Origin of the sequence: Dyella japonica, assembly GCF_040545895.1 — a bacterium.
Lineage (GTDB): Bacteria > Pseudomonadota > Gammaproteobacteria > Xanthomonadales > Rhodanobacteraceae > Dyella > Dyella japonica_D.
Genome location: NZ_JBEPMU010000006.1, coordinates 1 through 57,369, shown reverse-complemented (window position 1 = coordinate 57,369; position 57,369 = coordinate 1). Strand labels below are relative to the sequence as shown.

Annotated in this window: 51 protein-coding genes and 1 tRNA gene (1 of these 52 only partly in view); 7 read left to right on the top strand and 45 right to left on the bottom strand. The window is 63.0% G+C overall.

All coding sequences use genetic code 11. The features are described from left to right. Positions 1-1,979, top strand: partial view of a methionine synthase gene (metH, locus tag ABIC75_RS18400; protein ID WP_354015355.1) — the 3' portion only. The gene continues 706 nt to the left of window position 1, outside the view; the window shows 1,979 of its 2,685 coding nt (coding positions 707-2,685); the start codon falls outside the window, past its left edge; it ends in the stop codon at positions 1,977-1,979. Between the two features lie 45 nt (positions 1,980-2,024). Here the strand turns inward: metH and ABIC75_RS18395 are convergent, their stop codons facing one another. After that, positions 2,025-2,366 (bottom strand): lipid-A-disaccharide synthase N-terminal domain-containing protein, encoded by a 342-nt coding sequence (locus ABIC75_RS18395; protein ID WP_354015354.1) that lies wholly within the window; start codon positions 2,364-2,366, stop codon positions 2,025-2,027. 132 nt (positions 2,367-2,498) lie between these two features. Between ABIC75_RS18395 and ABIC75_RS18390 the strand changes: the two genes are divergently transcribed. Then, positions 2,499-2,573, top strand: a tRNA-Val gene (locus ABIC75_RS18390). Positions 2,574-2,809: 236 nt separating this feature from the next. On the opposite strand, the gene ABIC75_RS18385 is transcribed toward ABIC75_RS18390, so the two are convergent. The 3 genes from ABIC75_RS18385 to ABIC75_RS18375 form a co-directional block, all read right to left on the bottom strand. Beyond that, the gene (locus ABIC75_RS18385; RefSeq protein ID WP_354015353.1) at positions 2,810-3,652 is read right to left on the bottom strand and encodes a DUF3037 domain-containing protein; all 843 of its coding nucleotides are present in this window, start codon (positions 3,650-3,652) and stop codon (positions 2,810-2,812) included. Beyond that, a complete protein-coding gene (locus ABIC75_RS18380; protein ID WP_354015352.1) occupies positions 3,640-4,440 on the bottom strand; it encodes a HipA family kinase in 801 nt (266 codons plus the stop codon). The genes ABIC75_RS18385 and ABIC75_RS18380 overlap by 13 nt, the downstream gene beginning before the upstream one ends. A 312-nt stretch (positions 4,441-4,752) precedes the next feature. Then, on the bottom strand, positions 4,753-5,256 hold the full coding sequence (locus ABIC75_RS18375) for a hypothetical protein (protein WP_354015351.1): 504 nt from the start codon (positions 5,254-5,256) through the stop codon (positions 4,753-4,755). A gap of 1,021 nt (positions 5,257-6,277) precedes the next feature. On the opposite strand from ABIC75_RS18375, the gene ABIC75_RS18370 reads away from it, so the two are divergent. Continuing rightward, the gene (locus tag ABIC75_RS18370; RefSeq protein ID WP_354015350.1) at positions 6,278-7,096 is read left to right on the top strand and encodes a hypothetical protein; all 819 of its coding nucleotides are present in this window, start codon (positions 6,278-6,280) and stop codon (positions 7,094-7,096) included. Between the two features lie 440 nt (positions 7,097-7,536). Here ABIC75_RS18370 and ABIC75_RS18365 read toward each other — a convergent pair whose 3' ends face one another. After that, positions 7,537-7,851, bottom strand: coding sequence for a HigA family addiction module antitoxin (locus ABIC75_RS18365; protein WP_354015349.1), 315 nt, complete (start codon positions 7,849-7,851; stop codon positions 7,537-7,539). 796 nt (positions 7,852-8,647) lie between these two features. After that, entirely contained in the window at positions 8,648-9,472 is an 825-nt protein-coding gene (locus ABIC75_RS18360) for a fumarylacetoacetate hydrolase family protein (RefSeq protein WP_354015348.1), read from the bottom strand. Positions 9,473-9,651: 179 nt separating this feature from the next. Here ABIC75_RS18360 and cynR point away from each other — a divergent pair, with 179 nt between their 5' ends. After that, complete coding sequence (gene cynR / locus ABIC75_RS18355) at positions 9,652-10,533, top strand: transcriptional regulator CynR (RefSeq protein WP_354015347.1); 882 nt, start codon at positions 9,652-9,654, stop codon at positions 10,531-10,533. A 64-nt stretch (positions 10,534-10,597) separates the two neighbouring features. On the opposite strand, the gene ABIC75_RS18350 is transcribed toward cynR, so the two are convergent. Next, positions 10,598-11,506 (bottom strand): LysR family transcriptional regulator, encoded by a 909-nt coding sequence (locus tag ABIC75_RS18350; RefSeq protein WP_354015346.1) that lies wholly within the window; start codon positions 11,504-11,506, stop codon positions 10,598-10,600. Between the two features lie 113 nt (positions 11,507-11,619). Between ABIC75_RS18350 and ABIC75_RS18345 the strand changes: the two genes are divergently transcribed. Next, positions 11,620-12,807 carry an MFS transporter gene (locus ABIC75_RS18345; protein WP_354015345.1) on the top strand — a complete coding sequence of 396 codons (1,188 nt, stop codon included), beginning with the start codon at positions 11,620-11,622 and terminating at the stop codon, positions 12,805-12,807. Between the two features lie 121 nt (positions 12,808-12,928). Further along, a complete protein-coding gene (locus ABIC75_RS18340) occupies positions 12,929-13,414 on the top strand; it encodes a hypothetical protein (RefSeq protein ID WP_354015344.1) in 486 nt (161 codons plus the stop codon). Positions 13,415-13,528: 114 nt separating this feature from the next. Here ABIC75_RS18340 and ABIC75_RS18335 read toward each other — a convergent pair whose 3' ends face one another. From ABIC75_RS18335 to ABIC75_RS18195, 29 genes are all read right to left on the bottom strand, one after another. Further along, the gene (locus ABIC75_RS18335) at positions 13,529-15,052 is read right to left on the bottom strand and encodes an esterase/lipase family protein (RefSeq protein WP_354015343.1); all 1,524 of its coding nucleotides are present in this window, start codon (positions 15,050-15,052) and stop codon (positions 13,529-13,531) included. A 21-nt stretch (positions 15,053-15,073) separates the two neighbouring features. Next, positions 15,074-17,242, bottom strand: a complete 2,169-nt coding sequence (locus tag ABIC75_RS18330; protein WP_354015342.1) for a TCAD7 domain-containing protein — start codon at positions 17,240-17,242, stop codon at positions 15,074-15,076. Positions 17,243-17,254: 12 nt separating this feature from the next. After that, a complete protein-coding gene (locus ABIC75_RS18325) occupies positions 17,255-17,584 on the bottom strand; it encodes a GYD domain-containing protein (protein ID WP_354015341.1) in 330 nt (109 codons plus the stop codon). Positions 17,585-17,595: 11 nt separating this feature from the next. Continuing rightward, positions 17,596-19,218 (bottom strand): hypothetical protein, encoded by a 1,623-nt coding sequence (locus ABIC75_RS18320; RefSeq protein WP_354015340.1) that lies wholly within the window; start codon positions 19,216-19,218, stop codon positions 17,596-17,598. Positions 19,219-19,257: 39 nt separating this feature from the next. Next, a complete protein-coding gene (locus tag ABIC75_RS18315) occupies positions 19,258-20,517 on the bottom strand; it encodes a CHAT domain-containing protein (protein WP_354015339.1) in 1,260 nt (419 codons plus the stop codon). A gap of 174 nt (positions 20,518-20,691) precedes the next feature. Beyond that, positions 20,692-22,335, bottom strand: coding sequence for a DUF6519 domain-containing protein (locus tag ABIC75_RS18310; RefSeq protein WP_354015338.1), 1,644 nt, complete (start codon positions 22,333-22,335; stop codon positions 20,692-20,694). Positions 22,336-22,345: 10 nt separating this feature from the next. Continuing rightward, positions 22,346-24,589, bottom strand: a complete 2,244-nt coding sequence (locus tag ABIC75_RS18305) for a hypothetical protein (RefSeq protein WP_354015337.1) — start codon at positions 24,587-24,589, stop codon at positions 22,346-22,348. Beyond that, the gene (locus tag ABIC75_RS18300; protein ID WP_354015336.1) at positions 24,586-27,729 is read right to left on the bottom strand and encodes a putative baseplate assembly protein; all 3,144 of its coding nucleotides are present in this window, start codon (positions 27,727-27,729) and stop codon (positions 24,586-24,588) included. Before ABIC75_RS18300 ends, ABIC75_RS18305 begins: the two co-directional genes overlap by 4 nt. Next, positions 27,726-30,530 carry a putative baseplate assembly protein gene (locus ABIC75_RS18295; RefSeq protein ID WP_354015335.1) on the bottom strand — a complete coding sequence of 935 codons (2,805 nt, stop codon included), beginning with the start codon at positions 30,528-30,530 and terminating at the stop codon, positions 27,726-27,728. Before ABIC75_RS18295 ends, ABIC75_RS18300 begins: the two co-directional genes overlap by 4 nt. Further along, on the bottom strand, positions 30,527-30,898 hold the full coding sequence (locus ABIC75_RS18290; RefSeq protein WP_354015334.1) for a GPW/gp25 family protein: 372 nt from the start codon (positions 30,896-30,898) through the stop codon (positions 30,527-30,529). Before ABIC75_RS18290 ends, ABIC75_RS18295 begins: the two co-directional genes overlap by 4 nt. 7 nt (positions 30,899-30,905) lie before the next feature. Then, positions 30,906-31,229: a hypothetical protein gene (locus ABIC75_RS18285; RefSeq protein ID WP_354015333.1), complete on the bottom strand. Its 324-nt coding sequence runs from the start codon at positions 31,227-31,229 to the stop codon at positions 30,906-30,908. Next, on the bottom strand, positions 31,229-31,735 hold the full coding sequence (locus tag ABIC75_RS18280) for a phage baseplate assembly protein V (protein ID WP_354015332.1): 507 nt from the start codon (positions 31,733-31,735) through the stop codon (positions 31,229-31,231). The genes ABIC75_RS18285 and ABIC75_RS18280 overlap by 1 nt, the downstream gene beginning before the upstream one ends. Further along, positions 31,732-32,868: a hypothetical protein gene (locus ABIC75_RS18275; RefSeq protein WP_354015331.1), complete on the bottom strand. Its 1,137-nt coding sequence runs from the start codon at positions 32,866-32,868 to the stop codon at positions 31,732-31,734. Before ABIC75_RS18275 ends, ABIC75_RS18280 begins: the two co-directional genes overlap by 4 nt. Continuing rightward, positions 32,861-33,181, bottom strand: a complete 321-nt coding sequence (locus ABIC75_RS18270) for a LysM peptidoglycan-binding domain-containing protein (RefSeq protein WP_354015330.1) — start codon at positions 33,179-33,181, stop codon at positions 32,861-32,863. The genes ABIC75_RS18275 and ABIC75_RS18270 overlap by 8 nt, the downstream gene beginning before the upstream one ends. Then, positions 33,181-33,840: a hypothetical protein gene (locus tag ABIC75_RS18265; protein WP_354015329.1), complete on the bottom strand. Its 660-nt coding sequence runs from the start codon at positions 33,838-33,840 to the stop codon at positions 33,181-33,183. The genes ABIC75_RS18270 and ABIC75_RS18265 overlap by 1 nt, the downstream gene beginning before the upstream one ends. Further along, complete coding sequence (locus ABIC75_RS18260) at positions 33,837-35,066, bottom strand: DUF4157 domain-containing protein (RefSeq protein WP_354015328.1); 1,230 nt, start codon at positions 35,064-35,066, stop codon at positions 33,837-33,839. Before ABIC75_RS18260 ends, ABIC75_RS18265 begins: the two co-directional genes overlap by 4 nt. Before the next feature lie 2 nt (positions 35,067-35,068). Continuing rightward, positions 35,069-35,278, bottom strand: a complete 210-nt coding sequence (locus ABIC75_RS18255) for a hypothetical protein (protein ID WP_354015327.1) — start codon at positions 35,276-35,278, stop codon at positions 35,069-35,071. Continuing rightward, a complete protein-coding gene (locus ABIC75_RS18250) occupies positions 35,271-36,140 on the bottom strand; it encodes a hypothetical protein (RefSeq protein ID WP_354015326.1) in 870 nt (289 codons plus the stop codon). Before ABIC75_RS18250 ends, ABIC75_RS18255 begins: the two co-directional genes overlap by 8 nt. Positions 36,141-36,186: 46 nt before the next feature. Then, entirely contained in the window at positions 36,187-37,920 is a 1,734-nt protein-coding gene (locus tag ABIC75_RS18245) for an eCIS core domain-containing protein (RefSeq protein ID WP_354015325.1), read from the bottom strand. Then, the gene (locus tag ABIC75_RS18240; protein WP_354015324.1) at positions 37,913-38,191 is read right to left on the bottom strand and encodes a hypothetical protein; all 279 of its coding nucleotides are present in this window, start codon (positions 38,189-38,191) and stop codon (positions 37,913-37,915) included. The genes ABIC75_RS18245 and ABIC75_RS18240 overlap by 8 nt, the downstream gene beginning before the upstream one ends. After that, a complete protein-coding gene (locus ABIC75_RS18235; RefSeq protein WP_354015323.1) occupies positions 38,188-40,380 on the bottom strand; it encodes an ATP-binding protein in 2,193 nt (730 codons plus the stop codon). The genes ABIC75_RS18240 and ABIC75_RS18235 overlap by 4 nt, the downstream gene beginning before the upstream one ends. Next, a complete protein-coding gene (locus ABIC75_RS18230) occupies positions 40,377-41,621 on the bottom strand; it encodes a DUF4255 domain-containing protein (protein WP_354015322.1) in 1,245 nt (414 codons plus the stop codon). Before ABIC75_RS18230 ends, ABIC75_RS18235 begins: the two co-directional genes overlap by 4 nt. After that, positions 41,618-42,346 carry a hypothetical protein gene (locus ABIC75_RS18225; RefSeq protein ID WP_354015321.1) on the bottom strand — a complete coding sequence of 243 codons (729 nt, stop codon included), beginning with the start codon at positions 42,344-42,346 and terminating at the stop codon, positions 41,618-41,620. The genes ABIC75_RS18230 and ABIC75_RS18225 overlap by 4 nt, the downstream gene beginning before the upstream one ends. Beyond that, positions 42,343-43,098 (bottom strand): hypothetical protein, encoded by a 756-nt coding sequence (locus ABIC75_RS18220; RefSeq protein WP_354015320.1) that lies wholly within the window; start codon positions 43,096-43,098, stop codon positions 42,343-42,345. Before ABIC75_RS18220 ends, ABIC75_RS18225 begins: the two co-directional genes overlap by 4 nt. 3 nt (positions 43,099-43,101) lie before the next feature. Beyond that, the gene (locus ABIC75_RS18215) at positions 43,102-43,629 is read right to left on the bottom strand and encodes a phage tail protein (RefSeq protein ID WP_354015319.1); all 528 of its coding nucleotides are present in this window, start codon (positions 43,627-43,629) and stop codon (positions 43,102-43,104) included. 10 nt (positions 43,630-43,639) lie between these two features. Beyond that, on the bottom strand, positions 43,640-45,247 hold the full coding sequence (locus ABIC75_RS18210; RefSeq protein ID WP_354015318.1) for a phage tail sheath family protein: 1,608 nt from the start codon (positions 45,245-45,247) through the stop codon (positions 43,640-43,642). A gap of 35 nt (positions 45,248-45,282) precedes the next feature. Next, on the bottom strand, positions 45,283-45,543 hold the full coding sequence (locus tag ABIC75_RS18205; protein WP_354015317.1) for a hypothetical protein: 261 nt from the start codon (positions 45,541-45,543) through the stop codon (positions 45,283-45,285). A 234-nt stretch (positions 45,544-45,777) separates the two neighbouring features. Beyond that, the gene (locus ABIC75_RS18200) at positions 45,778-46,767 is read right to left on the bottom strand and encodes a sigma-54 dependent transcriptional regulator (protein WP_354015316.1); all 990 of its coding nucleotides are present in this window, start codon (positions 46,765-46,767) and stop codon (positions 45,778-45,780) included. A gap of 341 nt (positions 46,768-47,108) precedes the next feature. Beyond that, on the bottom strand, positions 47,109-47,885 hold the full coding sequence (locus ABIC75_RS18195) for an SDR family NAD(P)-dependent oxidoreductase (protein WP_354015315.1): 777 nt from the start codon (positions 47,883-47,885) through the stop codon (positions 47,109-47,111). Positions 47,886-48,042: 157 nt separating this feature from the next. Between ABIC75_RS18195 and ABIC75_RS18190 the strand changes: the two genes are divergently transcribed. Then, positions 48,043-48,933 (top strand): AraC family transcriptional regulator, encoded by an 891-nt coding sequence (locus tag ABIC75_RS18190; protein ID WP_354015314.1) that lies wholly within the window; start codon positions 48,043-48,045, stop codon positions 48,931-48,933. Positions 48,934-49,201: 268 nt separating this feature from the next. On the opposite strand, the gene ABIC75_RS18185 is transcribed toward ABIC75_RS18190, so the two are convergent. The 9 genes from ABIC75_RS18185 to ABIC75_RS18145 form a co-directional block, all read right to left on the bottom strand. Then, entirely contained in the window at positions 49,202-50,359 is a 1,158-nt protein-coding gene (locus ABIC75_RS18185) for a hypothetical protein (protein ID WP_354015313.1), read from the bottom strand. Between the two features lie 564 nt (positions 50,360-50,923). Continuing rightward, positions 50,924-51,484, bottom strand: a complete 561-nt coding sequence (locus tag ABIC75_RS18180) for a hypothetical protein (RefSeq protein WP_354015312.1) — start codon at positions 51,482-51,484, stop codon at positions 50,924-50,926. Positions 51,485-52,351: 867 nt separating this feature from the next. After that, positions 52,352-52,798 (bottom strand): hypothetical protein, encoded by a 447-nt coding sequence (locus ABIC75_RS18175; RefSeq protein WP_354015311.1) that lies wholly within the window; start codon positions 52,796-52,798, stop codon positions 52,352-52,354. Positions 52,799-52,863: 65 nt separating this feature from the next. After that, positions 52,864-53,199, bottom strand: coding sequence for a hypothetical protein (locus ABIC75_RS18170; protein WP_354015310.1), 336 nt, complete (start codon positions 53,197-53,199; stop codon positions 52,864-52,866). Between the two features lie 854 nt (positions 53,200-54,053). Next, on the bottom strand, positions 54,054-54,275 hold the full coding sequence (locus tag ABIC75_RS18165; RefSeq protein ID WP_354015309.1) for a hypothetical protein: 222 nt from the start codon (positions 54,273-54,275) through the stop codon (positions 54,054-54,056). Continuing rightward, complete coding sequence (locus ABIC75_RS18160) at positions 54,253-54,645, bottom strand: ankyrin repeat domain-containing protein (protein ID WP_354015308.1); 393 nt, start codon at positions 54,643-54,645, stop codon at positions 54,253-54,255. The genes ABIC75_RS18165 and ABIC75_RS18160 overlap by 23 nt, the downstream gene beginning before the upstream one ends. 160 nt (positions 54,646-54,805) lie before the next feature. Beyond that, on the bottom strand, positions 54,806-55,282 hold the full coding sequence (locus ABIC75_RS18155; protein WP_354015307.1) for a hypothetical protein: 477 nt from the start codon (positions 55,280-55,282) through the stop codon (positions 54,806-54,808). Positions 55,283-55,391: 109 nt separating this feature from the next. After that, a complete protein-coding gene (locus ABIC75_RS18150) occupies positions 55,392-55,763 on the bottom strand; it encodes a hypothetical protein (RefSeq protein WP_354015306.1) in 372 nt (123 codons plus the stop codon). A 1,041-nt stretch (positions 55,764-56,804) separates the two neighbouring features. Beyond that, positions 56,805-57,251 (bottom strand): hypothetical protein, encoded by a 447-nt coding sequence (locus tag ABIC75_RS18145; protein WP_354015305.1) that lies wholly within the window; start codon positions 57,249-57,251, stop codon positions 56,805-56,807. Positions 57,252-57,369: the final 118 nt, after the last annotated feature.

Genomic DNA, 57,369 nt, shown 5'->3' with positions numbered 1-57,369 from the left:
GCGGCAACAACATGGTGCGCGAGGCGATCCATTCGGTGTTCCTCTACCACGCCATCAAGGCGGGCATGGACATGGGCATCGTCAACGCCGGCGCGTTGATGATCTACGACGACCTGCCGGAAGAACTGCGCGAGCGCGTCGAAGACGTGGTGCTCAACCGCCGCAGCGACGCCACCGAACGCCTGCTGGAAATCGCCGATCAGTTCAAGGCGAAGAAAGGCGAAGTCATCGTCGAAAACCTCGCATGGCGCGACAAGCCCGTGCGCGAACGCCTGAGCCACGCCCTTGTGCACGGCATCGACCAGTTCGTGGTCGAAGACACCGAAGCGGCGCGCCTGGAAACCTCGCGCCCGCTCGACGTCATCGAAGGTCCGCTGATGGACGGCATGAACGTGGTCGGCGACCTATTCGGCGCCGGCAAGATGTTCCTGCCGCAGGTGGTGAAATCCGCCCGCGTCATGAAGAAAGCCGTGGCCCACCTCATTCCGTATATCGAAGAGGAAAAGGCGCGCACGGGCGATGCCGGCAAGTCCAACGGCAAGATCGTCATGGCCACGGTGAAGGGCGACGTGCACGACATCGGCAAGAACATCGTCGGCGTAGTGCTCCGCTGCAACAACTTCGACGTGATCGACCTGGGCGTGATGGTGCCCACGCAGAAGATCCTGGAAACCGCCATCGCCGAGAACGCCGACATCATCGGCCTTTCCGGCCTCATCACGCCGTCGCTGGAAGAAATGAGCCAGGTGGCGCGCGAGATGCAGCGCCAGAATTTCCAGATCCCGCTGATGATCGGCGGCGCCACCACGTCGCGTGCGCACACGGCGCTGAAGATCGAGCCGCACTACAAATCGCCCACCGTGTGGGTGAAAGATGCCTCGCGTGCAGTCGGTGTGGCGCAGTCGCTGCTCAGCAAGGAACTGGTCGACAACTTCATCGCCAAGGTGAAGGCCGAGTACGCCGAAGTGCGCGAGCGCCACAAGAATCGCGGCAGTGGAAAAACGCTGGTGTCGCTGGAGAAGGCGCGCGGACAGCGCTACACCACCGACTGGGCCAGTTACGAACCACCGCAGCCCAGGCAGCCCGGCATCACCGTGTTCGACGACTACGACCTCGCCGAGCTACGCAAATACATCGACTGGTCGCCCTTCTTCAACGCCTGGGAACTGGCGGGACGTTACCCCGCCATTCTCACCGATGAGATCGTGGGCAAGCAGGCCACGGAATTGTTCAACGACGCGCAAGCGATGCTGGACAAGCTCATCGCCGAGAAGTGGCTGAGCGCACGCGGCGTGATCGGCTTCTGGCCGGCGTGTTCCAACGGCGACGACATTGTGCTTCGCCACGAGGATGGCGAAACCCGCGTGCTGCACCATCTGCGCCAGCAAGCCGACAAGCCGGCCGAACGCCCCGACTTCTGCCTCTCCGATTTCATCGCGCCCAAATCCGCGAAGAAGCAGGATTGGCTCGGCGGTTTCGCCGTCACCGCCGGCATCGGCATCGACGCGCACGTGGCACGCTTCGAAGCGGCACACGACGACTATTCCGCCATCCTGCTCAAGGCCCTGGCCGACCGCCTGGCCGAAGCCTTCGCCGAACGCCTGCACGAACGCGTGCGCCGAGAATTCTGGGGTTACATGCCCCAGGAATCGCTCGACAACGAATCCTTGATCGACGAGAAATACAGCGGCATCCGCCCTGCTCCCGGCTACCCGGCCTGCCCGGACCACACTGAGAAGGGCATGCTGTTCAAGCTGCTCGACGCCACGCACAACGCCGGTATCGAACTCACGGACAGCTTCGCCATGTTCCCCACGGCGGCCGTGTCCGGCTGGTACTTCTCGCACCCGGACAGCCAATACTTCGTGGTGGGCCGCCTCACCCGCGAACAGGTGGACGATTACGCCAAGCGCAAAGGCTGGACGCGCGAGGAAGCCGAACGCTGGCTGGCACCGAACCTCGATTACGACCCGGATTGATGAAAGACGTGCGACCGGCATACCGGTCGCACGAGATCCAGTCGATCAGACCTCGCTTTCCACCAGGTCCCTGCGCCTCACCTCGCGCATGTGCACCACAAGGTTGTAGATCGACACGAAGGCCGGGAAGAAATTGGACAGAATGCCCACCGAGTCGTTCTTGCCGAAGATGAAGTACGACAGCAGCAGCGCGCTGCCGATCACCGACAACCACCAGAAAGAAAGCGGCATCACCACACGCTTGAGCTTGCGGGTGTAGTAAACCTGCACGAACCAGCGGCTGGTGAACATCACCGAGCCCAGCAGGCCTACCACCTTCCAGGGCGTGAGTTCGAAGCGGCGCAGGGCTTCGAGGACGTGGCTGAGTTCGTGGGTCAGGAAGTCCATGGACGGCGGCCCGATAGCTGAAAAGCCGACTATTGTACTCGCCCACCTTTCAATCGCCTGCCGTCCTAGACACTTTTTTAAGGTCCGAGGCTTGACCTCCCCGGCCGGTCCTCGTATATTTGCGCGCTCGGCGGGCGATTAGCTCAGCGGTAGAGCACTGCCTTCACACGGCAGGTGTCGCAAGTTCGATCCTTGCATCGCCCACCACCGAATAAACCGTTGCCACAACGGGACTTGAAAGGCTCCAGAGATGGGGCCTTTTTTGTTGTTTGCGATTCGGGATATGAGCCTTTTTCGGGCGCCACCCTAGCTTCGCCGAAGAGCATGCGCGTTCAAATTGTCCCTGACACCATTTCCCGCATGCTGGGATTACCAAGGCGCCCTCGCCCCAAGAGGCGGCTAGACGACAAAGAACGAAAAAGCCCGCCGAAGCGGGCCGATTCTTAATGCATCGTGGCTGCTAGCCTGCTCGCCAGCGCCGCAGCCTCACTCTCCCGCACGATCTCTTTATCCAACGGCGAGTGCTCCAGAATCCGGATGGCCGTTTCTGCTGCGCGACGGCCGTCATCGGTGTGCGGCTCGCCTATGAGAAAGTAAACTTTGAGATCCTCCTTGGGGGCAGTGAGAAACGACATCTCTGCGAACTTGTCCCTTGCCTTGGCCTTGATGCTTTCAGGACGCATGAGATCAAACGATAGCGGTTCTAGGCAATGCCATCTGCCGTTTTTCAGGGCATGGTCGAACTTATACGGCTCAATTTCTCCCGAAACCGTATGCTCCTGAAGCTCACTGGCCAGCCCCACTGATTCCAACGCTTTCGAGTACTCAAACCAGACATCTGCATCTGATCGCGCATTCCTATCTAACGGCCTGTCATAGTGAACCACTACCCTTTCGAATAGGCGGGCGAGTTCCGCTTCTGGATCAACTGTAAGTCCGTGCCTTTCTTCCGACCATCGCAGCGAACTGTCATCCTTTGGAAAATGAGCCAGCGCGAATGCTCTCGCAGACATAGGCTCTTCGAGGAACAGGTTTCGTGACTTCCCGTAAAGCTGGCGTGCCTGCTTTCCGATGGACGTACTAATCCAACCAGCTATCCGTTTCAGACCCTGCCCGTTGATGCCTGGAAACGCCTGGCTGATGCGGGTGATAGACGGCCGCATGCGAACTGCCAGAAACTGATTCGCAGGACAGAAGAAGACAATGCCGATATTCAGCACCTCTCCCGTCATGATGTCTGGAAGGTACTGCAGTATTACGTAGCTGTAGGGCTTCAAGGGCTCCATTGAAGAAACTCCTCGACCGTATCAAGCGCGGCACTCATGTTTGAAAGCAGGTCCGAAAGATATTGGCGGATGGCCGCATCACCACGCTCGGCACCCCGCCAACCTACGGGAACATCATGCAGTATCGCATCGACGTCTGCGAGCGAAATTTGCATCCATTTTTTGCGAATTGGAGTGAAGTCGACACCTTCACCACTGAGGCTGTCGTAGAAGATGTGTTTGACTATGCTCCGCATGGGGCCCAGCGCCGCCGGCTTCCAGGGTTCGATATAAATTGAACTACCGATAAGTTGCGCATCCAGAGCTGTCTCATGGTCGATCAGGACGAACCTGTTGCTATCGGTAAGACAGTTAACGTTCCCATGCTCTGAACGGTCTCGGTTCACCACTAACGCATCGAACGTAAAAATCTCTGCGGCCTTCTGCAGATGCATTTCATGGAGTTTGCGATCTGGAACGAAAGCGATGAGTTTGGGCAAATACTCAGTGGCGAAGGTTGGAAAGTATCCCCCTTCGATGGCCGCCTCGACGTCCGAAGGAAGCGACATTTCACGGTAATTGTCAGGGAGATGGAGTAAGTATGGAGTCGGGGTTTCAAGGCCAAGCCGTCGAGCAAGATTGGCAGCTACGAGTTCACGGGTGAGAGCGCCCTTGTCGAGCTGCCTTCCCGTGAGTTTCGCCACAAGTTGAACATGAGCGCCATCAGCTCTAACAGCTTCGATCAATATCGGCTTCGTTCGCCCAGACTCAAGTGTACCGATGTAGCCGACCATAGTAGCTTCGTTCATCACCATCCCCTGGCATGCCTCGCGACAAGTATCTCCGCCATGTGAGGCCACACGCAATGGCGCAGTTGAGCCTACTTAAGGAGCATAGCCCTCCAGGGCTAGAACGCGGCCAGTCCATGGCTGAAAACCTGTTCTCCGTCAGCAAAAGCAGGCCAAGGGGCACCGCACACGTCAAGAACGGGGTCCACACAAAAACGGGGCCAGGTTCACTTCTCAAGCAAAACACAAAAACGGGGCCAGGTTCACTTCTCAAGCAAAGACGTAAGTGAACCTGAGATGGCCCCGTTACCACCCCGCCATCCAGCGCCCCCACTACCGGCGCTTCATAGCAATCATTTCATCGATGTCGATGTAGCCCACTTGCTCCGAGAACAGAGGCCGGAGTGGCGTTCCCTCAAGGCCATGCGCAGCGATGGCTGCAGCGAGTAGATCCTTGTGAATCTTTCGCAACTCATCCTTTGTCAGAACGTTGCTTGAGATCTGGATGAAGCGCTTCGCACCGTAATGAATGGACAGTACGAGCGAGCCACGAGCTCCTCCCCACGAGAGGCGATGGATCTTATCGATGGGGACAACCACGCTACCGAATTGCCAGGACCGGGTTATCGAATGGGCATCCATGTCGACGCGCATCGTCAGATCAAACAGAACCTGTCTGGCTATAGCGCCCCCCGCTGCGACGAACGCACAGGAAAGAAGAAGGGGCACTTGGCCGATTGCCTTTATTCCTACGAACCAGAAGATTGCCGTCCCGGGGACGCCGACTAACAGCATCACAGATCGTGACGTCGAAGAAGGACGGTAGCTCTCGATCATACGATCTCCTGTTCGGTATCCCGGCGGGTCTTCCCTGGGTCGATTGCGAACCCTACAAGCCATCAAACTTGCGGTCGCCGACAAGGGTAACGAATCCGTTGGCCCAGAGACGTAAGTGAATTTGCCCTGTCACCGTTAGAAAGTCGCTCATCGCTCGCGAAGATCGATGGACCCGTCGAGGGCCTCATGCATGAAACGCCCACATCGCCGCATGAGGTGCCGTGCGAGTGTAGCGCCGTGCACCGTTGGCGCACCGGAGCCGCGAGCGCGAGACCTCGTCCTCGCTTTCGCCGCCCCGTAGGACAACGACCGGACAAGTGCCACGAATAACGAAGACAACGACAACCGACCGCAGCATGCCTCCGACCAAGGAGTGCAAAAACCAAAACAGGGGTCAGAGTCGACTTTCACTCCTCTTTGTTCACGCGCTGGATGAAAAAAGTGCACTCGGACCCCGGTTTTCAGCAGGAATGCAAGTCCAGGACCTGCGCCCACCCAATCCTTCCCAGTTAGCTGATGGCGATCACATCCGGGCGTCGTGCGAGGGCGCATGAAAGCGAGCCAGGTCGATCGCCGTCCGCTCGATTGCCCGCAACGGCGCAACCTCGTTCATTCGCTCCGCTAGCGATGAAGGTATCTCGTACCTGACCCTGAATTCGCTGCTCTCGTCGTCGATGACGCGTCGACAAAATGAATATCGACTGAGCACTTCAAACCTCGATGGGCAACCGGCAGCCTGCACAACGGAACTAATCCTACCTATGGCGTTGCGAAACGTGGCCTGTACTTCCTGCGGGCCGCGTTGACCTTTACGCCATAAGGCCTGGCCGATAAACCGGCTGCGCAAGCGGGTGGAGGTTGAATGAATGACTGACACGCTGGTGTGTTCACTAACAACAAGAAGATGAGGGTGCGTGAAGTTGATGCGTAAGTTTTCGTCGTATTTAATTGCCTTGGCAACGACCCATGCCCTGCATGGCGTTGCGCAAGCCCTGTCGACAGCCCTCAGCGAGAGGGCCCAATGAACACAAAGAGCGACTCAAGAACAGATCACAATAATATTGTTGTGATCCTTTGCATTAGTTTGATCTCATTTTATTTCTACATCATGCCCCATGAGGTTTTAGGGCATGGCGTCACCATGTTCCTGTTTGGACACAGACAATTCTTATTGAATTCAACATCAATAGACAACATCGACAGTGTTTCGCACTATTTGGGTGGAGCGACGTTTGCGATAGACATCATATCTGTCGCGGGATCATTTGTTGACGTCGTCATCGCCCTCGTCTTGGGCGGCTATTTCCTAAAAATCTCGAAAGAGCGTTGCTCAGGTGCACTGGCTTATTTCGTGTGGACTTGCGCTGTAGCAAATATGTTTGCCGGCGTTGTATACCCCGGATATTCGGCAATATTCGGCGTCGGCGATTTCGCCTTCTTCCATCAAATACATAATGCCTTTTATCGAGATCTGCTTCGCGCCTTTGAACTGGCCTTCAGCATCGTGGCGTGCCTCCTCACCATCAGGTGGGCAGCCGCTACCCTTCCGAGGTTCTCGGGAAATGTATATAAATTAACGATCCCGTCTTATTTTTTCGTGAGTGTCGTCTACATCCTGGTTGGCCTCAGAATGCACGACACTGGGCTTCTGATTACATCCACCATTCCGACGACTCTTCTAGGAATGGTCGTCTGGCCTCTGTCTGCCATTCTGTCCAGGGGCACAAGTCAAACCGCGGTGATCGAGCCTATTCGTTTCAGCTGGCTCTGGGTGATTTTGGCTTCCATATGCATCATCGCCATTACGATGACGGCGCCCGGAATTCATATCAAACTGTAGTGCCAGGGCATGGGGGTGCCGCTCGCCTGCTGACAGCCAAGCGAAGCAGTCAGCAGGTGAGCGGCCCCAAACGAACGCTGGGCCTGACGTGATGGCAGCCCGTTGCCAGTGAACTGTGCAGGCGACGTCCTCGCTTTGCTCAGCAGGATGGTTGAGAGCCCGGATCAATTTAACCACTCGCATCGACGGCGAGCATCAGCCCGCCCAACGCCGTGTCTAGACTTCTTCTGCCTCGCGCTCGCTTCCATCAGCAGCTCGACCGCGCCACGCAGAGCGGCCGCAGGTGACTCTTACCCATTAAGGTCCATTTCGGGTCGAAAGTAGAGGCCGCTTTTTTCCGGGTCAACAGCGGCAGCGCTTAGAGCAAATGGGATGGGTAGTTAATTCGAACCATGGCGCTGGGGCTCAACTACCTCGTCCCATTTGCCGTGCGTTTGTCCTTAATCAATGAGAGGACGATAAGCGCGAACCACAGGCTTTGCCTTTTCCAGATCGTAACGAGCTTGTAGTGCCAGCCAGTAGAAGGCAGTGGTGTCGAAGGCAAGGGAAAGGCGGAGGGCGATCTTGGGGGTGATGGGATGGGTGTTGGCGATGAAGGCTTTGATGTGGGTGGCGGGTATGCCCGTGCGTCGGGCGAGTCGTGCGGGGTTGAGTGCATTCGGGATCAGGTAGGCGTGCAGCAGGATGTCGCCGGGGGCTCGCAGGGGTTGCGAGGGGTCCACGTCCGAATGCGGGGTGAGCTGGATCAGTTCCATGGTGGTCTTCCCTTGTAGGGCACGGCCGCGCGGCGGATAGGCGCTTACAGCGCTCCGTGTCAGTGAATGCCTGGCAGCGTCGTCAGTGATCGCTCGAGAGCGGCGCATCGCCATGCCGGCCGATGCGCCGCCACGGCGATCATCGAAGGCGCGTGATGTTCACTCGTGGCTCGTCACCGAGCAGGCGGGCGTATTGCTGGAGGCCGTAGATGGCCGTGCCCAAGCTGGCCGCGACGGCCACGGGAAACGGCCATGGCAGCGGCCTGCCAGGGAATCCCCGCGCCTGCGCGTGTCGATATTGCTCTCTATCGACACACAAGCGCGTGAGGGTGAGCACTGATAGAGCAATGTCACCGCGTGTGCGCAGCGTGCTTAAACGCAGGGCTCCGGGCCACACCGCACGCGTGCGCGCTGCGTCGCCAAGTGGAGGAGTGAAGGTGTCGTCAGGGGGAACGGACGAGCGAATACGTACCGTATGATCGTGGGTAGCCATGATCAACTCTCGATAAGTTGGTGATGGTTAGCGGGTCGTGGGTGTTGCACCACTCACGGCCCGCGCCTCATGACAAGGTCGTCATGGTCACTCGCGAGGCGCTGCAATTACGACAGCGCGAGTGACAAACCGACCCTAACGAGCAGGCTTCGGATCGTCTGTCAGGGTTGGGCGAGATGGATGTCCGCGCGACCGCAGGCAAGCGTGAGTGCTCGGGGCCGGCAAAATGTCAGCGCCCTTTCCAGAAATGCAGAAGTGGTCCCAGGGAAAATTGCCCCTGAGACCACTTCCGCTATCGAACATTCACGCGCGGATTTCGTGCCGCTGCGCACCCAGATGCGTGATGCCGCATTCCAGAACGTCGCCGACCTGCATGAAGCGGTTCTTGCCGAAACCCACGCCCGGCGGCGTACCCGTGGCGAGCAGGTCGCCCGGCAGCAGCGTCATATGGGTCGAGAAATAGGCCAGCATGTCGTTGATGGAGAACAGCATGTCGCTGGTGTTGCCCTGCTGCTCGTAGTTGCCGTTGAGCTTGGTCCACACATCGAGCGTCATACCGTCGATGCCGGTCGTGAGATACGGGCCCACCGGCGAGTAGCCGGGGCGCGACTTGGCGCGCACCAGATGCTGCTGGCCCTGCTGGTCGACCTGGGTATCGCGATCGGATACGTCGTTGATGCACACGAAGCCGAAGATGTAGCCGGGAGCTTCCTCGGCGGTGATATCGGTGGCTTCACGCCCGACCACGATCGCCAGCTCCACTTCCCAATCGAGCTTCACCTGGGGATTGGGTCCGCGCGAGATCGGATCATCCGGGCCGGACAACGAACTGATGGCTTTCAGGAACACCTCCGGCTCGGTCGGCGGCGTCATCTTGAATTCCTCGATGTGCTTGCGGTAGTTGAAGCCCGTCGCGGTGATCTGGCGCACGTCGGCGATGGGTGCGAGGAAGCTGAAGTCGCCCTCGACGGGCGTCAGGCCGCGGGTGTCGACCTGGTTCAGGAGGCCGCTGGCGATGGCGTCCGCCGTGATGTCGGACACGATGGGGCGAAGGTCCAGGTGCTTGCCGTCCTTCAGGATGACGGGGACGACGCCGGTGCTGGTGAGAACTCGCGCAAACTGTTGCATGGTCAACTCTCCGCTGATCGATGGCTGCATTCCGCGTGGCGGAAGCAAGCGAGGCATGAAAGGTTTTGTCGGGGTGGTCGACGAAGCGGTTCGTTGCTCGTCTGGTGAAAAAGTTACGACGCTGGTCTATAACTGTCCAAGACCGATTTCTTAGCAAAGCCATAAGCTGGGGGTTATAGGTGACCATCCTCCGTCATGTCCGCTATCTCAAGGCCGTGGTCGATCACGGGAGCTTCACGCGCGCGGCGCAGGCGTTGCATGTTTCGCAACCGGCTCTATCGCAGCAGATCAAGGAACTGGAAGAGCGCGTGGGTGCGCAGCTTCTCGATCGTTCCGGCCGCAAGATCCGCGCAACGGATCTGGGAACGATCTACCTTCAGCATGCGGGTCGCGCCCTGGCGGAACTGGAGCAGGCGATTCGGGCAGTTCGCGATGTGGAAGATCTTTCCACGGGCACGTTGCGCCTGGGCGTGACGCCCAGCGTCGCCAGCTACTTCATCGGCCCGGTGCTCCAGCGTTTCCGCAAACATTGCCCCGGTGTCACCTTGAGCGTCCGCGTTTCTTCGCAGGAAGCCATCGAGCCGGCGCTGAGGGACGATGAGCTGGATCTCGGCATAGGCTTTGGCGATCTTCCTGCGGAAGACATCGAGGCAACGCCGCTTCATGAAGAACGCCCGATGTTGATCGTCGGCAAGAAGCACAGGGTGGCCGGCAAGGCGGCGGTCACGGCGAAAGAGCTGGCGCAGATGCCGCTGGCGATTCTGGACGCCTCGTTCTCCACGCGCCGGCTCGTTGATCACTACCTACGCAGCAAGCATCTTCGGGCGTCCATTGTGGTGGAGGCCAACTCGATCGAAGCGCTGACCGACATCGTGCGCCACACCGACCTGGCCACGATCCTGCCGGCCAACGTCATCCGGCCCGGGCTGGTGGCGATAAAACTCCAGCCCGCCATGGAAACACGCCGAGCGGCACTGCTGCGCCGTCGACATGCCTACTGCTCGGCGGCCACGCGCGCGTTCATCGCCATCGCGCAGGAAATGGCCGCTGGATTTCAATAAGCGCAGGAAAGCAGCATTCCATGGCCACGCTGGAACAAGGCCTGCACCAGGCCTTTGCTCGCCACTAATCCATTTGCAGCGTGCTCATCAACAGCTTCAGGACGGCATCGACTTTGACCAGGAGTCGACGACTGGACGGCCATACCAGATGAAGCGGCAGACCTTCGGCTTCCAGATGCGGGAGAATCTTGACCAAGTGGCCGCTTTGCAGTTCGTCCTGCACCAGCCAGGTCGCCAGTTGGGCCACGCCGCATCCGGCTTTTGTCGCGCTGACCAAGGCTTCGCCGCTGCCGACAATCATCGTTCCCTCCATGGTGCGTTGTTCGGCCGGGCCTTGGTGTTGCGCGATCAGCCAGGGGCTTGTGCTGCCATCGGCGCGGCCGTAGATCACGGCACTGTGTTGGTCCAGATCGGCCACTGACATCGGCTCGCCACGTCGAGCCAGATAGGCAGGCGAAGCGCAGAAAATGAGCCGCTCGGAACCGAGATACTGATGCCCTATTCCGTCCGGCCATGCATGGGCACCGCCGATGCGCACGGCGACATCGATGCCCTCGTCCACGATATCCACGAAGCGATCGGTGAACGACAGGTGTGGACGAAGACCCGGGTGTTGCTCGAAAAAAGGCAGCAGGATGGGCAGCACTTTTCTGCGCCCGAACGCTTCCGGAAGATCCAGGCGCAAGCGGCCGGTGGGCTCAAGATTTTGCGCTTCCAGCACGGATTCCGCTTCTTCCAGATCCCGCAGCACGCGGGCGCAGGTGCGGTAGAACGCCGTGCCCGCATCGGTCAGGGAGAGGCTACGCGTCGAGCGATCGAAGAGGCGAACGCCCAGCCGCGCTTCCAGCCTTGCGACGCTCTTTCCCACCGCGGAATTGGTCAGGTTCAAGCGCTCGGCTGCCGCGGTGAAACTGCCCGCCTCCGCCGTGTACACGAAAACATCGAGGCCCTTCAGCCGTTCTGCGGGAGTCATTCGAAGCGGCCTATATGGAACTGAATTCCAGAATGCGCGGAATAAATACCATAAATAGGATGTCGGATCCGTCATAGAGTGAGAGGCTTCCCGCTTCTCCACTGGATCTCGTCATGTCATGCCTGCCGTCGACCGCGCCCATCGCAGCCCCAGCGGTGCGCCATACCGGGTCGATTGCCATTCTTGCGGTCGCCGCCTTCGTCATCGTCACCACGGAATTCCTGATCGTGGGGCTGTTGCCGGCACTCGCGCGTGGGCTTGGCATTTCCATCGCCATCGCGGGGCAGCTGGTGACGCTGTTCGCTTTCACCGTGATGCTGTTTGGCCCCCTGTTGACGGGCCTGCTTTCTCATGTGGATCGCAAGCGCCTGTTCGTCGCCATCATGCTGGTGTTCGCCGCCGCCAACGCCTTGGCCGCCATGGCCACCAACATCTGGGTACTCGGGCTCGCGCGCTTCATTCCCGCATTGCTGCTGCCGGTGTTCTGGGGCACGGCCAGCGAGACGGCGGGACAGCTGGCGGGACCGTTGCGCGCCGGACGCGCCGTGTCCACGGTTTATCTTGGCATTTCAGCCGCGCTGTTGTTCGGCATTCCGCTGGGCACACTGGCTGCTGACGCCTTCGGCTGGCGTTGCGCCTTCTGGCTGCTCGCGGTGCTTTCGATCTCGATGGCCGCCTCCATGGCTGCCTTCATGCCATCACCGGAACGCCCCAAGCGCATGCGCCTGGCTGACCAGGCGCGCATCCTGAAAGACCCGCACTTCGTCGCTCACGTCGGTCTTTCGGTGCTCGTGTTCACCGCCATGTTCACCGCGTACACGTATCTGGCGGACACGCTCGAGCGAGTGGCAGGCGTTCCCTCCGCACAGGTCGGCTGGTGGTTGATGGGATTTGGCGCCATCGGACTGATCGGCAACTGGCTCGGCGGCCGCGTGGTCGAGCGCTACCCCTTGGGTGCAACGGTGGTTTTCACCTTGATCCTGGCGGCGGGCATGGTGGCGAGCGCGCCCTTGGCCCGGCACCATGGCTGGTTCATTGCATCGCTGGTGTTTTGGGGCGTCGCCTATACGGCGTTGTTTCCGATCTGCCAGGTGCGCGTGATGAAGGCCGCTTCGCATGCGCAGGCCTTGGCAGGAACCTTCAATGTCTCCGCCGCAAACGCAGGCATCGGCCTCGGCGCGATGATCGGCGGGTTCACGATTGCGCACGGCGGCCTTCATGATGTCGGTTACGTGGCAGCAGCCATCGCCGTGCTCGCGGTGATCGCCACGCCGCTCGTCGCCCGACTCCATTCCCGATGATTGCATAGCAAGTAACTTGCGAAGATTTTACGCATCGGCACCGGTTCCAGCGTAGCGGCTTTACGGCATCTGGCTGCACCATGGCACGTTCGCTCTGTGCAGCTTTGACGAGTGCGATGTCGTGAGTATCCTGATTGTTCGTGGGCCGCACGGTAGCGGCCATTCCCTCACCGCCGACCTGCTCTACAACCTTCAGCAACAGGCCTTCCAGGCAGGACGTACGCTCGAACTGCGCGCATGCGGCGCCTTGAGCGACTTCATTGCGCTGGTGTGCGCGGCAAGGTCCGATGCCACCGAATTCGTGCTGCTGGACCCGGGCGATCTGACGCCCGAGATGCGCGCGCACCCCGAGGCAGGTCTGTGCGAGGCGATCGACGACCTGCGCGCGCCGTATATCGACGTGCATGACGATTTTGGCGATGGGATCGAGTGCTGCGCCGGCCTGCACAAGCCTCCCGTCGCCACCGTCATCATCAACGGCAACATTGGCAGCGGCTACCGGATAGGGCTGAGCCTGGCCTTGCGACGCCTGAGGATCGGATTGCAACGAGGCGAGCGCGTCGCCAATGACAGCCTCCGTGACCAGCGCAATGGCTGCGAACGGTAATCCACCGCTTTCGTCCGGGCAGGCGACGGGAATCGGACGGCTGGCTGCGCTTTCGCCGAAGGCCAAGGGCATCGACGCATGGCGCAGTCCAGTTTTTTCCACCCGTCCGTGAATCTAGATCGTCATCCACTGAAGCAATCTCTCGGACACGGCGTGATGCGGAAAATAGCTGGTGTGCATCACGCCGTCGGCGGGTTTCAGCACGAGCAGGTGTGCCGTCTGCAAGGGAAAGCCAGTGGCGCCGTTGCTGTCCCACACGCCATCGGTGGGCACGACCAGATCGTTCTGCGCATTCTCGAACACCTGGTCGATGGCGCCATCGGCCGTGCCGGCAACAAGGCCTCGCAAACCGCTGACCGTGGGTTCGTAGTTCGAGGTCATACCGAAGTACTGCGTTGCCGTGGTGCTCGATGTATTGAGCGTGCTGAGAAACGCCCCGCCCGGTTGCATGCCCGCAATGCCGGGAAGCCCTTTCAGGAAACCGTGACTGATCATCTTGATCACGGTGACCATGGCCTCCAGCGTTTCGGTCACCGGTCCGGTGGGAAACAGCGTCAATGCGGTGGTGAGGCGATCGATCATCGACACCATGTGATCGGCGTCGGCCAGGGCCGTGCCCTGGTTCGGCACGCCGACAAAGGCGATGCGGCGCACCTGCACGTGCGAGGCATCGAGCGCGAACGCGCTCAGTCGTTCGGCCAGCACGCGCGCCACCAGTCCACCGCGGCTGTGGCAAATCACGTCGATCGCCATGGGCGTCGCCGGCAAGTGCTCCAGCAACCAGCGCACGTTGTCTTCGGGCGCGGCAGACAGGCTTGGATGATTGAATGCCACTACGCGTTGTCCATAACGGGCATGGAGCTGCTGCATCGTCTCGCGCGGCAATCCGCTGAACGCAGCGTGCGCAGTGCTGAAGGTGCCGTGGACGAACAGGAGGATCGGTCCTTGCGCCGCCATGGCGGCGATAGCTGCCGTATCGAGCAGCGGCACATCGGCGTTCTGGTAGTTGTCGGGAGTGAAACTGCGCAGACCGTACGGGCGATGGGTAGCTTCCCAATGCGCCGCGAAGAGTTCGCTGAGCTTGCCGACGATGGGATCGGTGATGGGATACACCAGCACCTTCAACAAGCGACGTGCCGCCGCGCCAAAAATGCTGCGGTTGGCGGTGCCGGGTTCGCCGGTCGAACCCGACACCACCGTCGCTGGTATCAGGAACCGCTTGCTGCCGCCCGCGCCACGCGATGCGGCCGTGCCGCCCACGTCAGGCTCGGGCAGATGCCAGCGCACCGCACCTGCGTCATCGATGGACAACACCAGTTGTCCGACCTCGTCGCCCAGGTCAGGCACTTGCAGCTCGACGTTCGCCTGCGCACCTGCGCTGCGCAGCGCGGTAGCGGCGGCTGCGCCAGGTACCGGCTGCACGGAGAGATCGATGCGTTTGACTTCGTCCACATGCTGCGCGCGCAGCGCTTCGTCGAGTGCGGCCATGCCGGCATCGGGCGCGGCGGCACGCGAGCGTGTCGTGGCATCGGCAGGTGGCAACAAGGTGGCTTCGCCCTGCAGACCGGGCGCACGCAGTGCATAGCCTTCGCCGAGGGAGACGGCCTGGGCCGATCCGGTGAGTCGTGAGCTTGGCATGAGGTGATTCCTCAATGGGCGTCATGAAGCGTGTTCAAGCGTGAGCCGCGGATGTCCGTAGTACACGTAGGCAAGATAGGTTGATACGGGCAATGCACCGGCGCCGGCCATGAAACGCGAGCGCAGGTCGCGCAGGATCACGCCCACCGCTTCGCCCTTCGCAGGTGCCGGCGGCAAGGCGCGCCGCCAGAATTCCAGTGCAATGTCGCGCGCCACGTCATCATCGATTTCCCAGAGTGCGCCAAGCACGCCGCCGAAACCGCCGCGCAACGAATTGCCGGGAAAGCCGCCCATGTCGCCAAGCAACTCGCCACCGATGCCGAGCATGCACGCATTGAGGAACAACAGCGGTTGCTGCGCACCGCCGTAGCGGGCCGCGCGAAACTGGTTGGAGCGCATCGGCGTGCCATCGCCGAGAAACAGCGTTGAAGCATCGGGCCGCGTGGCGTCGAAATCGCCATGGCCGGCGAAGTGCGCCGCCTCCACGCCACCGATGCGGTCGAAGCCGTTTTCCAGCGATGCACCAAGGAATTGCCGCATCGATTGCGCCGTCGCCGCAAGCGCCAGCGCGCCGTGTTCGCTCACGATGGTGGTGGCTTCGGCTTCGGCCATGGGTAGCCGGCGCAAACCGCTCGATGCCTGATACCACGCCGCCATCACCGCCATGTGGCGCACGGCGAGTCTGGCGATCGGGTGCGTTGAGGGACGCGGCGCCTGCGACCCGTCCATCGCCGACGCTGCTGCATCGTTGTCGCGCAGCCAGCGTCCCAGCAAGGCCTGGCAACCGAGATAAGCCGGGAGCGCAGGATCCAACGGCGGCTCGATCCAGGCCAGTTCCCAGGGCACATACGGTTCCGCGCTGACGATCAACACGGCGGGCACGGCGGGCGACACCATCGTCGCCACTTCGCGCAGCGCCTGGAACACCGGTGCCGGCAAGCGCTGCGCCACCAACCTGCCGATGCCCTCCAGCGTCATGTCGAGCAAGGGACTCTTGGCGAACAGTCGAACCTCTTCGACGATGGCGCCGGCAAACGTCTTGGCGTCCTGCCCCAGGTCCATCGGGAACGGGCCGCGCTCGCTCACCAGCGCGTGCGGCGAAAACAACTGGCACATGTATTGCCCGCTCGCGGCGTTGCGGTCGGGCTTGCTGATCTCGATGGTCAGGTCCGGCGCCTGGTCGTCCGCGGAAAGATCCATGGGAACGGCGGTGGCATGGGCCGACCACGCGTCGCCGCGCGCATCTTGCTCCGGCGGCAAGGTATCTCGCGAATGAAGAATGATGATGGGCCTGGACGCCGTACCGCAGACCGTTCCACCGACCAGATAGCGAAGCTCCAGCGTGGTCAGCAGTGGATGCCACGCATCCATCCGCTCCTGCCCCACCAGGGTGAATCGTGCGCTGGCTGCGGTCACATCGCTCAGGTTCACCGTCATCGTGCGGCTCCAGCCATCGCGCGACTGGATGCCGGGATCGGTCGACAGTTCCACCGTCACCTCGACCGTGCTCACGCCCGGCGCGGCGCGCAGCACCACCTGGCCGCCGCTCACATCCACCTGTGGCGCAGCGCCGAAACCCACGACAACGTCGAACGGCAACAAGGCTAGCGTGTAATCCGGCGCATCGATGCGCGGCCATGCGGGCACTTCCGTGGGCGCGGATGGTGCAGCGGACGATGGCGCCTCCGCGGCAGAACGCGTCGTCATGTCGGCGGCAGAGCGAGGAATGGCCGCCGAGATGAAAGGCGGCGGCATCGGCGCACCGGAAGCCAGCGAAACGGCCACGGGTTTCCCGTCATCCATGACCACGCCGTTCGACAGCAGCGTCGACCGCCCTGTCTCCAACGGCAACGTGGGCGACGCATCGGTTTCATGCAGCTGCAGCACATCGAGCAGGGGTTCGCCTGGCGGTGCGTTCGCGCATCGTTCCAACACCTCGCACAGTTCGCGCACATACCACAGCACACGTGCGCCCCATTGCCGCCGAATCGCCGCGCCATAGCCAGCGGCATCGCGCGCCAGGGTCTTGGAAACTTGATCGATCGTCAGTTGCGCGCGGCTGGCGAGCAAGCCCAGTCGCGGCTGCACACCGGGATGATCCGCAGCGACCCAGAAACCGTTCATGGCGAGTCGCTCGATCGCGGCGCCCGCGGTCATGTCGGCATCGAAACTGATGGCTGGCTTGAGCATGGTCGTCGGCGATCACTCGCCCGGCTTCTGGCCGCCGACGAATTCGCCCGCGATGGCCATCGCGCGCGTTCCCTCATCGGGCTCGATCAGCACCGTCGTGCGTATGCATTTGTTGCGGCCTGCACCGAACATGGACATCCAGCACGCCAGCGCCATCTCCTGGCTGGGAAACGAGGAGATGGCCACGCCGTCGTACTGGCCAAAGCAATAGAAGAAGCTGTGCAGCTGGCCGCCGAATGCCTCGATCGCCACGCGCACCACTTCGGCACGATCGGAAGGCTGGGTCAGGAAACGCTTCATCTGCCCATCCTTGTAGCTCCATTGCGTCATGTAGAACGGCATGGCCGTGCTCCTCATGGGACGAATTGGCGAAGGCTCTTGGGCACGAACTCCAGCAGATCGTCGCCGCCGGCCTCCTGCGGTCGCGGCGCATCGCGTGCGCGCACCAGTTCCGGAATGAAATAGCCGAGCACCGCGGCAAACACGAAACTCACGCCAAGGCCGACCAGCAAGGCCACCAGCGGGTCGGCAATGGGAACATTCGTCACCGCGCGATGCTCCGCCGAGAACGCGTTGCGCAGGATGATCAACGACATCGAGACCAGTGACGCCGCCATCCACGCCGCGCCCCAGCTCAGGGCGTCGTACAGGCGGCGACGCAGTCGCGACGTCACGCGCGACCAGCGATGATCCTGGATCAGCCACGCCACGACGGCGGCGGTGGCAAACAGGTACGGTAGGAACACCGAGCCATCCTGCAAACGCCTCAGCGCGCCCGCGGCGCCGCCGAGCAGTGCACCGATGCAGAGGTTCACCAGCACGCCAAGCAACATTGCCGACACGCCGGCACCGAACACGAACCACTTGGGCGTCTTCTGCCACAACCCGGAATTGGCAAAGCCCCAATGCCGCTTGGGTATCACGGCGATGGCGATGGCGCCGAAGAGGTTGAGCGTGATGACCAGGAACAACGCCCTGGCCGGAATCGCCGCCTTCGCCGCCGGCATGATGTGGAAATACAGCCACAGGCTGGCCACGACCAGCAAGGCCACGCGCGCCAGCAACAGGAAGGTGCCGCGCCCTTCCTTGCGCGGCAGACGGAAGCCCATCGCGGCGACCATCGCATCGCGACCTTGCCGCGTGTTGCGCATGGCCAGCGTGCCGCGCGCAGCGATCAGGCAGGCATCAGCGTGGAAGGCATGGATATCCTCGAAGATGTCCGCGATCAGGTCGTTGAACAGCTTGCGCAGCAGATCGTCGAGCGGACGCGATTCGACCGATTCGCCGGCCTGCTGCAGGAACAGATGCCGCACGTCGCCCAGCCGCTCGATGGAAGCCAGCGTGCGCGAGACGCGGAACGACAAGCGATCGAAGCGATGCCTGAGCAGGTCGATGCTTTGTCGCGCGTCCGTCACGAACTGCGCGGCCCGCGGCGAACTTTCCCACTGCCGTATGCGCAGGAACAACGCAGTGGCCGACAGCAGTTGCTGCTGCGCCGATTCCACGGAGGGCAACCAGTCGCCGCCGACATCGATGCCGCGCGCCTTCAGCAGTGCACGCGCATCGTCATCGAAATCGCCAGGCTCGAAGCTGGCGCCGGCCAGTGCATGGGCGAAGCGATGTGCGCAATCGGGAATGTCCGCCCAGTCATGCGCCCAGCGCCGTACCCTTCTCGCCGTATAGGGAATCGCGCGCACGGCGACCATGACCAGCAGGGCGAGCCAGGCAAGCTGCGGCTTTACTTCCGACGCTTCCGACGGGCCCGGATCGGCGGACCATGCATACACACGCCACGCCGATGCATAGATCACCAGGAACGCCACCAGGTACAGCGCGATGTGCGCGCCATACGCGCTGTAGTAGCGCAACGCCGTGGTGAAGCTGCGGGACCAGCTCGGCTGGTTGAAGCCGATGCCCGCGAGCAGCACGACGATCACGCTTGCCAGCACGATGTCGATCGATGGCGCTGCAAGCATCACGGAAGCGTCCCCCTTGTGATCCGCGGATTCATGACGTCAGGAGAACAATCTCCGCAGTTCTTCGCGGGCGCGCAGGTTGACCGTGGGCGCGGCGGGCGGCGCGACAGCCGGCCCACCCTCCGCTTCGACGGGACTTGGCGCGGGCTCGACGTGGAACAGCACGCTGGAACCGGAGCGGCTGAAAAGCACCGGCACACCCCATTCAAGGCTGGTCTTGGTGCGCATGAATTGCCGCGTGACGGTGATGGCGTGCTCGATCGATTGCCCACTGACCAGCGAGCGGTAGAACTTCCCGGCGAAATCGGCCGACGATCCGTTCGACATCGGAAACTGCATCGCCACCACCATCGGCATGCCCCAGCTCACCAGCGAGGCGCCGGCACTGGAAATCGCACCACGCGCGCCTTCGCAGCAATTGAGTACGGCAAGCTGCAGGCTGCCATCGCCCTGCAGCATCACGCCCAGCGACGAACCGTCGACCTTGACTGCCTGGCCGAGGCCATCCTGCATTACCACATAGCCGCGCGTGCTCTGCTCGCCCTCATCGCCGCTCACATACTCGTCGACACCGCCGTGGCCGATGAAGTGAAAGATGTGCCACGGACCTTCCTGCATGATGTCGAACAGATCATCGGTGGATCCACCGGGAACCCATTTGAAATCGACGCTGCCCTTGGGCACGCCCTTCAGCGCGGTCTCGATGCGTTCGCGCTCGGCTTCCACATCGAGCTTGGGCCAGCCGGTGACACCGGGGTTGGAGACCATGCCGAGAATCCTGAGCGGTCCATCCACCGGCAACTTGGTGGGCGGCCCTTCGACATCGAGAAAGCGCACCAGCGGCGAGCGATTGCGCAGGCACAGGTACGCGTCGTCGTTACCCATGGCGTTGTCGAACATGAACTCCCACGGAAGGATGGCCAGCTCGGGCGAATCGGCATGCAGCTTCACGCGCAAGCCTTCGAGTTCGTCCGAACGCTGGCGCACCATGCCAAGGCTCGCTTCGAATTTCATGGCCACCGCAAACGCATCGCGAAACACCGCGCGGAAGATCTGGTCGCCGAACTCGCGCAGGATGCGTTCCTCTTTGGATGGCGGGAAGGCTCGAGGATTCGGGCCGCGCGTCACCGCGTCGGCAAGCCTGCGCCGCAACGCTTCCAGCGGCTCGGCGCCGAACTGTATGTTGATCTGCACTTTTTCCGATTCGCCCGCTGGCGACTGGGAGACTTTCGCGAAGTAGCGATCCCCCTCCTTCGACAGGCGTAGATCGAAATCCAGCAACCCCTTTTGCGTGGGCATGTCGACCTCTCATCGGGCTTGCGAGGCTAAGGAAATCAGCACGCGCTTCCAGGCGGCATCTGCCGGAGCCCATGGGAGAGCATATGCCTCGCCGGGACGCTTGGGATGAGTAATACGTGCTATGGCTTACGTCTTAAGTATGCTTACGCAACGAAAATCCATGTCACAGCGCATTCAACGCGGCTTTCCGGTCTTGCGCGCTCCTGTCTTCTTGACGGCCTTGGCGGGCGCGCGCTTGCTTTTCGCTGCCACGGCCTTCGATACCGATGTGGCGCCGCTCTTCTTGACCGCCGTCTTGCGTACCGGCGCGGCAGGCGCCACGACGGCTCCGCCATCCACCACGCGGCGATTGGACGCCTGACCAAGCAAGGTGCACAGCGAATCGAAACGGCAGCAGCATTCGGTGTAGCCCATCTGCGGCCACAGCGTGCCAAGCACCGCAATGTGATGCATGCCGAACGACTTGAGGGCAGCACCTTTGTCGCCATCCTTGGGCCAGTCCAGTGTGCCGTTGCCGGCAACACGCGCGGGAATCAGCCAGTAGTCGCCGGTGGCATAGACGCCGCCCGGCTCGAAGCTGACTTGCACGCCGTCTTCCAGATCGATCGCCTCGCCTTCGATCAGCGCCACGCAACCGTGCGCGTCGAGCTGCAGGCTCTGGTCCCAGCGCCGCAACAGCGGATGCTTGGCCGCGCCGCCCACGGCGTACGCCGTATCGCCGGTCGGCACCGCCAGCGTAACGATGCCATCGGCGGCATCGATGGCGATTACCTGCATCAGCGGATAAGCCAGCTGGGACAAGGTGTAATCGTCGTCGACGAGTTCCACCCAATCCTTCACCGCGAGTCCCAGCCGTTGATCGCGCCCCAGCTTGGCCAGCGTCACCACCACCTGCATGGATCCATCCGACTGTGGATTGTTAGCCGTCTTCACGATGGGGAAGATCACCGAACCGTTTTCGCGTGACCATTTGAAGCTTGCGGCGGTGGGCACTTCCGTCGTGCCGGCGAGTCCACCGTGATGCACTTCGACGCGATAGAGTTGGTTCTCGCAGCCACGGTAACGCGCATCGGCCGCGATCACGCAGGGATCGCTGTCGCTTTCGACCGGCCCGAGCATCGCGCGCAGGCGCGGCCAGGCATAGCGCGGCCGCACCGTCAGCACCTGGCGCAAGGTGGTGCAGATGTCATTGCGATTGGCCGCGCCGAGACTCGGCAGATTTTTGCGCAAGCCGTCCAGTTCCGCGATCGCCTGCTTCTTGCCGGCATCGTCGCGGCCGCTGAGGCCGATGGCGGCGCGGGTGTCCGCCAGCGATGCACCCAGGCGCTCCGCATCGAGGTCGAGCATGCGTATCTGCCACACGGTCTGCGCACGCGTGGCGGTGTCCACGCCCTGCAGGGCTATATCGGCGAGGCCCGGCGCTTCGATTGCCGACAGGTGGCGCTCCCATACGTCCACCCACAAGGCGAACTGCCGTGGAACGTGTACCCAGTCGCCGGAACCATCCGCCGGCAACGGCAGGTAGGGCTGGCTTGCCAGTGTGCACGAGGTGTCGTTCTCGCAGAGGATGCCGTCCACGTAGAAGTGTCCCGGCGAAAGCGTCCAGTCCGCCATGTCGGGCTGCACGCCGATGGCGAAGCCTGTACCCGCGGCCCAGCACGAGCCGACCAGGTCGCGGATCAGGCTGTGCAGCAGATACAGCTGGATGCTGGCCTGCTCATTGCTGTCGGCTTCCAGCAGCACCCTTCCCTGCTGCTGCAATACCTGGGTGTAGTGGTGCGCCGGATTGAAGGTGACGCGTGCAAAGTCGCCTTTCATGGTCGATCTCCTAACTCGCGTAGAGAATGCCGGCGTCGGTATCGGCGGGCACGTACTCTTCCAGCCGCAACGCAAGGTTCGCCTCGCGCTGCGGCTCGTACAGGTGGTGGTAGACGCCCATGGCCGATTCGTCGGAGGCGCCCTTGCGGATTTCCTCGCAGCAGGCATCGGCCAGTCGCGCATAGTCCGGCGTGCCATAGCGCAGGCTTCGGAACAGCGGCGTCACGCGCCACTGCTCCTGTGTGCGCTGCGCCGCGGGCTCGGCCGACATCGCGAGGTCGGGCTGACAGTGAAAACGTTGCGGCGTGCGTGAGCCCGGCGCGATGTAGCAGAAGCGCACGCATCCCTCCTGCCGGCGCAATGCGCGTACCGGGCCGGCGAAGATGCTGTCTTCGGCCAAGCTCACGCTGTGCAGCTGTACCTGGCCGATCACGGTGCAGCGGCTGATGCTCGCCGCCACATAGGCCACCGCTTCATCCGGCGCGCCGATCGCCACGCGCTCCACGTCCGTGGCATCCACGATGCTGTCGCACAGGCGCAAGGACGGCGGATCGCCGCGGCGTGCCGGGCTGATCACCGAGATGGCGCCGACGATGCTGCGCTCCACCTGCAACGCCGCGCTCGTGCCATCCAGCGTGATGCTCGGCTCGCTGGGACGCTTCGGTCCGCAATCGCAATGCAGCGACCAACCCGGCACCAGGGTGCAATGGCGGATCACCACCTCGCACACATCCTGCTGCGCCGATGCGGCGTTGTCGTCATCGGTGGGCCCGTGCACTTCCACGCCGCGCCCCACGATGAGCAAGCCGTCGAGCACCAGTCGGCTGCCCGCACCACCGCCAACGCTCAATGCATCGGGCTGGCTGGCGCGTACATCGAGCAGGCGCAGCACCGGGCGCGTGCGCTCGGCCGCGCGCAACTGGATTGCTTCGCCTGCCGCCAGCTGGAGATCGATGCTGCCTTCATAGATGCCGCTCTCGGCCAGCTCGATGATCAACGCGCGAAGCGATGGTGTCGCCGTCTTGGCGGCCGTCCACGCCGCCAGTGCGTCGGCGATGCTGGCGTAATGTCCCGCAGGGAGTGCGGCCTTCGTCGGATCATGGTCGGGCAGCGCGGCGTGCACGATGTAGCGCGTGGCGTCTTGCAGTTCAGGCGTGAGTCGCGGGTACTCGCCGCCGCCCAGGTCCGCGGCGAAACCGTATTGATAGGACACCCACACGCCATGCTTGGGTCGCTGATTCGCGGGGAACATCATGCGCCCGCGCTCCGGGTCCACTGCCACGCGGCCACGCGGCACCTGGTAGTGCCAGTCGGAAAGATCGGCGGGCATCAGCAGTTCGATAGGCACCGGCAGTCCCTGTCCTTTCGCCGGCCAGTCCGGCGCGTAGATCAGCACGCTCTTGCCTTCGCCATACAGTTCCGGCGATGCGCTGGCGTAGTCGGCCCTCGCACCGCGCTGCGCGAAGCGATAGCGCCGCAGCGGCACCGGCAGGTTGATCTCATTGGCGATGTGCGTGGGCGAAGCCTCGCTCACCGGACGCTGGAACAGCGGCGTGTCGTTGCCCAGCACGCTGAAGGTGAAACAATGCGGGCCGCGTTCCTCCAGGCAATATGCCGGCGTGGTGCTCACCGGATAACTGCGCAGGCGGCAGGCGAACACGGCGACATCCGGAATGCCGAAGCGACCGCGCCGATGCTTGCTGCCCATGCGCCGCACATCCACCGCATGAGCCAGCGCATCGAACGCGCCGTTCGCCCAGGCGATGCGTTGCATCCGCCCCGGCCGGCGCACGTCGGTGGTACCGCCGCGATGAGGATGCTGGTGATCGAGATGCTGCGTCCAGCCCAGCAGTCGATGAAACTCGACCGCACGAGCGGGCCAGCCGGCGGCATCGCGCGCGAGATCTTCCAGCAGGGACAGCGTGCCTTTGCGACGGCGCGCATCGATGGTGTTGGCCACGTCGGCACGCGGCGCCAGCACGCGACCGAGCGCGGCAGCATCGGCCTGCTCGCCCAGCGTGGCCGCTTCGGGCAGCAGGCTGTAGCCGAGCAGATCGCCGATGTACGGCACCACCCAGTCGTCGCAGGTTTCGATGAACCAGTTGTCGTACAGGCGCGTGATGTCCTGCTCCATCACGTTGGCCTGGCGCGACAGCACGCGCAGGAAATCGCGCAGCGGATAACCCTGCTCCGCATCGCGCATGCGATAAAGCATCGGCATCAGGTCGTACAGGCGATCTTCGCTGGCCGTCATGGCGTGGCCTCCTGCAAGAGCAGCGTGTCGGGAACGTCGGGCAGGAAGTACGCGAGCTGGGCCGGCAGGATGTTGCCGCTGCCGTCACGACGTGCGGGTTTGGCGCGCACGCGGTCGGGCACGGCATTCGATGCGAACGTCGCCACGCGCAGGATCGAGCCATCGCCGTTGTTTCCGACCTCGCCATCGTCACCCTTGCCGTCGGCGCCGAAGCCGCTCAGCAAGGCCGCCTCGTCGAGGCTGCCGAACGCATCCACGTCGACCCATGCCACGCCACGCACGGCCTGGATGCAGGCGACGATCTCGCTCAGGTACACGTCCTGCGCCAGCCCGCGTTGCTCGAAGCCGAACGTTGCGAGCAAGGCGGCGCGTACCTGCGGCTCGATGGATGTCCACAGATAGTCGGGCTGCAAGCCCACTTTCGCGCTCAAGGTAAGCGCCACCAGTACGCGCACGTCCAGCGTCACCGGCAACGCGGGATCGCCGTACTGCCTCAATGCACTCAGAAGATTGCGATAGAGATCGGAGCTGCGATCCAACGGTGCATCGGCCGCGCCGGCAATGGTCACCCACACCTGCGCGCCGGACTTCATGGCCACCGCCTTGCCCACACCGCCGAACGTTCGCGAGAAATCCGCGTAGTCGCTCACCGAAACCAGGCGATCGAGCGCCAGCACAGCCAGCGGCACGTTGCGCCGCGCCTGGTCGCGTGTCTCCGCATCGGCGCCGCCGGAAGCGCGCAGCGGGTTGATCACCTGCTTCACGCCCAGCGGCTTGGTGGTGGCCAGACTGATCTGCCCGGCATCGACATTGCCCGGGGTACCGATGCCGTTGCGATAGACCGCCGTGAGGTTTTCCACGCCCGTGGGCAGCCGCGCCCCATGCACGCCGTCGCCGAAGGTGATGCGGGTCTTGCCGCCATCGTCCGTGGCCGTGACGAAACTGCGATCCTGCGGTCCGGCGAAACTGAGGTTGCGCACTTCGTGCCACAGCATGCCGTTCACGCTGACATTGAGCGTGCTCTGCACGCCATCCACGGTGGATGCCGACACATAGGTCAACGGCATCTGCTTGAGCGCGAACGAGGGCAGCGCCGTGGCGCCGTTGGCGTTGCCCAGCACTTCGTTGCGGGTTTCGCCGTGGGTGGCCCGCACCACGTTGGCGTAAATCTTCACGCTGCTGCGCACGTAGCTGTAAGCGAGGCCTTCGTTGGCGAAAACCAGGGTGCTGTGCACGGTGTCGCCGGAACGCTGCGCGTCCACGCCCTGCTCCACCGCGGATACCATCACCAGTTCAGCCGACGTCACCGCCTCGTCGCCGGGCACGTCGGCGCGTGTGCCGGACACGATCACCCAGCGCCCGGGTTTCAATCCATCGATGGCCTGGTCGAGTGTTAGCCGCGTGGCTCCATCCGTGGGAACCAGCGGTGACGCGATGTTGCCGACCTCATCCACGATGATCTGGTCGGCCAGCGTCAAGGCTTCGCTTTGCGCGAACACCTGGGTGCCGCGTAGCAGGTCGATGTTCGCGCGGCCATGGATATCCCAGGCGGATTGCTTGCCCAGGGGCGCAAGAGCAATCTCGGTGGTCTTGCCGCTGATGCCATAGGCCGAGCGCGGATGCACCGACACGCTCTTCACCTGCGCCACCCGCGGATAGCCGTCGCTGAGCTGCTTGGGCTGGATCACCACGTAGCCTTCGGGCGTGATGCCGTCGTAGGCGTTGTCCAGTTGCACGACACCGGCCTTCTCGTCGGGACCGGCGGGCCAGTCCTTGCCCGGCGCGGAAACCAGTGGAATCTTGCCCACGGTAAGAGGATCCGGGTTGATCATCATCACCATCGGGACCGCGGCGTTGTAGCCGAACATGGGTGCCGCCAGATGCATGGCGAACACACCACTGAGCGCTGGCGACGGTTGCCCGTGCGGCACGCTGGTCCAGGAGCGATAGAACGTATTGGCCAGTCGCGATTCGAAATTCAACAGCAGCTGCGGACGCGCATCGCTGGCCACGCCCAGCGCCGTCGCCACGTTGCGCGCCAGTGAAAACCTGCTGGCCGGTTGCACCGTAGGCGCCAGCGTCAAGGCTTCGAACAAGGTGGTGAAGCGAATCGGCGGTGGCGTGCTGCCACCGGAATTTGAACCGAAGGCCTGATCGAGCGCGGCGCGATAGGCCGGGATGGGCGCCGGGTCGGTCGCCGGCATATCCACGATCGTGAAGGCGAGACTCAGCAAGTCATGGGTGTTGTCGGCGTGATCGCCGCCGAACAGCAGGTACTTGCGCAGGCCGATGAGTGTGATGAGCCACAACGCCACGTTGTTCCCGCCACCCTGCGCAGCCAGCGCATTGATGGCCACGTTGGTGGCGGCAAGAATGTTGACGCTGAGCGCCGCCAGCGGTTGCAGCACCACGCGTGCACGCGGCTCGCCGGGTTGGGCCTCGATGGAAGCGACGGTACGCAGTGCCTGCGTGCCATTCACCAGGTCGCCGAACAGGAACAACACGCGGTCGCCCGGCCTGAGGTTGCTGCCGTTGCCGGCGATCCACAATTCGGACAGGCCGGCGATGTTGTCGATGGTGATGTCCTGCGGCAGCGACAGGCGCGGCTGCAAGGCGTTCCATTCGTGTCGCGCGTCCAGCGCCTCCGCCGTTTCGAAGGTCTGCATCTGCTCGCCCGGGGCGGGCACCGATTGCGCCTTGGCGCCACAGGGAATGGTGACCGGTCCGGCGTTGTCGTCGATGGTATAGGCCAGATACACGCTGGCCGACACGCCGGGACGCAGGCGATAGTCCAGCAGTCGGCCGAGTTGCAGCACCGAGCAGCGTTCGGTCGCGGTGCGCAGATAGCCTTCGTTGGCGATGCGTTCCTGGTAGAAGCTCAGCACGTCCGCGCCGATGGCCCACGCATCGAGCAAGGCCATCGATGCATCGTCGCGCTCGCGCGTGCGCAACTGCGCCAGCGCCGGCAGGGCTGCGTCGCTCAGGTCCATCTGCATGGTGGACTGGAAGTCCGCATACGTGCCCACGCGATAGCACAGGCTGGAAAGACCGGGCCGGTTGTATTCGGAACACGGCGTGCGCGCACCTGCGCCGCAGCCACAGGCGCAGGCGTGCTGGCCACAAGCACTGCAGCAACTCATCGCCCACCTCCCAGCGTGAACGCGATGCTTCCGCGATCGGGATGATCCGGATCGTTGTCGACCTGCGCGATCTCCGCGGCGGCAAGCCACAGCACGCCGTCCGCCGGCACGTCGCCCGGCTTGCCTGCCTCCATCCGCGCGAGCGTGAGCACGTCGACGTGCGCCACGCCGGTGATGGCCTGCGCCTCGGCCATCAACGCGCTGGCGTAGACGGCCTGGCCAAGCTGCAAACGATCCGGATGGAAGAAGCCGGGCATGCCGTCGCTGCGCAATCCGGCGCGGAAGCGATCCACCAGTTGCGCACGCACGTGCGCCTGCAGGAAATCGGGCAACACGCAGACATGCAGCTCGATAAGCAAGGGCACGTAGTGCGCACTGCGCACTGCCACGTCGTGACCGATGCGCCGATACGGATGCAAGCCTGCCGCGAGGGTGCGCGCGAGCGACGGCAGCAGGGTTTCGCGACCGAGCGGATCGACCACCACGTCGGCTTCGTACCAGCTGCCGTTCCAGGCCAGTGCGCAGGCGGCGCCTTGCAGTTGCGTGTTCTGCCGCGCGAACGCGGCGTAGTCCTCGGCGATGATGGCGCGCAGCGGCCTGGCGCGGAATGCGCCCGGCGCAAACAACTTCACCTCGGCCATGCTCTCGGCCGCCGTGCCACCCGTGGCCGGCAGCGGATTCCTCGGTACCAGCCCGGGCGGCACTTCGCCACCGGACCAGGCCAGCCACACGATGCTGTCGCGACCGACGTTGCCCACCGTGCCATTGCCAAGGCGCTGTCGCGCGCGGAAGAAATCGCCTGCCTGCGGCCGGCGTCCCAGTACGCCATCGCCGAAGCGAAGATGCGCGGCGGCATCGTCATCGACCTCGACCACGAAGTGTCGATCGTCGGGTCCGCTTTCGAGCAGATCCTGGCGTGCATCCCAGCGCCATTGCGCGTCGACGGGATCGCTCACCAGCACGTCGGCCAGGTCGCCGCCATGGACGTCCAATTGCGGCAGCGCCTGGCGAGGATCGCGCAACAGCAGCCGGCATACCGGCGCGTTCGCTTCCCCCGGCAATGGTTCGGCCCAGGTCAGCAGCGATCCGGGCAGCACGTGGCCGGTGTCGTCGGCGATGCGCAACACATCCTGCACCGCGCCCTCGCAACGGCAGCAGGTGTAGTGCGTGCTGCCGGGCACCAGCCAACAATCTTCCCTGAGCGCACCGCAGCGCGTGCAGGCATCGGGCACTTCGGCCAGGGCGCTGCCCAGTCCGGGATAGTCGTCGTTGTCGATGGCGTCAGGCGGTGCGCAGAGTGCATCGCAGCGGCATTGCCCTGGTGCGTAGTCGCCGTGATCGACCAGCAGCACGTTGCCGCGCGCCACGCTCACATCGCTCACCCACGAGCAGTCGGGCGACGGCATGCGGGTGGACAGGCACAGGTCGAACGGCAAGGCGTCGCAGGCATCCCAGCTCACCTGCAACAGCCGTTGCTGGTTGAGCGGATCGACCTGCTCTTCCACCGCCGTGAGGCGCACTGCATGCCGATGCGCGGGATTGGCGTCGGCCGGATTGCCGGTGGAAGGCCCGCGCACTTCCTCGAAGATCAGCAGATCGCCCGGCTTGAGCCGCAACGCGCGCTGCGGCGGCGTCGCGACAGCCGCCGCCTGCACGGGCGCGTTCTTGCCCGCTGCCGTTGCCTTGCCGCCATCGGTGACAGACGGCTGCGACGCAGGTGGTTCGTTCGGTACCGCGAGCGGCGCATCGACCAGCACGGCCTGCGTGCTCCCACGCGGAAGGCAGCACATCGCATCGCCCCAGGTGTAGAGGCGGATGGTGCTCTGCGCGGCGACCACCGTGATCGCGGTGGCGCCATCCAGCGGCATCGGTGCGTAGATCAGCGCACCCTGCGCACGCGCCTTCTCCAATTGCGCAGGGCTGATGGCGCCAGCGTGTACGTCGGTCTGACCCGCGGGCGGCACCAGCAGCAGGAGCTGGTCGAACGCGAAGGTCACTTCGCCCGCAGGCAACGACAAGGTCACCAAGGCACGCGCGTTGCAGCCTTCGTGCATGCGGTAATCGACCAGGCGTGCATGCCGGCGCACCGAGATGCGTCGCCGCGCGGTTGCCAGGTACGCTTCCGTCGCCACGGCGTCCTGGTAATAGCTGAGGTGATCGGCGGTATAGGCCATCGCCTCGACCAGCGCGACGCCGATGTCCGGCACGTGGCGTTCCCGCCATGCCGGCATGTCGATGGCGATGCGGTCGAAGAACAGCTGGCGGAAGCTGGCGTAATCCTTGGCCAGATAATTGATCTCGGGCGGCGCTGGCGGCGCCTCCACGCAGTGGCTCGCCGTGGCGCAGTCGGCATCCTTCGCGCAATCCAGGCGGAAGCGCAGCGTGGCGCAGGCGTAGCGTGGATCGAAACCAGGATAGGCCATCCAGCTGTTCGGATCGTTGCCGGAAGCAGCGTCCACCAGGCACAGGCAATACGGCGTGTGATCGCCTTCGCGATCGAGCACCACGCGCAGGCAGGTGTCGTCGTGCAGATCGGGTTCGTGTTCCTCATGCACGCTGATGACGCGCAGGCCGGTGATGCGGTCGCCGCCGCTGATGCGTACGTTGGCCACGGCCACATCGCTGGGAATGTCGCCGAACAGGTGCACGCACAGCGTGACGCCATCATCGCCCACTTCCACGTAATCGATGCCGTTGAGCGCACCGGAAAGGCGCAACTGTTCGCGCCGCTTCGGTTCGCTGCAGGCGGGCGGCAGCGTGCAGCCGATCAGGCCTGTTACACGCGGGCCGGCGGCGCTCATGACGCGCTCCGCGACAAGGTCTCGGTGCGTGCTTCACCGGTGGCCAGCACGGTGTAACTCAACGCCACCTGCAAGGTCGCGTCGTTGCTGGTCACCTGCAGGTCGTCGACGCGGATCACGTCGCCCAGGTAACGCTGCAGCGCCGCTTGCACGGTGAACTGCAGGGCCGCGGCAATCTCCGGACTGTTCGGGCCGAACACCATCTGCAACAGGCCGCTGCCGAAGTCCGGGCGATTCACGCGCTCGCCGGGACTGGTGAACAGCAGCTGCTCGATCATGTCGCGCACATGGTCGTCATCGTCGGTCGAGGCCGTGCGGCCGCGCTGGTCGAAGCCGAAGGGAAAGTCGATGTTGATCACGGGGTCCATGGCATCCTCACATGGCGGTGACGCGCATCTGGCTGGCGACGATCAGCAGCGGCGTGCCGGTGGGTGCGCAGATGGCCTGGCTGTCGAAACACAGCAGCGGTTGTCCGTTGGAGGTGACGCGCGTGGCGGCGCTCACGAATTGCGCGGTGACGCACGGTCCGTTGGCAGCAATGGGTGGCGGCAACACGCAGCCGGCGATCAGCCACGTTCCCGGCATCGTCACGGTCGGTTGCCCACTCACCGTCACGCGTGGATTGGGCACGCTCGCCTGGGCCTGCCCCGCGTGCGAGCAAAGTACGGTGGCGCCGACATGGATGAGGAAGCCAGGCATCAGGTCACCACCAGCGCGCCGTTGTTGATGGTGACGGTGGGCCCGGCCAGCACGATGGTGGCGCCCTTGCCGTTGGAGATGGTGATACCGATGTCGTTCACCACGATCATCGCGCCGGTGGTGCTCTTGAGCATGATGCCGCCGGTGGGCCCGGGCACGTCGCTGATGGTGAGCGTGTTCTGCAGGATCGATGCGAGCACGATGCTGGGGCTCGCGGGATTTCCCGCCAATGCCAGCGTGGGCACTTCGGCGGCCACGCCCCAGTAGCCGCCCGTCCAGATCGGATAATCCGGATCGCCTTGTTCGAACTCGATCCACACGCCCGCGCCCACCTGCGGCACCACGTAGGTACCGCTGAGCTTGCCCGCGATCGGCACGCACGGCATCGCCCAGCTGCTGGGCAACATGCCTGATACATCCGGCACCATCGCCTGGATCCGTCCCAATTGCTCAGGGTCCACGTTCTGCACCACGGTGCCGCGGTATTTGCCGTAGTAGCGCGTCATGGCGGCACCAAGGGCAAGGTGGACAGCAAACCTTTGCGCGACAGCGTGAAGCTCTGCTTGTATTCGCCGCGACGAATGCTGTGGCGCACTTCGCTCACGTAGTGCAGGCCATCGAACGCCGGGCCCACGCCGCGCACGCCCACCAGTTGCCGCGGCCGCAGCACGCGACCGTAGCGCGTGACATCGAGACTGCCTCGGCCGGTGACGGTGTCGGCGGACTTGGCCGCCTCGGCCATGCCCAGCAACATCGCGCGCGTGGGCGAGTACTTCGCCGTTTCCGGTAGCGGACGAAATTTCTGCGGCGGCGGATCGATCAAACCCAACGGTGGATTGAGCGGACCGATATCGGGTATCGGTATCGGCAGCGGCACCTTGGTCTGCTGGTTCTGTATGTAGACCACCGGCAGGCTGCGTGCATTGCCGTTGTAGCTGAAGCTGAGGTTGTCGACATTGCTGCCTGCATCCATGTCCGCGTTGAGCGCCGGCTGCGGCACGCCCACCTTGATCTTCGGCCCCCAATAGGCCGTGCTCATGCCCGGCGCCGGCCCCGGTTCCAGGTAGAACACGTAACCCACGCGCTCGGCCAGCAGGCGGATGTATTCCAGGTCGCTGCCTTGTTGCGAGGGAATGCGCTCGGTGGGAATGGGCACGTCGACGGCTATGCTCGGTATCACCAACGGCACCACGCCGAGAAACGCGTACTTGGCCAGCAGCAGCGCGACGATGGCTTCGGCCGGCATGGCCGGATACGGCAGGCCCGGCAAGCCGGAAAATTCCAGCTTCTGCATCACCGTGGTGAGATCGTCGCCGGTCACCTGCAGGCTGGTGTGACGCTGGTCGGCGCCGGGTGAGATGTCGGTCTTGGTGACGACGCCGTCAATCAGGACTTGCGGCGTGCCGTTCACCGTGGCGATCACGATCACACGCAACAACGGCACCACGCTGCCGCCGCTCAAGAGGAACAAGGTATGCAGCGGCGATTGCACGCTCAGCGTGAACTGCAGGGTGAATGCACCGGCCGTTTCGTCCGGCTCCACCACTTCCACCTGGGTAAGCGCATCGAGCACCACCTGCGGAACCGGCACCGGCACCACGGGTCCGACCAGCAAGGTCAGGTGCACGCCCTTAAGCATGCGGCACCCCCGGAATGCCTTCGGGCAAGGTGATGGCAAGGCGACGTCCCACCGTTTCGGTGAGTTCGTCGGGCCGCAGCGCGCGATTGGCATCGCACAGACGCCAGAACTGTTCGGGATCGCCGAGATACTGCGCTGCGATGCGATCGAGCCGTTCGCCCTGCACCACGCGATGCCATTGCAGCAGTGCGAAGTTTTCCGGCGCGGGCACGAAGCGACGCTTGAGATACGTGACCGGCGTGCCATCCGCACGAACGAAGGTGCCCGTGGGCGTCAACGCATAACGACTGGTGGGAGGAAAGATCGCAGTCATCACGGCACTCCTGTCATGCCCAACGCGGACAGCGGCATTGCCGGCGCGGTGCCGGCCAGTTGTTCCTTGCGTTGCAGATAGCCCATGAACAGGCTGGCGGCCTTGTGGCCGGTCGGCACATCGTTCACCGACAGCACGCGCAAGCCGAGACTCACCTTGGCGCGAATCGGATTGAGTTCGATGTCGAACGCTTCCTCGGTGATGCTCAGCTCGGTCACGCGCACCGGCACGATGCGCGTCTGGCTCCACACGAACAGCGCCAGCGGCGTTTCCATCGGAATGATTTCCAGCGTGCCCATCTGGGCCAGAGCATCGTTCGCGTTCAACTGCGCCGTGGTGGGATAGATAAGGGTTTCCAGCGCGGCGAGCTGGGCGAAGATGCCCGACTGCGTCGTCACCGCGTTCTGGTCGGGAAACTCCAGTTGATCGGTCGCGTCGATCTCCGCCTCGAGCTTGATCGTTTCCACCGGCGGCCCTTTCAGGCGCAGCACTTCCGAACGGTCGCCTCCATCCGCACTCACGCCCTGGACCTGCAGCGAACGCGTGAGCGTGTCCGGGTTGTACTGCAGCGCAATCACGCGCAGCACGGCCGAGCTGTCGGGATCGATCAGCACGAGCCCGCCCTTGAGGATGCGTGGCGTACCGGGGAAAGCGCTCATGGCCTGCCGCCCCCGCCTGTACCGCCGCTCGCCGGAGGCGGCCTTCCCGTGACAGCGGTTGGCTTGTCGGCTTTCGCGCCGCTGAGGCAATGCACGTACTGCGCCCAGGAATCGGCGGAATCGAAACCGCCGCAACCATGCTGGCAATCGAACACCACACAGTAACTTTCGCCGGGGTCTGCCTTGCCGATGCCCACGACATGAGCGGACTCATGCATCATCGTGCGCACCTGCTCCTCGGCGCCCTCGGTGAAGAAGTGAGGACACAGCACGATGGGCACGCGATGACCCGCGACATAGCCCGAGCGGGTGCCGCAATCCGGATCGCCCGCACCCGCCACTTTGATGTCCGCGCCCGGCGCGAGCACGCTGATCATCTTGCCGACGATCTCGTCGACCTGATCCATATTGGGTGGATCCCAGTCGAACATGCGCGTCGCCAGTTGTGTGGCCTGCTGCTTGCGTTCGAGCGCAGCCAGATCGTCGCGCCGGTCCGGTGGACTGGGGCCAAGGCCTGCCGTCTTGAAATGCGCCTGTTGAATGCGCACGGCCGCGGCGGCTCGCGCCTTTTCGATCACCCTTTGTTCGGTGGCGTTGGGAGCGCGTGGCCTCGGCGCCGGCGGGTTCGTGCCCCTGCCGGCCTGCTGGCGCATCACGCCGCGAGGACCTTGCGACGCGACACCAACGTGTTCCCCGGCATGGAGGCGCGATGCAGCCTGGTCGGCCTCGTGTTCGAGGTGCGCGTCTTCGCCCCCGCCGGAACCTGCCGATCCGCTGCGTTGTTGCACGACGTGCGCCAACTCGTGCGCCAGCAAGTGACTGCCCGATGACGTGTTCGGCGCGTATTGGCCGCCGGCGAATACCACATGCGAACCCACCGTATAGGCTGCCGCATCGAGTGCCGCTGCCGAATGCGCGGCGACTGCATCGTCATGGACGCGCACCTGGCTGAAGTCGTGGCCGAAGCCCGCCTCCATCGTCTGTCGCGTTGCGCCAGGCAACGGGTGTCCCGACGAAGCCACCACCGCGTCCACCGACGCCGTCGAAGGCATGGCCGCCGAATGGGTGGCCGCCTGGCGTTGCACACGCTTGCTTGCGCATTCGGCGCATTCACCGCCGCCCGCGTGCGCGCCGCAAGCGCATTTGCGTTGCAGCCGCCAACTCGGCGCAGCGCTCCATGAACGATGGGCGATCGATGGCTGACGTGTGCTGGTGTTCGACATCATGGTCATATCTCCGCCACGCAACGCGTCAGCCGTACCCAGGCCTCGGCATTGCCGGTATCGCCGCAGGCGTCGTTGCATTCGGCTGTGGCGAAATGTTTGTCATCGCTTGCGCCGCTGGCGCCGGCAATGTGGAAGGCCTCGCGCAGCGACGTCCCGCCCGGACTCGGACGTAACGCCGGCGTCACGCGCAAGCTGGCGGGATGCTCAGCCACGACGGCTCCCACGCTTGGTCGTGCTGCGCTTGGTGGTGGCGCGCTTGCGTGGCGCGGCGGTGGATTGCTTCTTCGCCTGCTTCAGCCGATCCAGGAAGTCCTGCAGCTTCGCCGCGTTGAGCATGCGTTTCTTCTTGGCGGTGTTATCGGCCGCGTCGATCAGGGTGTATGCCTCGTCGCAATACTTGGCGAGGAATTGCCAGCTCATCTGCTGCTTGCGGCCCCAGGTGACGCACACCGGCCCGGTCTTGGTGTATCCCGGCACGTAGACGTAGTGGCCGTTCTTTGGATTGGCCTTGCCCGACGCGCCGCTCACCACGGTCCAGGGCTTGCCCGCCGTGAATTGCTTGATCGCCGCATCGGGCAGCAGGAACCCAAGCCCCACGCCAAGATCCATGTACACGGCGCGCTTGATGTCCGACGAGCGCGTGGGGTCGACTTCGGCGAAGGCCTTGATCTTGTAACGCTTCTTCGCCGCCACCCAGCCCTTGCTTCGCCACTCCTTGATGGAATCGAGCACCACCAGCCCGGTATCGGCGCCACCGGTTTCGCTGAAGTATTCGGTGAGCACGTCCTGGTCGGTGATCTTGAGCAGTTTCTTCCGCTCCACCAGTTCAAAGCGCAGCGTCTGGTGCGCGCGGCCCGCCATCACGCAGTCGCCGTAGGTGTCGTTGCCGAACATCGGCGTCGGCACGCCCTTGTGCTCCACGTCGAAGTCGTATTCCGCTGGCACCTTCGGTGCGGCGCGCAGCAAAGAGGCAAACATCAGGTTGCGCGCATCGCGCTTGGCTTTCCGCTTGCCGAAGCGGATGAAGCCATCGGCGCGCGGCGGCGGTATGCGGACTTTCCTGGCAGTGACCATGATGCAATGTCCTTGTGATGGGTCGCGGTTGGTCTCCGCCGCGACGCTACGGTTTGCCCGGGCACGCCCAGGCTTTCGGATCGACCTTCGGAAGACTCGCCATTCCTGCAGCGGTCTTGGGATAGTCCTGATGGCTTTCGTTCACGACAGCCGGACGCGTATAGGTCGAACCATCGGGGCACTCGACCTTCGCTTCGCCGGTAGGCAGATGGTCGACGACGCGCTCGGTGGGCGCCCCGGATGCGGCACCGGAATAGCGCGACTTCACGTATGCCTCGATCTTCCCCTTGTCCGGTTCCTGTTGTTGCGTCTGTGGATTGGTGCGTTCCAGCGACTTGCGTCCCGGCAAGCCACGATCGATGAGCCACTGTTCCTCGAAGGTATAGGCATCCACTTCCACGTCGGTCGGGCTCAGTCCTCCCGGCTGGTTGTGGTGACGTACTTCATGGATGAGGTCGGACGCCACCTCGGCGCAGGTGTGGCTCTTCTTGAGCACGGTCTCGTTCCGGCCCGCGTTATGCGCCGCACCGCGCTCCCGCGTCTTGGCCTGCCACTGCTTGCCGTCGAATTCCCAGTAGTACTCGGTGATCGCATCGGTGATCTTCACCGTGGTCTTGGGCAACTGCGCCACCACCTGCCGGTCTTCCGAGCAGAGGATGCCGAGCACGCAGGGCACGTTCCATTCGGTGACGGCGCCGGGCATGTCTTCGGTCATCCAACTGCCCAGCATGGGCATCTGCTGCCCGTACGGCACAGGCAGACCTATGGGCTTGAGTGCGCCCTTCTGCGCGCCTTCGTAGCCCTTTTCGAAACGCCGGTTGTAGAAGTCCTTGAGGCGATCCCACTCTTCGCCGTGGAAATCGGAATCCAGTCCCGCCACGGTGACGCCACCCGCGCCATAGATGTAGCTGAGCTCGAAGTTGTACGAGCGTTCCAGCAGCTCGAGGATGGCCAGCTCATCGTCGTCGCCGGTGAAGCCCGACTGCATCTCGCGGATCATCAGCGCCTTGCGCTTTTCGGTGAGCACGTACGGACTGCCGCCCCGCTTCCAGTCGCGCACGATCTGACGGCATTTGTCGTCGCTGTCGTCGTCGTCCTCGATGTCGCCGGTCTGGTCGAGCACGCGCAGGTAGGCCTGCAAGGTGTCGGGCGAGTAATCCCAGAACCGGAACAGGTTGCCGAAGAATCCACCGAAGGTGACGCCCTTGCGACGCACCGCACCGCTGGTGTCACGGCCGCCCGATTGCTGGACCACGTGCGTCAGCTCGTGCGCGATCAGGTGACGCCCCTGCCAGGTGGCCGGCTGATAACTGCCCCGGCCGAACACCACGTCGCTGCCCGTCGTATAGGCCTGCGCATCCAACTCTCGCGCCGAAGCCGCGGCAGCGTCGTTGGTGTGCACGCGGATGCCGCTGAAGTCGTGACCGAAATGCGCTTCCATGAGCTGGCGCGTGGACGCGTCCAACGCCTGCCCCATGCCGATGCCAACCGGCGCCGCGGACGCATCCCGCGCAACGGGCGTGCGGCGCGGCGTATTCATCGGCGACGACGGTGCAGGCGTGGCCATCACGTGATCGGCCATGCGGTCGGCCTCGCGCTCGAACACATCGTCGCTATCCCCCACGCGCAGCTTGGCCTGCACACGTTTCTTCTGACAGTTCGCGCAGGGGCCGCCACCGGAGACGTGCGCACCACATGCACACTTGCGACGCACCGTCGCGCCTTGCGCAGGCGACAGGCGCGGCGGCCGGGCGACCCGGCTGAGCGCGTGGTCAGCCATGTTTGCCTCCCGTGCTGGAAGGCGACAGGCCATGCTGCACGGCGCGTGCGATGCGCGGCGCCAACCCTTCGCGCTGCTGCGTCGGTGCAGGCAACGCAACCGCTGGCATGGCGTCGACATGACCCAGCCCAAGCAACGCCTCGACCATGCCCGGTTGTGCAAGCCGCTGCTTCAATTCGCGCTCGATGGCCGCTCGCACGGCTCCCGCGTGCTCGCTGCCGAGCAGCGACTCGTCAAGCACCAGCCGCTCGATGTGCAGCACCACGCTCATGACTTGCCTCCGGCGCTTTCCAGCCAGCGGAAATCGGCTTCGTTGACAGGCTTGTCGAGCTTGCGGAATTCCGCGCGCGCAGCGTCGAGAATGAGCGGCATCGAAATTTGCGCACCCGACTTCGCCGCAAGGAATGCCGCGTTCAACGCGATGCCCTGGATGCTGCCGCCGGTAAGCGCCAGCCGCGCCAGACGTTCGAGATCCAGCGCTGCGACGTCGGCCTTGGCGGGAAACACCGAACTCCAGATGGCCTTGCGCTCCGCCACGCCCGGGAACGGAAAATTGACCACGAAGCGGATGCGCCGCAGGAACGCGCTGTCCAGCGCGCCCTTCATGTTGGTGGCGAGGATGGCCAGGCCACGGAATGATTCAAGCCGTTGCAGCAGATAGTTCACTTCGATGTTGGCGTAACGGTCGTGGCTGTCCTTCACTTCGCTGCGCCGGCCAAACAAGGCATCGGCCTCGTCGAAGAACAGAATCGCACCGCCCTCTTCCGCCGCGTCGAATAGTTTGCGCAGGTTCTTTTCCGTCTCGCCGATGTACTTGCTCACCACGGCCGACAGGTCGATGCGATAGAGCGACAGTCCCAGCTCGCGCGCAATGACTTCGGCAGCCATGGTCTTGCCTGTGCCGCTTTCGCCGGCGAACAGCGCCGTGATCGACAGGCCGCGATTCATGCGATCGCGAAAACCCCAGTCGTCGTAGACGGTGGTGCGCTGCGCCACCTGGTCGGCGATCTGCCGCAGCAGTTGCTTGTCCGCGTCGGGCAGCTTGATGTCGTCCCAGCCCGCGGCCGGTTCGATGCGCTGCGCCAGCTGATCCAGCGCGGGCCGTGTCCGTGCCAGCGCGCCCTGCCACAGCGCCTGCCCCAGCGCCGTGCCTTTTTGTTCGACCGTGGCCAGCGCCGCCTGCGCGACCTGCTCGATCTTGCCCGGATTGAAATCGAAATGACCGGCCAGCCACTGCGGGTGATCGCCTTGGTGATCGCCAAGCAGGTGTTGCCACAGGCTGCGCTGTTCGATTGGCGTTGGCTTGACCACATCCGCGCTCAGCGCGTTCAGCACGCCACCTACCAGCGGCTCGCGCGCATCGATGAACGTGAGGCCGCCCGTGCGCCCGAGGAAACGCCTCACCTGCTGTGCGGATGCATCGCTGCGTTCGGCGTCCGCCGCATCGATGTATAGCGCGATGGGCAGCAATTGGCTTTCCCGCTGCCACAGGCGAATCAGGGTTTCCTGCTCTCCCAGGGCCGGGGGCAACAGCTCCGCCGACAATCGGTACGCCCGCGTGCCGAAGGCACCCGCCACCGCCTGGGCAACGGCCTGCTTGCTGACGCTGTCGCTGCCAATCAACTGCACGGCTGGCAGCGGCTCGCCGGCAGGCACGCTGCGCAAACCGTCGATGATGTTGTTGGCGATGGTCTGTTGCGATGGCGGCAAGGCCACCGGTTGCAGTGTCGTCAGTAATGGCGTCAGCCTGTCGTCCAGATAGTTCATGCCCTTGATGAAATTCACCACGCGCTCGTCGGCACTCAATGCCGCGCCAATCAGCGGCTGTGCGCCGGGCTGATGGATGTCGATCAATCGCCAGTAGCGCAGTGGACGCTCGGGCGAAAGCGCATCCCAGCTCGGCTGGTCGAGCACGCTGAAGGCGAGCGCGAAAGTGGGCCACGGCTTGCCCGGATCGTGCTGCGCCTGTGCGCACAATGCAGGCATGCGCGTATCCAGCTCCATGGCCACGCAGAGCAACAGCAGGTCGCGCTCGAAATCGGACAGCCCAAGACGCCGGCTCAGCACGATCAACGCGGGCGTGGGTTCGCTCTGTGCACTGCTGGCCTCATCGGTATCGAAGACCATCGAGCTCTGCGGTTCATCGTCTGTGGATGAGGCTTGCGCGTTGCTCTCTGGTTTCGCCGCTGCGTACGCGGCCGCCTCGTCCGCAGCGGCTTTCTCGGCATCCGCCCGGCGCGCATGCTCTCCGAAGATGCGTTCCAGCAGGGAGGCATGCTGACCCTGAGCCGAAGTCGACGCCGCACCGCGCGGTGGCGTGGGCGTGACGCCTTGCGGCGCATCCACGGGACGCCGCGCATCCTGCTGCTGCGCCGCCGCTTGCAGGCGATCGCGCAACGCCGCCAACGCATCGGCGAGATAGCGGTCGTTGGCCACCTGCCAGGTGGAGTAATCGCTCATGACACCACCACCTGCTGGTCCGCCCGAAATGCCGGCACGGCGCCGCTGAAATCGACTGGAATGCTGTCCGCGCCATCCACGCGCAGACGCACCGTGTAGGTACCCTTGGCCACGTCAGGCACCTGGAACGTCAACGTCGTGGGTTTCGTCGTGTCCGCCGGATTGGTGAGGTTTTGCGGCGACACCAGCGCGTCGCCGAACAACAGGAACACGCGCTGGCCAGCGCCAATACGCGGTGTGCAGGTGATGTTCAACGCGATCGTGCCCGCCGTGCCGGTAAGCGGACTTACCGTGATGATTGGTGCAAGCACCAACGGCAGCTCGTTGCTCAACATGGGCGGCAGGCCGGCTGGCTGCGTAACCAGCGCTACTGTGTAGACGCCCGGCACCCAGCGCGACATCGCCTGTGCATCGTCCGCGGCATCGGCCAGGTGCACGCGCAAGGTGTTGGGTTGATCGCCCGCAACGGGAGCGATATCGATAGGTTGATCCAGCCGCAGGCTGGTGAAGCGAGCCAGCGCGCCGGCGGCGGAAAGCTGGCTGCCAGTGAGCACGATATCCTCGCCAAGCTGCACGCCAACCTGGAAATGCGGCAACGCCAGCGACTGCAACGATGGCGCGGCGGACGCCTGGGTAAACACGCCACGGTCCTGCGAGCCACGCCGCAACACCGGCAGGCTTGCACGCACCGGCGACTGGCTGTCGATCAGCACCACGGTCGCCTCATAGGCTGACGACACGCGATAGTTGGTCTGGAATGCCGTCCAGAGCTTGGACAACTCGTCCACGCTTTGCGGCAACGGCGCGAAGCGCACGCGTTCAATCTGGTCGGCCAGGTCGTTGTCGGGCAGCGCATTGCGGATGTCGTTGCCGTCCAGCACGGGGCGATCGTGCAGTGTGCTCATGGCGGCGGCGAGCACGCGATGGCTGATGGCATCGCTATCGCTTTCGCCACGCCCCCAGGCAGTGATGAGGTAGTGCAGGTTCAAGGCGAGCGCAGGCGTCGCGGATTCGCCCGGCCGCACGCGACCGGGCATGTCCTGGTTGCGCCAGGCAGCGTTGTAGACCACCTGATACAGGAACACGTTGAGCTGCGCCTTGCTGATGCCCTTGCGCGCGACGTCCGGCGGCTGCAGCGTCACTTCCAGATCGCTGAGGTCGCCATCCAGCAGAGGCATGCGCGCCAGCAGCAGATTGCGCAGCGTGCGCGTGGTCGCGGCGATGGCCAGCACATTGCTCATGGCAAGGCCTTGTTGCGTTCGCGCAGATAGTCGCCGAGGCGATCCACACGCGCGGCATCCTGCCTGCGCACCGTGGTTGCTGCCGGGCTCGATGCGCGCACTTCGATGCGACCGATGCTGACGTGTACGACAGGCTCGTGGGTCTCACTCTGCGCCTTCGCAGCAGTGCCTTGGCCGCGTTCGGGCGACGCGTGTCTTGTCGTGTCCGCGATGGCTGCGCCGAACACCGGTTGTTCCGGCGGAAGCAGCACGCCGATGGCGTGGTCGGGCACGGCGGCGACGCGCGCCGTTGCGGGTGATCGCTCCGTTCCCTCGTGCGTTGATGTTTTTCTGCGCGATTCCCGCATCGGTCGGTGCGCGGGGGGTTCAATCACCCTATGTCTGGCGGAGAGTGGCTGCACCGCTTCTTTCGCGGAAATCACCGATGCCCGGTCGACCCGATCAGGCCTTGTTGGCGTGGCCTGCGTCCACTCGCTGCGGATCTCCTCATGCGGCGTCTCGGATGGCGCAAGCGCGGTAGGTGTATCGAGACGAATCGCGCGTGCTGGCGCGGATGCTTCGTCATCGTGCGGAGAAGTATCCGCGGCCGTCACGCTCAAGGAATGTTCCAGCGGCGCGCCCGCCGACGGTTGCGAAGGCTCGTACATCGACGGGATGCGCGGTGTCAGCATGGCTGCATCGCCACCGATGACGCGTGCCGCCACCCGGTCGAGGAAATCGCTCACGGCGCGCATTGCTCCAGGTAGGCGTGGCGGCGGCGCGGACTCATCGCCAGGATGTCCGCTTCGCTCCAGTGATAGACGCGCGCAATGGCGTCCACGTCGCGCAGCGTGCGAATCGCCCAGGCGTGCAGCTCTTGCCACAGGAACTGCGCGATATCGAACGCAGGCTGCCAGCGATAGGCACAGTCGGGACAGGTGAGGTCGAACTGAAGATCGGCCTGCGGATCGGCTGCCGCCATCGCCTCGACGAGTTCCTCCTGCACGTCGGCCGGCAGCGATCCCTTGGACTCGATGCCGCCGCCATGCGACACCTCGATCACGCAGCGCTCCCACAGACGCTGGCGCGCGACAGCGCGATCACTGCACGACTCGAGGGCGAGCAGGTCTTCGCTGTTGATGGCGCGGAAGCGGATGCGCAGGTCACCCGATGGCGCCTGCCATTCGAGTACGCGTACGTCATCCGGAAGCCCATCACCCGCAGCGGGCTCCAACTGCAAGGCATCGACGTCAAGCGACGCTTCCACCGTGGCACCGCAAGCCGGACACTGCGCCACGCTGTCGAGCCGGCCGCCGAACAGGTGACGGTGCAATTGCAGCAGCAAGGCATCGCGCTGGCCCAGCGGCATCGCCAGCAGGCGCCGGGCATCCAGTCCGTCGTAGCTCACGCCGAGCAGTTCCATCGCGCGCACGGCGTTGGACGCCGTGCTCCCGTAGTCCCAGGCACGCAACAATTGGGCGGCGGTGGGCGTGCGCATGGTTTATCCGGCCGGCACGGTGAAGCTGGGTTCGGTGGGTTCCTGCACGCTGGTGTCGCGCTCCCAACCCTCGTTCTCGAGCTTGATGTGCTGGATGGCCACCGCGTTGGCGTTGGCATCGAGATCGGGCAAGGCCTGGTATTCCGATACCCAGCAGCGATAGATCTTGTACGCGAGCGCAAGCTGCCCGGCCTCGTTGTAGACCTCCAGGATCAGGTCCTTGCGGAAATCCTTCAGCGAAATCTCCGCGCCCAGGCCAGCACCCAGGTTGTAGATCTTGTTTGCCCACTTCTCGAATTCGAGATCGTGCGTGGCACCACGCTCCAGCGTGATGGCGTCGTATTCGGTGCGGCCGGGCGACTTGCGACTGGTGCTGGGGTCGCCGCCCTCGCGGTGCTTGACCACTTCGGTGGTGCGCTTGAGTCCGGAAACCTTGCTTATGCCGGCCACGTACCGGCCATCCCACTTCACGCGGAACTTGAAGTTCTTGTAGGGATCGAAGCGCTGCGCATTGACGCTGAACTGAGCCATGTCGTTGTCCTCAGGTCTGGATCTGGCCGGCCATCTGCTGCAGCTGGATGACCACGAACTCGGCGGGCTTCAGCGGAGCGAAGCCGACCACGATGTTGACGATCCCTAAGTTGATGTCGTTCTGCGTGGTGGTTTCGCTGTCGCATTTGACGAAGTACGCATCGGTCGGCGTCTTGCCCTGGAAGGCGCCCTGGCGGAACAGGTTCTGCATGAAGGCGCCCACGTTGAGGCGAATCTGCGCCCATAGCGGGTTGTCGTTCGGTTCGAACACCACCCACTGCGTGCCGCGAAACAGGCTCTCCTCGATGTACAGCGCGAGGCGGCGCACCGGGATGTACTTGTAGTCGTCCGCGAGCAGGTCGGAGCCGCGCAGCGTGCGCGAGCCCCACACCACCGGACCGGCGAGCGGAAAACTGCGCAGGCAGTTCACGCCGAGCGGATTGAGCATGCCGTTCTCGGCATCGGTGAGCACGGTGGCGAGGCCCTGCACACCATTGAGCGCTGCGTCCAATCCAGCAGGCGCTTTCCACACGCCGCGCTGGGTATCGGTGCGCGCCATCACGCCGGCCACGATGCCGCAGGGCACGAAGGTATCGAGCTGGCCCTGGCGCGCCGGATCGGATTCGATCACGCGCGGGAAGAACACGGCCGCATTGCGCGCGGCGGGTCCGGCCAGGCCGAGATTGGTCAGCTTCTCGTTTTTGTTTTCAGTGATGGCATTGGCGCTGGCCCATGTCGTCGGTGCGTCGACGATCAGCAACGCTCGCCGATCCACGCAAAAAGCCATCGCGGCCTGGTACACGGTTGTCAGGGTGTCACCGCCGCGCACGTCGGGCGGAATGCACAGCAGGTTGAACAGGTCGACCTTCTTCAACGCATAGATGCCGGTCTTGTCATCCTCGCTGCCCAGATACTCCTTGTCATTGGTCAGCGCTGCGCTGTCGACCGCCTGCGTGCTGACCGGCTTCGACGTTTCGTCGTTGTCCCATAGGGTCTCGGAGCCGTCGGGGATCTTGTCGGCCATGGCGGTCGGTGGTTCGTCCGGCAGCTTCTGGTCGGCCGACAGGCGCAGCAACGAGGAGTTGGCCAGCAGCACGCGGTCCACCCGACGCGGGCTTTCCTTCACGCTGAGGTTGAGGAAGCTTTCCTGCTTGCCGCTGACCATGTCGCGCACGGTGAGGTTGAACAGGTCGGTATCGGCGAGGCCATACAGGCCGGCCACTTCCTTGGACACCTGGTTGTCGATGCGAACGCGCAGCTGGTTGGCCCAGGTGCCGGCCGAGGCGGCTTCCAGCGTCAGGTTGGAGAGTTTGAACTTGGCTTTGGCCTTGGCGGCATCGCCCTTGTACAACCGCACGATGATCGCCTGCGCACCGCCGTTGAGATAGAAATCGCGCACCGCGTAACCCATCGTGTAGGCAGGATCGAGTGCGCCGAAGGTGCGTTCGTAGTCGCCATAGCTGTTGATGATCACGGGACCGTCGGGGTCGGCATCGATCGGCCCTTTCGCGGCGCGGCCGATGAACGCCGTGATCGACGTCGCCACACCGGTGATGGTGCGGACACCGCTGGAAATCTCCTCGATATAGACGCCTGGATAACTCAGGGTGGCTGGCATGACGTGATCCTCGGTCGTGGCTGCTGGTATGACGGTCAGTGCAATGGCGGCCTGCCGCTGCGGTTGAGCGCGTAGAGCACGGCGCCGCCGGGCAGGTTGTCGCGGCGCAGCTGTCCCCGTTCCACCAGGGCGCGCAGCACCTGCTCGATACGCTGGCGCTCGGTCTCGTAACGCTGCTGCGGCAACCACCAGCTAACGATGCCGTCGAGCGTGTCGGCGGCATCCGGGTGCTGGTGCAGATAGGCCAGCACCGCGCGCTCCACTTCATGCTCTCCGGCTTCGTCTTTGCGGGTCATGCGACACCTCCGCCTCCGTGGGATGCCGTGGCAATACGCGTGCCACGCTGCCGATAGCGCGCCGATGGCATGGGAGTGGCGTTTGCGCGCGCATCGCTCCACGCGCATCGCTACTGGGTGGGTCGGCGTTGCCCCGGTTACGCGGCGCAGGTGGGTCAGCGCAGACCCAGGCAGGCGCCGGCGAACGCATCAGGCGATGCGGCGTTTCCAACAGGAGTTCTGCAACCGCCGCAGCTACGCCGGGCGGAAACTGCGCGTCTGTATGCCGTGCTTCTTCAGCAGCTTGCCCAGTTGCCGGCGTTCCGTTCCGGAAAGACGCGCTGCCGCACTGACGTTTCCGCTGGTGCGCAGCATCAGGTTGAGCAGGTAGCTGCGCTCGAACACGCGGATGGCGTAATGCTTCGCCGAGAGATAGTGCAGTTGCGTGTCCGCCGCCGGCTCGGGCATGACTTCCACGGCGCCGGACATCGAAGTGTCCACCGATTCATCAATGGCAGCGGCATCGATCACGTCGCCGTCGGTGCGCATATACGCGCGCAGCACCACGTTCTCCAGCTCGCGCACGTTGCCTGGCCACGTACGCACGCACAGCGCATCGAGCGCATCGGCCGACCAGCGCTTGGGTGAGCCATCCAGCCGGCGCGCAACGCGGTCAAGGAAATGTTCGGCCAGCAGGGGCACGTCGCCATAGCGCTCGCGCAACGGCGGCAGGCGCACATACAGGGCGTTGAGCCGGTATTGCAGGTCGCTGCGGAACTTGCCTGAGGCAACCTGCGTATCCAGTCCGCTATTGGTGGCGGCAATGACACGCGCGTTCGACATGCGTGCCGCACCGCCGCCGACGGGACGGTATTCGCTGCTCTCGAGGAAGCGCAGCAAGGTGACCTGCGCCTTGCTGGAGAGCGTATCCACTTCATCGAGGAACAAGGTGCCGCCTGCGGCACGATCGATCAGTCCGGGCTGCGCGTTCTTGGCGTCGGTATAGGCGCCGCGCTCGTGGCCGAACAGTTCGTTCTCGATCAGGTTGTCCGGCAAGGCGCCGCAGTTCACCGGCACGAAGGGACGATCGCGGCGCGCACTGGCGTAATGGACTTCGCGCGCGGCCAGCTCCTTGCCCGTGCCGGTTTCGCCCTCGATCAACACCGGTACGTCGCACGATGCATAGCGATGCAATTGCGTGCACGCCTGCAGAAAAGCCCGAGAATTCCCCAGCATGACTGGCATGTTCCCTCCCCCGTGGCCATCGCGGCATGGGTCGGTCATCACCCGCCTTCAGTGGGAAATCTTCAGTAGCGAATGGGCGGGCGGCAACGCAAGAAATTATGCGCGGCAGCATTTTGCCATCCCATCCGCCTAAAGAGATAGAAACTTGCGTTGAAGCGAAATCGGGAAGAACCCTACGACGTTCTCGCTAGGTCCTTTTGCGCTACGTAAAAATACGGGGTGCGCTCATGCGATGACCGCTTGTAACGCATGGCCCCTCGTCGAATCCGCAATGCGGATATCAACCGAGGGGCGTTCATCCATCAACGCCGATGACAGCGCGTCGCTCTCGTGAGCACTCGTCAGAGTGCCATCCCACCCGACGCCTCGATGCGTTGCCCATTGACCCAGCGATGGCTCTCGCCCACCAGCGAGGCGATGAGTGGACCGATGTCATCCGGCACGCCGGCGCGACCCAGCGCCGTCATCTCGGCCACGCGCCGATTGAGCTCGGGGTTGTCGCGCACCATGCCGCCGCTGAAATCCGTCTCGATGGCGCCGGGCGCCACCGTGTTCACGGCGATGCCGCGCGGCCCCAGCTCCTTCGCCAGGTAGCGCGTGAGCACCTCGACCGCGCCTTTCATGGACGCATACGGCGCACTGCCCGGAATGGTGATACGGGTGAGGCCGCTGGACACATTCACGATACGGCCGCCGTCGTTGATCAACGGCAAGAGCTTCTGCGTCAGGAAGAACACGCCCTTGAAGTGGACGTGGTAGAGGCTGTCCAGTTCCTCTTCGGTGGTGGCGTCGATGGAGGCGTGATGCGACGTGCCGGCATTGTTGACGAGGTAATCGAAGCGCTCGGCGCCGAGGGCCGCCAGTGCATCGCGCACCCGGTTCACAAAGGCGTCAAAGCCTGCGGTGTTGCCTGTATCCAAAGCCAACGCGCGCGCCTGCTGCCCTGCCTGGGCGACCTGGTTTACCACTAGCGCGGCTTCGGCCTCGTTCGAACGGTACGTGAAAATGACGTCGACGCCACGCGCGGCCAGGGCGAGCACGGTGTTGCGCCCCAACCCCCGGCTTCCGCCAGTGACGATGGCAATCTTCTGTTCCGGTGTGCGTGTAACGGCGGTCATGCGTGTCTCCAACGTGAGGAATGCAGGCAAAGCTTAGGCGCGCGGAGTCTGCCACCCCATGCCGGAACTGACCGCGTTCTTGCCCAATCCTGCTCGACACCGGCTGCACTGCAGGAAATGGCGATAGCATCAGCCTCCTACGCTGGGAGAACACCTCATGCCGGACACCTTGGCCCATCTCGTCAAACGCTACACGGACGCGCAACCCGGCCAGGGTCCGTTCGACACGCCGGTTCCGGGCCTCACCTTCCTGCGCTCCGATCACCGAAAGCATCCCTCGCACCTGGTGTTCAAACCCGCGCTCTGCGTGGTCGTGCAGGGCGCCAAATGGACCACGTTCGGCGGCAAGCGATTCGACTACAAGGCGGGACAAGCATTGGTGGTGAGCGTGGAAACGCCGGCACTGAGTCGCGTGGTGAAGGCCAGCCCCAGCGAACCGTACCTGGGCGTCATCGTGGAGTTCGACCTCACCGTGATGCGTGAGGTCATGGAGGGCCTCGAAGCGCCCCCGCTACCGACGGTCAACGTGCAGCACGGTGTTTTCGTTACCCATTTCCAGGGCAACATGGCCGACTGCGTGCATCGGCTCGTGCGCCTGATCGACACGCCGCAGGCCATTCCAGTGATTGCGCCGATGATCATGCGCGAACTCTGCTACTGGTTGCTCAGCGGGCCGCATGGCAGCGAAGTGGCCGGACTGGTGTTGGCCAATGGTCACGCCGAACGCGTCATCCGGGCGATCCACGCGCTGCGCGACCAATTCGCCGAGGCGGTGCGTATCGAGGATCTCGCCGCAATTGCGCGGATGAGTCCTTCCGCGTTTCACCGGCAGTTCAAGGCGCTGACGTCGATGACGCCCTTGCAGTACCAGAAGCAGCTGCGCTTGCTGGAGGCGCGCCATCTGATGGTGAGCGGCGCTGCCAACGCCGAATCGGCCGCGTATCAGGTTGGCTACGAAAGCCCGTCGCAATTCAGTCGCGAGTACTCGCGCATGTTCGGCGCTCCACCCCGGCGCGACGTGGCGACGTTGCCGCCTGCGGCGGCGTGACGCGAGTGCTCAGGTTCGTCCGCCGCATCAGCGCAGTCCGCCCTGCTCGCGGTAACATCGTCATATCAAACGAAGTGCCCACTCCGCTTCTGACCACGCCTTAACCGATATCCCGCGGCCAGCCTATCGAACGGTCACAGTCACTTTCGGCGAACTACTTGCCAGGGAGCGACGTTGACCAGTTGAAACGATAGTTGAAAGCAGACACCACGAATGTGCCCAGTGTAGCGACAGGCGCTTACCCGGCGCCTTGACCCATGATTACGCATCAATGCACACCCTGATCAGCGCGAGCCTTTCCTAGCAGTGCGCCGCGGCGCCCCGGCGCCTGGATCAATGCAGCGCCATAGGCATCGCTTGCCGCTTCCGGATGGCCCTGCAACAACAGCAAGTCGCCCAACTGCTCGCGAGCGGGAAGAATGGGGCCCGGTGTCACCGGGCGCTTCTCAAGGCTGTCTTCCCGGTCTGCAGCGGCTTGAAGAAGCAAGCGCGCCTGGTCGGCGTTACCGCTGGCCTGGCTTGACCATGCGGAAACCTCGTCGGCCAGCACGGCCGTCTGGACGGCCCAATAATCATCGCCTGAGTCGCGCAGCTGCTTTTCGATCCGCCGGAGCCGCGCGACTTCCTCGCGCGCCTCGCCCGCCCGATCGGTACGGGCGAGCCCCATGCCCTTGGACCAGATCGCAATCGCCTGGATGGAAGGCGATACGTTGGCCAATGCCTCCACCTTGGCCGCGTCGCTCCAGCGACCGCTCTCGACGGCCAGTCGTATCGGCATGGCAGTGGCCGCGTAAGCAATCGCAAACTCGTTCATGTCGAGGGAACGCATGCCCTTCATCTCTTCAACCACGAGCTGCGCCTGCCCATCCTTGCCCTCCTGCAGATAGGCGTAGACGAGATAGTCCATGGCATGAAGTTCGCCCATGGCATCGCCGTGCGCATGTGCGGATTGCTTCGAGGCGAGATTGGACTGGATCGAATCGTCCCACAGGCCCAGCCGCGTGAAGATGTGCGAAGGCATATGCAGCGCGTGAGGTGCGGAGGGCGCGATCTTGGCGTACGCGCGCGCAGCCGGCAGGCCTTGCTGAGCCAGTTCCTGGCTGTCACACGCGTGTATCAGATAGTGGGCGAGCCCCGGATGGTCAGGGTGCGCGCGAAATAGTGGCTCCAACACGGCGATGGCCTGCTTCTGTTTCGCGTGTGTCTTGTCGGTGGGCGACACATTGGAAAGCATGGCCAGGGCATAGAACACTTGCGACTCCGTATCGCTCGGGTTCTTGCCTGCCACCTGGGCCATCGCCCGCTCGTAGGCCTCCGTGCGCTGGCCGATGCTGATTCCCTGGCCCGCCTGGAACAACACGCCACCTGCACGGATAAAGTCCGCCTCACGATCCGATGTCGCACCCAGCCGGGCTGCGCGCGCCATGTTTCGCTGCGCCTGCCCAAATGCTTCAGGCGGCAGCGATGGTGACCACACGGGATGAAAATGCACCATCGCCATCCCCCAATACGCCATGGCGCAATGGGGGTCTTTCTGTGCGATCTGCTGGAATGCCCGTTCCGCCTCGGTATAGGCGAAAGAATGCAGAAGTGCCACGGCGCGATTGAACGGCTGCTGTTCCGCCGGATCGCACGAAATGGGAAAAGATACGTCACCCAACGTCTCAGGCACGCCGTGCTGATGAACTTCGTCCGCCAGCGCAGACGAAGCGACGAAGATAAGCCCATACAGAGTTCGCGACCATCGGGACATACGCACCTCCCCGGAGCACCCGGGTATTGTGCGCCAGAAGCTGCCGGAAGATCAGCCGAACCCGTCTGCCGTGGAAGGCACGAGCAAACCACCGTCGTAACGCGGGGAACCAAGAGGTGACTGGACCTTGCATATGCCTGGAGTCGGAAGCGGACCTTCCAACATTTGCGGTGGGCCATATGTCGCGCAAGGTCCCCTCGCAGTCCAGAGCACTGATGCTCCGTCCTTCGCCGCACCTCACTCAGACACCGTTATCGACACCCACCTGCCCTCAACATGGCAGTAGTTCACCTGGCTTGCCTCAGTCTCACCGATGGCAACGGCGTCATGCGGGCACATCAACCGCTCTGGTTCGTTCCCGGTAGCGGGGTATCTTTCGCCCCGCTCGTAATTGCCCGGAAGCGCACGACCTACAAATAAGCGGGACGCCAGCTTTGGCCAATCCAGCAACTCATCAAAGCGCCAGCCGGAGCGAGTCTTTCGCGCAACGACGATCAAGGCCGACTCGGCTTTCTCCTTTGATCTGAGCGCAACCACCCACTGTACGTTTCCGTCACCATAAAAGTCCCCGGATTCCGCGCCAAGGCAACCGCTTGCGCCGTGCTCAATCGCCCAATGCAGGTCTTCGGTCAAGTTGTCGCCTTCTTGAGGAGTGCGGTATTCGTGGAAGCGTCTCGCCAAAGCAGAAGCAAGTTCTGCGGGCAGCAGCTTCCTGCATGCATCATCGCCAGCCAATGCCGTCTGAAGAATCGAGCACAGCCCCAGGAATAGCGCAAAGATAGCGGCCCTCGACGTCATCAGATCGCTCCCTCCGAACGCATGAAGACCCATATAGCCCGGCGCGTAACGTCCGCTACGGGTCGGAAGCGGCGTTGGCGACTTACTAGCCTGTGCCTGCCGCTGCACACCTGATATCGCGCTCAGGCACGATCGCATCTTTCTCAATGATCACAGAGCTTTTCCAACGCGCTTGCGACAGCGCCGCTATATTCAAGGCCAGTTTCGCCAAATCGGTCGTCCACGTTGTACAAGTCGTTCAAGGCGCTGACGTAATAGAGGGCTGGCTTTGACCAACGCAAGACATGATCGATGGAGGCCCTGCAGGAGACATACCCCTCTATAAAGCCTCGTCGAGCCTCGTCCTTATGAGCTCTCCAGAATTCATTTCCATACATGGGTTCGCGAGGGCTGGCAGTCTGTGTCTTCCCGTAGCGCTTGAATACGTCTTGAACAAGTTTCGACCCTTCGCCCGTCGAACGATAGAAGTCGTTGATTCGATCTACATCGCCAACCCAAGTGCCATCGAAATCGAGCCCTGGCTTTGCATCAAGGTAAAGCAATCCTCAAGTGCATACAGGAAGCCAATTTTCTCGTCGTCTCCTGCCTTAGCCCACCAAACTCCATCAAACCTTTGCGCAGTCGAGCCGAGACTCGTCTCCTGACTCGACGCAGCGAACGGCAAGAGTGATATCACTGCTATTGCCAGCAGCGTGGACCTTGCCAACGTTGCGACCCCATATACCCGCCAGAACATAGCCCCATCTCCTTCATGTCCAGCAGGTAGCCCCCGCTGCGGGTCGAAAGTGGACATTGGCATCACCAAGACCGGACCGCTTCGCGGAACGTCCGCTAGCGGCCGAAGAGTGGTCATTGAAGATCCAACATCTACCACCAGAACCACAACTGCTCGCGATCCCCGACCGATCGATCTCCAGCGCCGGCTTGAATTTCCGAAAGACCTGCTCTCAGTGGGTTTATCCAGTTCGAGCCGAGCAATAGCGTGGCAGGCTCTAGGCCTGCAGGAAAATCCCAGTCTTCGGGCCTCGATGAAAGCGTGATGCGCCATCTATTCGGTGCCAGCCAAGCGGCAGCGCCGTTCCTGTTATTCGGCACGCGAAGCTGTGCGGATGTGGGCGGAGCCAAACTCACCGTGCGGGTGCCGACTCCATCGATCGTCAGCGCATCGAGCAGTTCCACCAGTGATCGACAACCGGCCGCATCAGCGTTGAGATTCCAGCCCGGGTAGTTGCGCTCGTTCTCAGTATATCGCCACAGCGAGACGCGGCCCGTCTGACGCCACTCCTTCACCAGCGATTTTTCGCGTGAACTCATCCGGATTTCCTTTGCCGGGGTGATGACCGCTATGGGTCGGTAGCGGACATTCCCGAGCGTCAAATCTACCCCGCCATAGCCAGCTTTAGTTCCTGGCTAGCCATCTCAAAATGTCGGTAGTAACCATCACAGAACGCGGCGTCATCAGGGGTACTTCCGGCCAACAACGCCAGCGCAGGAAGGTCACTTATTGCTGCGAACGCCCGAAGCTCGACAAGCGCCGCCGGATAGATCTCCGACATCGGCAAGAGTATCCCCGAATTTCGCACGGCGTAATCCACGACCCACAAGGCGTAGATCGCCCGATCAACTGGCGACAACCCATCCAGGCCCGTTGCCACCTTCTTCTGAATGACTTCATCGCCAGCGTCGATAAGCCAAGTTTCCATGTCATCGGTCATAAGGCCTTTCCTGACTTGTTTCCAGCGTCGCTAAGGTCCGCTCCGGGTCGGAAGCGGACATCGCACCCCCTGAAATTTGGCTAACGCCTCAGTGGGCGATCCAAGAGCCACCCAAAGAAGTAGAACATCAGCGCTCCCCAAAGGACGTCCAGGGTCGCCCCTGACCACCCCAGCAGATCGTAGGACAGCCCGAAAGAAGAGTGGACGTGATCGCTAAGAAGAAGAACCAAATAGGACATTGGCAATGTAAGGAAACTGAGAATCCACATCGGATCGCCGTCTCCGCGCGCGATTGTAATGAGGCGCCAGATCGCGAAAGCCAAAAACACGGCGGAGAAGACACAGCCAGTTGGTGACCACCTCTTCACTGCCACTCCCCCCAGCCGCCAAGGAATCGTCCACCGCCGTACGCTGATGTCCGCTCCGGGTCGGAAGCGGACGTTTCTCGCATTGACCCTAGTTCACACACTCGGTGACCGTCCCGCGCCCGGTAGGCTCGAAGCATCCCGTGAACCACCCGGCACATTGGTTGCCCTGTGCGGTCTCAACACACTCACTCTGGCAGTCGGACGACTTCTTGCACGCCTTGCCGGCGTCCGCTGTCTTAAGCAAGCAGTACTTCACGATGTTTTGCGGCCCTGCGAAGATCCATTGACCGCCGCGCGCAACACACTCGGACTCCGTTTTGGGTATGGAAGGCTTTCTGGTCAACACGCCAGATGCCAGCACAATCACCGGAAGTCCACATGCGATTAGAAAGAGAATCCGTAGAAGTTTCCTGACGTCCAAGCAGCCTCCTCCTAAGGTGTCTATCTCGATCAGTTCAATGTCCGCTCCGGGTCGGAAGCGGACTCCTAAGAATCGGGGAATTGTATGCCCCGATCCTTTGACAGATGTCTTGTCTTTGCATCGGGCTTCGCCCCATGGCGGACCAAAGCATCAACCATGTCTTGGTTCTTGCACGTTACCGCGCCGCCCAATGCATTGTTTCCGTTCGGTAGTGCGAAATTGGCATTGGCGCCCGCTTCAAGTAAGACGGCAACATTGTCGGACCTATTCTGCCAAGCTGCAGCCATTTAGCCCGGGCCAACCTTCTGAGGGCCGCACATCCGGGCCAAGGCCATGGCGCAAGAGCGCTTTGATCATCGCCGGCGAGCCGTGCTGCGCGGCCTCATACATTGCCGTGCTGTCGAAGGAATCCAGACGCCAATGCGCGCCTTTCGCAAAGAGCATATCCAGCAGCTCTACGTCATCGGCCAACACCGCCAAACCGAGTGGTGTTACGTCCATATAGCCGAACTGAAACGACGCATTCGGATCTGGCAGCGCAGCAACTAGTTGGGCAAGTTTGATTCGATCTGGGCGTTCCGGATTTGGTGGCACGGCTCCGCAAATAGAACCACCCTGCGCGTTTGCCCTGACGACGTCGAGTGCCGCGACAAGCACCGGAGGACCCTCCGCTGCCAGGGCGGGCGCAGATAGGCAGCCAATGAGCAATGACGCCAATAGACCACGAAACCGAGACATGGAATTCCCCGAAGAACCACGTACCGCCGTTAACCCTATTGAGTCTCCCCGAGGGTCCGCAATGGGTCGGAAGCGGACCTTATCGAGCTTTCGACAGACCCCGCACCGTCTTGATCACGGACCCGGCATCCTCGGCAACTGCAGAGTTTCCACAGTTGTCTACATAGTCACTCGGAAGGCGTTCTTGCCCAGCCAACTCGACGTCCGGGGAATGGCTTACAAACAAGAGATAGGTCTTCCCGGTATCCATCGAGAACCTCGCCGAGGTGTTCTCCGAGAGCAGCTGGAGCATTCGCGGCGGCGCTCCTTTGAAAATTTCCAGTACTTGGACGGTGTAAACGGTCCATGCAAAGCCCTCAGGGTCTTCCGGTTCTGAGATATTGCGCTCAGCCGTAACGCGTCCGGTGACCACGAGGGCCGCATTCTTGAACTCGGCGGGAACGGACGGGTGTCGATAGATAGCGGTCGGTCCTTCGCCGGACTCCCAGCAAAGGGCGTAAGAAGCAGGCGCTATCATGACCATGGCCAGCGCAAGGCAGGGCAAGGCAAATCGCATGAGTTGGCCCACTGATCCCCCTTAGAACAACTGGCCGAGCTGCCCGCGATTTTAGATGCATAAGGTCCGCTTCGGGTCGAAAACGGACGTTCGACATGCAGTTTCGCACCTATGGAGCCCGACACTTTTTAAGCCAGAAGCCCGCCCTTTTGCGAGCCTCTTGGCTGTCGCTTGTTTTCAGGATGGTGGCTGCGTTGCATTGCTCTAGAACACCGCCGTTCTCCGCTGCTACGACCGCCCACTTTTCCGCATTGGCGTAATCACTGCGGTAATACCCATAGTAGGAGAGGAGTCGAGTCGCAGCCTGTGCGTCGCCATCCAAGGCTGCCTTCTGAAGCTCGTCGACCTGCTCCTCACTCAGATAGAGATCGCCATTTCCAGAGATCACTTTTTGCTGGAACGCTAGGCAGTACCCAGGCAGAGTCCATGTGGCTACGGCCGCAATCACATAGAGAAACTTGGAGAAAACCTTTGCTCTCATAGGTCTCCTTTGGGTCGGAAGAAGACATTACCAAAGCTAGCGAAAGGCAGCGCTTAGCTGACGGAAACGCTTGCCTAATTCGACACCGCGAAGCTCAACGGAGGAAGCATGGTGCAGGCTCTCCCGAAAACATAGTCGGCGACACATTGACCAACTTCTGTTCAGGCGAGAACTCCATGACCAAGTTCCCAACCCATACGCAACCATGTTTTTCGTAAGGGTTTTGCTTCCCGTACTGTGTCATGGCCGAGACCACATCGTTTTTGGTCTTGTCGCGTGCGAGTACAGAAAACGCGGATAGAAGCTGCCTGTTCTCAACTTCCAGCGTGCCCATCTGCAGATCTCGCTTTCCAAGGGTGATAGCTCTATCAAGGTCCCGGTATAGCAAATAGGCAATTGCGCCAAGTAACAGAAGTATCACCCCGCCATAAATGACATGTAGCTTCATCGGCACCCTCTCACGTGACTCGTATGGCGGCTCGATCTTTCCGCCCAATGATTGGCGCGGCGATGGAGATAGCTTCTTTGAGGAAAGTGTCCGCTGCCGGAAGCGGACACTCCCTTCGAATTGGCTATCTAGTCAACAGCACGATACTTCCACAAGCCAGCGGGGCGACTGTCATGCCAAGACCGAAGCGCGCCCAGAGACCTGCGGGCTTACGGATGAAGGCGGCCGCGGCTCCAAGCAGCACTGTTGCCGCGTAGAAAACGAAACCCACCGGCAGGGCCGCCAAAAGGTAGACCAAGTCAGTTTTATTGAGACCCGAAACAAAAATCGAGTAGAAGCAAGCTGTCGCGTAAATAAGGAAAAGCGGAGTCAGTGCACCGAGAACCACAACAGCTTTCGGCCTCCATCTCTCCGAGGCCTTTACGGACCATATCAGCGCTGCGGGCAGACCAAACTCCGCTAGACCAGCCCCCGCCACGAGCATGCCATCGCTTAAAAGCATCCAGTTGTCCCTGATTTCTGTGAGCCAAAAACTGTCCGCTACGGGTCGAAATCGGACACTCGTTCGCTTGCGATGTTGCTGCACCCCCTAATTACTTCGACGCGCCTGACTTCTGGCCGCTTTCGTCGCGGAGCGCATCTATTGCATGTTTGTCGCCAAGGTCCGCCGCCTTACGCAGCCAGAACCGTCCACGCCTCACCCAATCAGGAAAGGTGGCTACCGTAGATACTTCGTAGTAGTTCCACATTGCCTCAGTGCTGCCGTTCTCAGCAGCGATCTGATACCAATACATCGCTTTTTCGACATCATTCGTCCAACCCTGATAGTGGTTGGCGAGCTTATTTGCAGCCTCTGGCGAGCCGTCTAGCGCTTTGATTTCATTCTGCTTGATCTGTTCAGCTGTGAGCCTGAGACCGGAATCGGCAAGTGGCAGGGGCTCCTGGCCTTTGGCCTGACCGAAACTGACAGGTGCTATCCCCATACATGCGAGGCCGAGCAGAAGGGCAAGTTCAGTTCTCATCATGATCTCCCTGTACATGACGACGAGGTCCGCTATGGGGTTGCGACTTCAGCTGGTCACTGCAACACATTGCTGGAATCGTTCTGCCGGCGTTTCGAAGTTCAACGTCTGCCGAGGCCGCTCGTTCAGTCGCCGA

What these genes read in the sequence shown, in the direction of transcription:
- ABIC75_RS18280 (WP_354015332.1), bottom strand. Translation starts at nt 31,735, where the DNA reads ATGACGCGCTACTACGGCAAATACCGCGGCACCGTGGTGCAGAACGTG.
- ABIC75_RS18300 (WP_354015336.1), bottom strand. Translation starts at nt 27,729, where the DNA reads ATGAGTTGCTGCAGTGCTTGTGGCCAGCACGCCTGCGCCTGTGGCTGC.
- ABIC75_RS18360 (WP_354015348.1), bottom strand. Translation starts at nt 9,472, where the DNA reads ATGCAACAGTTTGCGCGAGTTCTCACCAGCACCGGCGTCGTCCCCGTC.
- ABIC75_RS18290 (WP_354015334.1), bottom strand. Translation starts at nt 30,898, where the DNA reads ATGGACCCCGTGATCAACATCGACTTTCCCTTCGGCTTCGACCAGCGC.
- ABIC75_RS18195 (WP_354015315.1), bottom strand. Translation starts at nt 47,885, where the DNA reads ATGACCGCCGTTACACGCACACCGGAACAGAAGATTGCCATCGTCACT.
- ABIC75_RS18145 (WP_354015305.1), bottom strand. Translation starts at nt 57,251, where the DNA reads ATGTACAGGGAGATCATGATGAGAACTGAACTTGCCCTTCTGCTCGGC.
- ABIC75_RS18285 (WP_354015333.1), bottom strand. Translation starts at nt 31,229, where the DNA reads ATGCCTGGCTTCCTCATCCATGTCGGCGCCACCGTACTTTGCTCGCAC.
- ABIC75_RS18235 (WP_354015323.1), bottom strand. Translation starts at nt 40,380, where the DNA reads ATGAGCGATTACTCCACCTGGCAGGTGGCCAACGACCGCTATCTCGCC.
- ABIC75_RS18265 (WP_354015329.1), bottom strand. Translation starts at nt 33,840, where the DNA reads ATGAGCGCTTTCCCCGGTACGCCACGCATCCTCAAGGGCGGGCTCGTG.
- ABIC75_RS18270 (WP_354015330.1), bottom strand. Translation starts at nt 33,181, where the DNA reads ATGACTGCGATCTTTCCTCCCACCAGTCGTTATGCGTTGACGCCCACG.
- ABIC75_RS18165 (WP_354015309.1), bottom strand. Translation starts at nt 54,275, where the DNA reads ATGGCTGCAGCTTGGCAGAATAGGTCCGACAATGTTGCCGTCTTACTT.
- ABIC75_RS18245 (WP_354015325.1), bottom strand. Translation starts at nt 37,920, where the DNA reads ATGGCTGACCACGCGCTCAGCCGGGTCGCCCGGCCGCCGCGCCTGTCG.
- ABIC75_RS18380 (WP_354015352.1), bottom strand. Translation starts at nt 4,440, where the DNA reads ATGAACGAAGCTACTATGGTCGGCTACATCGGTACACTTGAGTCTGGG.
- ABIC75_RS18295 (WP_354015335.1), bottom strand. Translation starts at nt 30,530, where the DNA reads ATGAGCGCCGCCGGCCCGCGTGTAACAGGCCTGATCGGCTGCACGCTG.
- ABIC75_RS18205 (WP_354015317.1), bottom strand. Translation starts at nt 45,543, where the DNA reads ATGACCCGCAAAGACGAAGCCGGAGAGCATGAAGTGGAGCGCGCGGTG.
- ABIC75_RS18210 (WP_354015318.1), bottom strand. Translation starts at nt 45,247, where the DNA reads ATGCCAGCCACCCTGAGTTATCCAGGCGTCTATATCGAGGAGATTTCC.
- ABIC75_RS18185 (WP_354015313.1), bottom strand. Translation starts at nt 50,359, where the DNA reads ATGGCGCGCGCAGCCCGGCTGGGTGCGACATCGGATCGTGAGGCGGAC.
- ABIC75_RS18220 (WP_354015320.1), bottom strand. Translation starts at nt 43,098, where the DNA reads ATGCGCACGCCCACCGCCGCCCAATTGTTGCGTGCCTGGGACTACGGG.
- ABIC75_RS18155 (WP_354015307.1), bottom strand. Translation starts at nt 55,282, where the DNA reads ATGCGATTTGCCTTGCCCTGCCTTGCGCTGGCCATGGTCATGATAGCG.
- ABIC75_RS18275 (WP_354015331.1), bottom strand. Translation starts at nt 32,868, where the DNA reads ATGCTTAAGGGCGTGCACCTGACCTTGCTGGTCGGACCCGTGGTGCCG.
- ABIC75_RS18350 (WP_354015346.1), bottom strand. Translation starts at nt 11,506, where the DNA reads ATGACTCCCGCAGAACGGCTGAAGGGCCTCGATGTTTTCGTGTACACG.
- ABIC75_RS18370 (WP_354015350.1), top strand. Translation starts at nt 6,278, where the DNA reads ATGAACACAAAGAGCGACTCAAGAACAGATCACAATAATATTGTTGTG.
- ABIC75_RS18230 (WP_354015322.1), bottom strand. Translation starts at nt 41,621, where the DNA reads ATGAGCAATGTGCTGGCCATCGCCGCGACCACGCGCACGCTGCGCAAT.
- ABIC75_RS18260 (WP_354015328.1), bottom strand. Translation starts at nt 35,066, where the DNA reads ATGATGTCGAACACCAGCACACGTCAGCCATCGATCGCCCATCGTTCA.
- ABIC75_RS18330 (WP_354015342.1), bottom strand. Translation starts at nt 17,242, where the DNA reads ATGCTCAAGCCAGCCATCAGTTTCGATGCCGACATGACCGCGGGCGCC.
- ABIC75_RS18190 (WP_354015314.1), top strand. Translation starts at nt 48,043, where the DNA reads ATGCCGGACACCTTGGCCCATCTCGTCAAACGCTACACGGACGCGCAA.
- ABIC75_RS18315 (WP_354015339.1), bottom strand. Translation starts at nt 20,517, where the DNA reads ATGCCCACGCAAAAGGGGTTGCTGGATTTCGATCTACGCCTGTCGAAG.
- ABIC75_RS18365 (WP_354015349.1), bottom strand. Translation starts at nt 7,851, where the DNA reads ATGGAACTGATCCAGCTCACCCCGCATTCGGACGTGGACCCCTCGCAA.
- ABIC75_RS18170 (WP_354015310.1), bottom strand. Translation starts at nt 53,199, where the DNA reads ATGACCGATGACATGGAAACTTGGCTTATCGACGCTGGCGATGAAGTC.
- ABIC75_RS18175 (WP_354015311.1), bottom strand. Translation starts at nt 52,798, where the DNA reads ATGAGTTCACGCGAAAAATCGCTGGTGAAGGAGTGGCGTCAGACGGGC.
- ABIC75_RS18320 (WP_354015340.1), bottom strand. Translation starts at nt 19,218, where the DNA reads ATGCTTGCAGCGCCATCGATCGACATCGTGCTGGCAAGCGTGATCGTC.
- ABIC75_RS18375 (WP_354015351.1), bottom strand. Translation starts at nt 5,256, where the DNA reads ATGATCGAGAGCTACCGTCCTTCTTCGACGTCACGATCTGTGATGCTG.
- ABIC75_RS18240 (WP_354015324.1), bottom strand. Translation starts at nt 38,191, where the DNA reads ATGAGCGTGGTGCTGCACATCGAGCGGCTGGTGCTTGACGAGTCGCTG.
- ABIC75_RS18310 (WP_354015338.1), bottom strand. Translation starts at nt 22,335, where the DNA reads ATGAAAGGCGACTTTGCACGCGTCACCTTCAATCCGGCGCACCACTAC.
- ABIC75_RS18215 (WP_354015319.1), bottom strand. Translation starts at nt 43,629, where the DNA reads ATGGCTCAGTTCAGCGTCAATGCGCAGCGCTTCGATCCCTACAAGAAC.
- ABIC75_RS18335 (WP_354015343.1), bottom strand. Translation starts at nt 15,052, where the DNA reads ATGCCAAGCTCACGACTCACCGGATCGGCCCAGGCCGTCTCCCTCGGC.
- ABIC75_RS18305 (WP_354015337.1), bottom strand. Translation starts at nt 24,589, where the DNA reads ATGACGGCCAGCGAAGATCGCCTGTACGACCTGATGCCGATGCTTTAT.
- ABIC75_RS18200 (WP_354015316.1), bottom strand. Translation starts at nt 46,767, where the DNA reads ATGCCAGTCATGCTGGGGAATTCTCGGGCTTTTCTGCAGGCGTGCACG.
- ABIC75_RS18325 (WP_354015341.1), bottom strand. Translation starts at nt 17,584, where the DNA reads ATGCCGTTCTACATGACGCAATGGAGCTACAAGGATGGGCAGATGAAG.
- ABIC75_RS18150 (WP_354015306.1), bottom strand. Translation starts at nt 55,763, where the DNA reads ATGAGAGCAAAGGTTTTCTCCAAGTTTCTCTATGTGATTGCGGCCGTA.
- ABIC75_RS18385 (WP_354015353.1), bottom strand. Translation starts at nt 3,652, where the DNA reads ATGGAGCCCTTGAAGCCCTACAGCTACGTAATACTGCAGTACCTTCCA.
- ABIC75_RS18395 (WP_354015354.1), bottom strand. Translation starts at nt 2,366, where the DNA reads ATGGACTTCCTGACCCACGAACTCAGCCACGTCCTCGAAGCCCTGCGC.
- ABIC75_RS18345 (WP_354015345.1), top strand. Translation starts at nt 11,620, where the DNA reads ATGTCATGCCTGCCGTCGACCGCGCCCATCGCAGCCCCAGCGGTGCGC.
- ABIC75_RS18250 (WP_354015326.1), bottom strand. Translation starts at nt 36,140, where the DNA reads ATGGTCACTGCCAGGAAAGTCCGCATACCGCCGCCGCGCGCCGATGGC.
- ABIC75_RS18180 (WP_354015312.1), bottom strand. Translation starts at nt 51,484, where the DNA reads ATGACGTCGAGGGCCGCTATCTTTGCGCTATTCCTGGGGCTGTGCTCG.